The sequence below is a fragment of the Campylobacter rectus genome, assembly GCF_004803795.1.
Taxonomy (GTDB): domain Bacteria; phylum Campylobacterota; class Campylobacteria; order Campylobacterales; family Campylobacteraceae; genus Campylobacter_A; species Campylobacter_A rectus.
In genome coordinates this window covers 57,509-112,625 of record NZ_CP012543.1, presented here as the reverse complement: position 1 = coordinate 112,625, position 55,117 = coordinate 57,509, and the positions used below count along the sequence as shown (strand labels likewise).

66 protein-coding genes, 2 pseudogenes and 1 CRISPR repeat array (1 of these 69 only partly in view) are annotated in these 55,117 nt (G+C 44.7%); of the genes and pseudogenes, 9 read left to right on the top strand and 59 right to left on the bottom strand.

Annotated features, from left to right (window positions below; genetic code table 11):
• The 14 genes from CRECT_RS00640 to CRECT_RS00575 form a co-directional block, all read right to left on the bottom strand.
• Positions 1-675: the 5' portion of a hypothetical protein gene (locus tag CRECT_RS00640; RefSeq protein WP_002943096.1), read on the bottom strand. The gene continues 66 nt to the left of window position 1, outside the view; the window shows 675 of its 741 coding nt (coding positions 1-675); the start codon lies at positions 673-675; its stop codon lies off the left edge, out of view.
• A 9-nt stretch (positions 676-684) separates the two neighbouring features.
• Positions 685-1,476 carry a HipA family kinase gene (locus tag CRECT_RS00635; protein ID WP_002943060.1) on the bottom strand — a complete coding sequence of 264 codons (792 nt, stop codon included), beginning with the start codon at positions 1,474-1,476 and terminating at the stop codon, positions 685-687.
• A gap of 19 nt (positions 1,477-1,495) precedes the next feature.
• Positions 1,496-1,942, bottom strand: coding sequence for a S24 family peptidase (locus CRECT_RS12390; protein ID WP_002943332.1), 447 nt, complete (start codon positions 1,940-1,942; stop codon positions 1,496-1,498).
• A 296-nt stretch (positions 1,943-2,238) separates the two neighbouring features.
• Positions 2,239-3,033 carry an undecaprenyl-diphosphate phosphatase gene (locus CRECT_RS00625; protein WP_002943571.1) on the bottom strand — a complete coding sequence of 265 codons (795 nt, stop codon included), beginning with the start codon at positions 3,031-3,033 and terminating at the stop codon, positions 2,239-2,241.
• Positions 3,033-3,203 carry a hypothetical protein gene (locus tag CRECT_RS00620; protein ID WP_002943107.1) on the bottom strand — a complete coding sequence of 57 codons (171 nt, stop codon included), beginning with the start codon at positions 3,201-3,203 and terminating at the stop codon, positions 3,033-3,035. Before CRECT_RS00620 ends, CRECT_RS00625 begins: the two co-directional genes overlap by 1 nt.
• Positions 3,204-3,473: 270 nt before the next feature.
• On the bottom strand, positions 3,474-5,387 hold the full coding sequence (tkt, locus tag CRECT_RS00615) for a transketolase (protein ID WP_002943452.1): 1,914 nt from the start codon (positions 5,385-5,387) through the stop codon (positions 3,474-3,476).
• Positions 5,388-5,435: 48 nt separating this feature from the next.
• A complete protein-coding gene (locus CRECT_RS00610) occupies positions 5,436-6,305 on the bottom strand; it encodes a hypothetical protein (protein WP_002943267.1) in 870 nt (289 codons plus the stop codon).
• Between the two features lie 553 nt (positions 6,306-6,858).
• On the bottom strand, positions 6,859-7,416 hold the full coding sequence (locus CRECT_RS00605; RefSeq protein WP_039887640.1) for a hypothetical protein: 558 nt from the start codon (positions 7,414-7,416) through the stop codon (positions 6,859-6,861).
• A 15-nt stretch (positions 7,417-7,431) separates the two neighbouring features.
• Entirely contained in the window at positions 7,432-8,820 is a 1,389-nt protein-coding gene (locus tag CRECT_RS00600) for a hypothetical protein (RefSeq protein ID WP_002943135.1), read from the bottom strand.
• A gap of 373 nt (positions 8,821-9,193) precedes the next feature.
• Positions 9,194-10,441 (bottom strand): hypothetical protein, encoded by a 1,248-nt coding sequence (locus CRECT_RS00595; RefSeq protein ID WP_002943083.1) that lies wholly within the window; start codon positions 10,439-10,441, stop codon positions 9,194-9,196.
• Between the two features lie 939 nt (positions 10,442-11,380).
• On the bottom strand, positions 11,381-11,626 hold the full coding sequence (locus CRECT_RS00590) for a hypothetical protein (RefSeq protein WP_081451646.1): 246 nt from the start codon (positions 11,624-11,626) through the stop codon (positions 11,381-11,383).
• A gap of 617 nt (positions 11,627-12,243) precedes the next feature.
• Positions 12,244-13,083, bottom strand: a complete 840-nt coding sequence (locus CRECT_RS00585) for a polyprenyl synthetase family protein (protein ID WP_039887692.1) — start codon at positions 13,081-13,083, stop codon at positions 12,244-12,246.
• 1,383 nt (positions 13,084-14,466) lie between these two features.
• Positions 14,467-15,666 carry a DUF7488 domain-containing protein gene (locus tag CRECT_RS00580; RefSeq protein ID WP_227932311.1) on the bottom strand — a complete coding sequence of 400 codons (1,200 nt, stop codon included), beginning with the start codon at positions 15,664-15,666 and terminating at the stop codon, positions 14,467-14,469.
• Between the two features lie 359 nt (positions 15,667-16,025).
• Positions 16,026-16,343 (bottom strand): YbaB/EbfC family nucleoid-associated protein, encoded by a 318-nt coding sequence (locus tag CRECT_RS00575; protein WP_002943502.1) that lies wholly within the window; start codon positions 16,341-16,343, stop codon positions 16,026-16,028.
• A 304-nt stretch (positions 16,344-16,647) separates the two neighbouring features.
• Between CRECT_RS00575 and CRECT_RS00570 the strand changes: the two genes are divergently transcribed.
• On the top strand, positions 16,648-16,806 hold the full coding sequence (locus tag CRECT_RS00570) for a hypothetical protein (RefSeq protein WP_002943265.1): 159 nt from the start codon (positions 16,648-16,650) through the stop codon (positions 16,804-16,806).
• Between the two features lie 212 nt (positions 16,807-17,018).
• Here CRECT_RS00570 and CRECT_RS00565 read toward each other — a convergent pair whose 3' ends face one another.
• The 5 genes from CRECT_RS00565 to CRECT_RS00545 all read right to left on the bottom strand — a co-directional run bounded on the left by CRECT_RS00565 (position 17,019) and on the right by CRECT_RS00545 (position 20,612).
• Positions 17,019-17,303 carry a hypothetical protein gene (locus CRECT_RS00565; RefSeq protein WP_039887643.1) on the bottom strand — a complete coding sequence of 95 codons (285 nt, stop codon included), beginning with the start codon at positions 17,301-17,303 and terminating at the stop codon, positions 17,019-17,021.
• A gap of 267 nt (positions 17,304-17,570) precedes the next feature.
• Positions 17,571-17,918 carry an aspartate 1-decarboxylase gene (gene panD, locus CRECT_RS00560; protein WP_002943123.1) on the bottom strand — a complete coding sequence of 116 codons (348 nt, stop codon included), beginning with the start codon at positions 17,916-17,918 and terminating at the stop codon, positions 17,571-17,573.
• A 610-nt stretch (positions 17,919-18,528) separates the two neighbouring features.
• The gene (locus CRECT_RS00555; RefSeq protein WP_002943458.1) at positions 18,529-19,821 is read right to left on the bottom strand and encodes a UDP-N-acetylmuramoyl-L-alanyl-D-glutamate--2,6-diaminopimelate ligase; all 1,293 of its coding nucleotides are present in this window, start codon (positions 19,819-19,821) and stop codon (positions 18,529-18,531) included.
• Positions 19,805-20,350, bottom strand: coding sequence for a hypothetical protein (locus CRECT_RS00550; protein WP_002943079.1), 546 nt, complete (start codon positions 20,348-20,350; stop codon positions 19,805-19,807). The genes CRECT_RS00555 and CRECT_RS00550 overlap by 17 nt, the downstream gene beginning before the upstream one ends.
• Positions 20,343-20,612 (bottom strand): NifU family protein, encoded by a 270-nt coding sequence (locus CRECT_RS00545; RefSeq protein WP_039887646.1) that lies wholly within the window; start codon positions 20,610-20,612, stop codon positions 20,343-20,345. Before CRECT_RS00545 ends, CRECT_RS00550 begins: the two co-directional genes overlap by 8 nt.
• A gap of 936 nt (positions 20,613-21,548) precedes the next feature.
• Here CRECT_RS00545 and CRECT_RS00540 point away from each other — a divergent pair.
• Positions 21,549-22,376, top strand: coding sequence for a tyrosine-type recombinase/integrase (locus tag CRECT_RS00540; protein WP_039887647.1), 828 nt, complete (start codon positions 21,549-21,551; stop codon positions 22,374-22,376).
• A 94-nt stretch (positions 22,377-22,470) separates the two neighbouring features.
• On the opposite strand, the gene CRECT_RS00535 is transcribed toward CRECT_RS00540, so the two are convergent.
• Positions 22,471-22,752 carry a helix-turn-helix domain-containing protein gene (locus CRECT_RS00535; RefSeq protein ID WP_002943120.1) on the bottom strand — a complete coding sequence of 94 codons (282 nt, stop codon included), beginning with the start codon at positions 22,750-22,752 and terminating at the stop codon, positions 22,471-22,473.
• A pseudogene (locus CRECT_RS13125) lies at positions 22,745-22,992 on the bottom strand (type II toxin-antitoxin system RelE/ParE family toxin). Before CRECT_RS13125 ends, CRECT_RS00535 begins: the two are co-directional and overlap by 8 nt.
• A gap of 555 nt (positions 22,993-23,547) precedes the next feature.
• Here CRECT_RS13125 and CRECT_RS00525 point away from each other — a divergent pair.
• Positions 23,548-24,075 (top strand): ATP-dependent endonuclease, encoded by a 528-nt coding sequence (locus tag CRECT_RS00525; protein WP_050771462.1) that lies wholly within the window; start codon positions 23,548-23,550, stop codon positions 24,073-24,075.
• 149 nt (positions 24,076-24,224) lie between these two features.
• On the opposite strand, the gene nrfD is transcribed toward CRECT_RS00525, so the two are convergent.
• The 7 genes from nrfD to CRECT_RS00490 all read right to left on the bottom strand — a co-directional run bounded on the left by nrfD (position 24,225) and on the right by CRECT_RS00490 (position 30,603).
• Positions 24,225-25,112, bottom strand: coding sequence for an NrfD/PsrC family molybdoenzyme membrane anchor subunit (gene nrfD / locus CRECT_RS00520; RefSeq protein ID WP_002943369.1), 888 nt, complete (start codon positions 25,110-25,112; stop codon positions 24,225-24,227).
• A gap of 2 nt (positions 25,113-25,114) precedes the next feature.
• Positions 25,115-25,762, bottom strand: coding sequence for a TorD/DmsD family molecular chaperone (locus CRECT_RS00515; RefSeq protein WP_002943038.1), 648 nt, complete (start codon positions 25,760-25,762; stop codon positions 25,115-25,117).
• A gap of 10 nt (positions 25,763-25,772) precedes the next feature.
• Positions 25,773-26,324 carry a 4Fe-4S dicluster domain-containing protein gene (locus CRECT_RS00510; protein ID WP_039887648.1) on the bottom strand — a complete coding sequence of 184 codons (552 nt, stop codon included), beginning with the start codon at positions 26,322-26,324 and terminating at the stop codon, positions 25,773-25,775.
• Positions 26,325-26,490: 166 nt separating this feature from the next.
• A complete protein-coding gene (locus CRECT_RS00505; RefSeq protein WP_002943064.1) occupies positions 26,491-28,782 on the bottom strand; it encodes a molybdopterin-containing oxidoreductase family protein in 2,292 nt (763 codons plus the stop codon).
• Positions 28,783-28,804: 22 nt separating this feature from the next.
• Positions 28,805-29,701: a hypothetical protein gene (locus CRECT_RS00500; protein WP_002943323.1), complete on the bottom strand. Its 897-nt coding sequence runs from the start codon at positions 29,699-29,701 to the stop codon at positions 28,805-28,807.
• A gap of 11 nt (positions 29,702-29,712) precedes the next feature.
• Positions 29,713-30,426, bottom strand: a complete 714-nt coding sequence (locus CRECT_RS00495) for a disulfide bond formation protein B (RefSeq protein ID WP_050771463.1) — start codon at positions 30,424-30,426, stop codon at positions 29,713-29,715.
• A gap of 9 nt (positions 30,427-30,435) precedes the next feature.
• Entirely contained in the window at positions 30,436-30,603 is a 168-nt protein-coding gene (locus tag CRECT_RS00490; RefSeq protein ID WP_002943361.1) for a hypothetical protein, read from the bottom strand.
• A gap of 311 nt (positions 30,604-30,914) precedes the next feature.
• Between CRECT_RS00490 and CRECT_RS00485 the strand changes: the two genes are divergently transcribed.
• A complete protein-coding gene (locus CRECT_RS00485; RefSeq protein WP_002943242.1) occupies positions 30,915-32,066 on the top strand; it encodes a hypothetical protein in 1,152 nt (383 codons plus the stop codon).
• Positions 32,067-32,155: 89 nt separating this feature from the next.
• On the opposite strand, the gene CRECT_RS00480 is transcribed toward CRECT_RS00485, so the two are convergent.
• Complete coding sequence (locus tag CRECT_RS00480) at positions 32,156-32,749, bottom strand: hypothetical protein (protein WP_002943174.1); 594 nt, start codon at positions 32,747-32,749, stop codon at positions 32,156-32,158.
• A gap of 1,018 nt (positions 32,750-33,767) precedes the next feature.
• Here CRECT_RS00480 and CRECT_RS12385 point away from each other — a divergent pair.
• Positions 33,768-33,934, top strand: a pseudogene (locus CRECT_RS12385) (IS1595 family transposase); the annotation flags it as partial.
• A 242-nt stretch (positions 33,935-34,176) separates the two neighbouring features.
• On the opposite strand, the gene rplQ reads toward CRECT_RS12385, so the two are convergent.
• The 13 genes from rplQ to rplF form a co-directional block, all read right to left on the bottom strand.
• A complete protein-coding gene (gene rplQ, locus CRECT_RS00470) occupies positions 34,177-34,533 on the bottom strand; it encodes a 50S ribosomal protein L17 (protein WP_002943070.1) in 357 nt (118 codons plus the stop codon).
• 11 nt (positions 34,534-34,544) lie between these two features.
• A complete protein-coding gene (locus CRECT_RS00465; protein ID WP_039887650.1) occupies positions 34,545-35,558 on the bottom strand; it encodes a DNA-directed RNA polymerase subunit alpha in 1,014 nt (337 codons plus the stop codon).
• Between the two features lie 14 nt (positions 35,559-35,572).
• The gene (gene rpsD, locus CRECT_RS00460) at positions 35,573-36,199 is read right to left on the bottom strand and encodes a 30S ribosomal protein S4 (RefSeq protein WP_002943554.1); all 627 of its coding nucleotides are present in this window, start codon (positions 36,197-36,199) and stop codon (positions 35,573-35,575) included.
• Positions 36,200-36,221: 22 nt separating this feature from the next.
• Complete coding sequence (gene rpsK / locus CRECT_RS00455) at positions 36,222-36,614, bottom strand: 30S ribosomal protein S11 (protein ID WP_002943522.1); 393 nt, start codon at positions 36,612-36,614, stop codon at positions 36,222-36,224.
• Positions 36,615-36,623: 9 nt separating this feature from the next.
• Positions 36,624-36,992 carry a 30S ribosomal protein S13 gene (gene rpsM, locus CRECT_RS00450; RefSeq protein ID WP_002943382.1) on the bottom strand — a complete coding sequence of 123 codons (369 nt, stop codon included), beginning with the start codon at positions 36,990-36,992 and terminating at the stop codon, positions 36,624-36,626.
• A gap of 3 nt (positions 36,993-36,995) precedes the next feature.
• Positions 36,996-37,109 (bottom strand): 50S ribosomal protein L36, encoded by a 114-nt coding sequence (gene rpmJ, locus CRECT_RS00445; RefSeq protein WP_002947091.1) that lies wholly within the window; start codon positions 37,107-37,109, stop codon positions 36,996-36,998.
• A 156-nt stretch (positions 37,110-37,265) separates the two neighbouring features.
• Positions 37,266-37,484: a translation initiation factor IF-1 gene (gene infA / locus CRECT_RS00440; protein WP_002943098.1), complete on the bottom strand. Its 219-nt coding sequence runs from the start codon at positions 37,482-37,484 to the stop codon at positions 37,266-37,268.
• A 125-nt stretch (positions 37,485-37,609) separates the two neighbouring features.
• Positions 37,610-38,368: a type I methionyl aminopeptidase gene (gene map / locus CRECT_RS00435; protein ID WP_002943290.1), complete on the bottom strand. Its 759-nt coding sequence runs from the start codon at positions 38,366-38,368 to the stop codon at positions 37,610-37,612.
• Positions 38,368-39,630: a preprotein translocase subunit SecY gene (secY, locus tag CRECT_RS00430; protein WP_039887654.1), complete on the bottom strand. Its 1,263-nt coding sequence runs from the start codon at positions 39,628-39,630 to the stop codon at positions 38,368-38,370. The genes map and secY overlap by 1 nt, the downstream gene beginning before the upstream one ends.
• On the bottom strand, positions 39,630-40,031 hold the full coding sequence (gene rplO / locus CRECT_RS00425) for a 50S ribosomal protein L15 (protein WP_002943595.1): 402 nt from the start codon (positions 40,029-40,031) through the stop codon (positions 39,630-39,632). The genes secY and rplO overlap by 1 nt, the downstream gene beginning before the upstream one ends.
• 9 nt (positions 40,032-40,040) lie before the next feature.
• Complete coding sequence (rpsE, locus tag CRECT_RS00420) at positions 40,041-40,484, bottom strand: 30S ribosomal protein S5 (protein ID WP_002943402.1); 444 nt, start codon at positions 40,482-40,484, stop codon at positions 40,041-40,043.
• An 11-nt stretch (positions 40,485-40,495) separates the two neighbouring features.
• Positions 40,496-40,852, bottom strand: a complete 357-nt coding sequence (gene rplR, locus CRECT_RS00415; RefSeq protein ID WP_002943585.1) for a 50S ribosomal protein L18 — start codon at positions 40,850-40,852, stop codon at positions 40,496-40,498.
• A 10-nt stretch (positions 40,853-40,862) separates the two neighbouring features.
• Positions 40,863-41,399, bottom strand: coding sequence for a 50S ribosomal protein L6 (gene rplF, locus CRECT_RS00410; RefSeq protein WP_002943347.1), 537 nt, complete (start codon positions 41,397-41,399; stop codon positions 40,863-40,865).
• Positions 41,400-41,566: 167 nt separating this feature from the next.
• Here rplF and CRECT_RS12300 point away from each other — a divergent pair, with 167 nt between their 5' ends.
• Entirely contained in the window at positions 41,567-41,839 is a 273-nt protein-coding gene (locus CRECT_RS12300) for a hypothetical protein (protein ID WP_002943504.1), read from the top strand.
• A 153-nt stretch (positions 41,840-41,992) separates the two neighbouring features.
• Here the strand turns inward: CRECT_RS12300 and rpsH are convergent, their stop codons facing one another.
• The 17 genes from rpsH to CRECT_RS00325 form a co-directional block, all read right to left on the bottom strand.
• Entirely contained in the window at positions 41,993-42,388 is a 396-nt protein-coding gene (gene rpsH / locus CRECT_RS00405) for a 30S ribosomal protein S8 (RefSeq protein WP_002943159.1), read from the bottom strand.
• A gap of 9 nt (positions 42,389-42,397) precedes the next feature.
• A complete protein-coding gene (locus CRECT_RS00400) occupies positions 42,398-42,583 on the bottom strand; it encodes a type Z 30S ribosomal protein S14 (protein ID WP_002943090.1) in 186 nt (61 codons plus the stop codon).
• 1 nt (position 42,584) lies between these two features.
• Positions 42,585-43,130, bottom strand: coding sequence for a 50S ribosomal protein L5 (gene rplE / locus CRECT_RS00395; protein WP_002943219.1), 546 nt, complete (start codon positions 43,128-43,130; stop codon positions 42,585-42,587).
• A gap of 2 nt (positions 43,131-43,132) precedes the next feature.
• Complete coding sequence (rplX, locus tag CRECT_RS00390; protein ID WP_002943173.1) at positions 43,133-43,369, bottom strand: 50S ribosomal protein L24; 237 nt, start codon at positions 43,367-43,369, stop codon at positions 43,133-43,135.
• Positions 43,369-43,737: a 50S ribosomal protein L14 gene (rplN, locus tag CRECT_RS00385; protein WP_002943491.1), complete on the bottom strand. Its 369-nt coding sequence runs from the start codon at positions 43,735-43,737 to the stop codon at positions 43,369-43,371. Before rplN ends, rplX begins: the two co-directional genes overlap by 1 nt.
• Positions 43,737-43,988 carry a 30S ribosomal protein S17 gene (gene rpsQ, locus CRECT_RS00380; protein WP_002943239.1) on the bottom strand — a complete coding sequence of 84 codons (252 nt, stop codon included), beginning with the start codon at positions 43,986-43,988 and terminating at the stop codon, positions 43,737-43,739. The genes rplN and rpsQ overlap by 1 nt, the downstream gene beginning before the upstream one ends.
• 10 nt (positions 43,989-43,998) lie before the next feature.
• Positions 43,999-44,184 (bottom strand): 50S ribosomal protein L29, encoded by a 186-nt coding sequence (gene rpmC / locus CRECT_RS00375; RefSeq protein ID WP_002953667.1) that lies wholly within the window; start codon positions 44,182-44,184, stop codon positions 43,999-44,001.
• Positions 44,171-44,596: a 50S ribosomal protein L16 gene (gene rplP / locus CRECT_RS00370; RefSeq protein ID WP_002943471.1), complete on the bottom strand. Its 426-nt coding sequence runs from the start codon at positions 44,594-44,596 to the stop codon at positions 44,171-44,173. Before rplP ends, rpmC begins: the two co-directional genes overlap by 14 nt.
• Before the next feature lie 2 nt (positions 44,597-44,598).
• Positions 44,599-45,300 (bottom strand): 30S ribosomal protein S3, encoded by a 702-nt coding sequence (rpsC, locus tag CRECT_RS00365; protein ID WP_002943167.1) that lies wholly within the window; start codon positions 45,298-45,300, stop codon positions 44,599-44,601.
• 1 nt (position 45,301) lies between these two features.
• Positions 45,302-45,634, bottom strand: coding sequence for a 50S ribosomal protein L22 (gene rplV, locus CRECT_RS00360; RefSeq protein WP_002943116.1), 333 nt, complete (start codon positions 45,632-45,634; stop codon positions 45,302-45,304).
• Between the two features lie 9 nt (positions 45,635-45,643).
• Entirely contained in the window at positions 45,644-45,925 is a 282-nt protein-coding gene (rpsS, locus tag CRECT_RS00355) for a 30S ribosomal protein S19 (RefSeq protein WP_002943056.1), read from the bottom strand.
• A 2-nt stretch (positions 45,926-45,927) separates the two neighbouring features.
• Entirely contained in the window at positions 45,928-46,758 is an 831-nt protein-coding gene (gene rplB / locus CRECT_RS00350) for a 50S ribosomal protein L2 (protein ID WP_002943311.1), read from the bottom strand.
• Position 46,759: 1 nt separating this feature from the next.
• On the bottom strand, positions 46,760-47,041 hold the full coding sequence (locus CRECT_RS00345) for a 50S ribosomal protein L23 (RefSeq protein WP_002943076.1): 282 nt from the start codon (positions 47,039-47,041) through the stop codon (positions 46,760-46,762).
• 1 nt (position 47,042) lies between these two features.
• Positions 47,043-47,657: a 50S ribosomal protein L4 gene (gene rplD, locus CRECT_RS00340; protein ID WP_002943373.1), complete on the bottom strand. Its 615-nt coding sequence runs from the start codon at positions 47,655-47,657 to the stop codon at positions 47,043-47,045.
• Positions 47,654-48,232, bottom strand: a complete 579-nt coding sequence (rplC, locus tag CRECT_RS00335; RefSeq protein ID WP_002943472.1) for a 50S ribosomal protein L3 — start codon at positions 48,230-48,232, stop codon at positions 47,654-47,656. Before rplC ends, rplD begins: the two co-directional genes overlap by 4 nt.
• 14 nt (positions 48,233-48,246) lie before the next feature.
• Complete coding sequence (rpsJ, locus tag CRECT_RS00330; RefSeq protein ID WP_002947121.1) at positions 48,247-48,558, bottom strand: 30S ribosomal protein S10; 312 nt, start codon at positions 48,556-48,558, stop codon at positions 48,247-48,249.
• Positions 48,559-48,854: 296 nt separating this feature from the next.
• Complete coding sequence (locus CRECT_RS00325; RefSeq protein WP_002943475.1) at positions 48,855-49,502, bottom strand: tetratricopeptide repeat protein; 648 nt, start codon at positions 49,500-49,502, stop codon at positions 48,855-48,857.
• A 164-nt stretch (positions 49,503-49,666) separates the two neighbouring features.
• Here CRECT_RS00325 and CRECT_RS00320 point away from each other — a divergent pair, with 164 nt between their 5' ends.
• From CRECT_RS00320 to CRECT_RS00310, 3 genes are all read left to right on the top strand, one after another.
• Complete coding sequence (locus tag CRECT_RS00320) at positions 49,667-50,761, top strand: ATP-binding protein (RefSeq protein WP_002943551.1); 1,095 nt, start codon at positions 49,667-49,669, stop codon at positions 50,759-50,761.
• Between the two features lie 9 nt (positions 50,762-50,770).
• On the top strand, positions 50,771-51,652 hold the full coding sequence (locus CRECT_RS00315; RefSeq protein ID WP_002943207.1) for a hypothetical protein: 882 nt from the start codon (positions 50,771-50,773) through the stop codon (positions 51,650-51,652).
• 277 nt (positions 51,653-51,929) lie between these two features.
• Positions 51,930-52,499: a ribonuclease HII gene (locus CRECT_RS00310; RefSeq protein ID WP_002943230.1), complete on the top strand. Its 570-nt coding sequence runs from the start codon at positions 51,930-51,932 to the stop codon at positions 52,497-52,499.
• 304 nt (positions 52,500-52,803) lie between these two features.
• Positions 52,804-54,804: direct repeats of the CRISPR family, unit length 30 nt; unit sequence GTTTCAAACTCCAACGGAGTAAATTTTAAC.
• Positions 54,805-55,117 lie beyond the last annotated feature (313 nt).

Here is a 55,117-nt window from a genome sequence, read left to right as displayed (position 1 = left end):
CTCATACCCTACCTTTAAAAGGGCGTCTTTAAACATTGCGGTCTTGTTGGTAATTCTGAGCTCTGGTGTAGTAATGCCATATATGCCGCTAAAGTTAGGTATTTCTAATTGGCGGTTGAATGCGCGCCCAATATCCTCTTTGTTCTCTATGCTGCCTAAGATTGACGGGTATTCTCTGTCTTTTACTATTAGACTAAAATCAAACCCGTCTCTTTTTTTGATCTTTATGCTATTTTTAAATTCTTTATCTGCTAACTCTCTAACCGCTTCTTTTATATGCTCTCTATTGATACCTTGGGGCTTATCGCGCTTTGTTCCGAATTTGTAATAGATGTATCGATAAAATAGCTCATTTAGCTCATTCTCCATATTGTCAAAAGCGTGGAAAAACTGCGTCTGGCTAAACCTAAAATTGTCAAAATATTCTTTTGATAGTGCCTGTTCTAGCTCTTTTTCGCTTGATACCCCCGACAATAGAGCGTTAATGTAATCAACTGTATATGCAAGCACTCTTTTGTTTATAAATGGCGACACGCCCATTCTTTTTATGATTTCGTCGCTTACGAGTTCAAATTTAAAGACGGTATCGTCAAATATGACCACGCCGATATTTAAAAATTCAAGCGATAATTTATCCATATACCAATGAATAACTTTGTATTTTGCAAGTTTCATTTTATTACCCTAAAAATCATAACAAGGGCAAGCCCCTTTAAACGTATCGGTCAATATACGCATCGCGATTATTTGCTTTATCTCGTTAGCATACTGCAAAACCTCCCACTCGCTAGGGCATTGTGCCAATATGCCGTCTATCATCGTGATTATAGTATTGTAATTCTTATTAAAATTTAATTTATTTTGGTTTTTAAAAATATAATACCTATCTTTTGTAACATCTCCTGCCGTCCAATTCATATACATTTCGCCTATTTGCTCGCCATTTTTGATTTTTTCATATACCCTATGGCTCAACAACGACAGGCCAAAATCAATAGGGGAGTATTTTTTAGTTTTTGGGTTGTAAAGAATATTGGTGTTGTCCTGAGTCCTGTCAGAATTCATCATAATATTGTCGATGTTCGCAATCCTCTTTATGAGGCTTTTGGGCATCTTGCTGATGTCTGAAAAAGTAAATTTTTGAGCACCGTCAATTTTTAAGATGCCGATATTTGTTCCTAACGACCCATTAGCATTCAACTGGCTTTCTGCAGAAACTTTGCCACTAAATAACTGCAAAGACGACTCATTAATAGTGATAAAAGCAATATTATACTTGTATATTCTAAGTCCCAGCTCTCGCATAAGCATAAAAGCCAAAAATTCGTTAAAATTAGATATGTCCTTTTCGGCGTTTTGTTCGTGCCTGAATTTTAAAAGATAAATTTTATTATCACTAGCCCGCACCCATACGGGTGCAGTAGCCCCATAGTCTGCTGTTTCTAATACATCTTTTATCTCAAGCCGTTTTATCACTTGCTGTCCTTCCCTACCTCTAAAACCTCTTTGAATTTATGGAGTAGCAAAGGGCTACGCGGCCTAAAATCTCAATGCTTAAATCCTCTTCGATTTTTATCGGCTCGTAGTCTCTATTATCACTTATTAGCGCGAAATGCGGGCGTTTTTTAAATCTTTTAACCAGTAGCTCATTGTCGTATCTACAAACGTATATCGCGCCCTCTATTGCCTTTTGTCTGTCGTTTTTGTCGTCTTTTATATTGTTAATTATTTGATCGGGGGTTTCTATGTTGTCATTTACAAAATATTCAATAGGGTAGCCAGAAAATTTTGACAGAGGTGCTAAAAATTTTGTTGTATTTTTTTGCCCCAATAACCACTGGCCAACCAATGACTGCGAAACGCTTAAAATATCGGCTAGCTGTATAGTATTAATGTCTTTTTCTTTTAGCAACTCATCTATTTTTTGTGCAAATGTTTTCATTTTTTACTTCCAAAAAAATTACTTGAGGTAAGATTTTATAACTTTTTCTTAAAAAAATCAAATTACTTTAAGTAAGATTTGGTTATGAAGAAGTTAGATTACAGAGATGAATTAGAACTAGATTTAATAGACTGCACCACTATTTGTCGTTCCTCCAGTGTAGAGAGCAGAAGCGCAAGGATAAAAGAGGTTTTAGAAAAGCTAAATTTTGACCCGTCTTAGTCAAATTTGCGCTTTAAATTTACAAAGCGAATTTGGACCGCAAACCTCAAATTTGAGCCCAAATTCGGCTGTCTTTATAAAAACATCACAAACAAAAATACGCCCAAAATCATGCGGTAAATCACAAACGGCAGCATACTGGCTCGCGCGATCAGCGCCATAAACAGCCGCACGCACAGATACGCGCTAAGGCCGCTAACCGCCGCGCCGATAGCAAGGTCGCTCCAAGGCAGCGCGTCTGGGTTTTTTATTAGTTTCACCGCCTCGAGTCCGCCTGCTAGCACGATCACCGGGATCGAGAGCAAAAACGAGAAATTCGCGCTTGCTTTGTGGCTAAAGCCAAGCATAAGCGCCGCCGTCATCGTCACTCCCGAGCGCGAAACGCCCGGCACGAGCGCGATCGCCTGCGCTAGACCCACGATGAGAGCGAGCTTGATCGTCATATCGTATTCGGTTTTTAGGCCTGATTTTTTGTCCGCGACGTAGAGCGCGATACCGAAAATTATCGTCATCGCCGCGATCACGAGTCCGTTTCTAGCGTACTGCTCGATGGCGTCGTTAAACGCTAGGCCAAAAAGCCCCACCGGCACGGTCGCAAAGCCGACCGACCACACGAGCGTGCTGTCGCCGACCTTCTCGCGCTGCGCGATAGACGCGAAAAAATCTCGCATAAGCCCCGCAAGCCTGTCTTTAAAATAAAAAAGTATCGCCGCGAGCGTGCCTACGTGAACGGCAACGTCAAATGCTAGCCCTTGATCCGCCCAGCCAAGCAGCTTTGGCACGAGCACGAGATGCGCCGAGCTAGAGATCGGCAAAAACTCGCTAATGCCCTGAACTAGGGCCAAAACGATGATATGCGAAAGCTCCATCACGCGGCCTTTTGATTAAATTTAATCGCATTTTGCGCACTAAATTTGATTTTATCTTGAGCGTAAATTTGTTCGGCTGAATTTTCTACGCTAAATTTGTTTTTTACGTTTAGCTTTGCGGTAACGTCGAATTTGCTGTAAAATTTGACGAAATTTACGCTATTTTTCATGCTTAGAAGTTCATTTTTTGGTATCAAATTTACCCGCGCCGCGAACTAAATTTAAGATGAAATTTTCGTCGGCGAATCGCCCTGCCTTTTGCCTATATTTTTGCAAACTTTTCCTTTTTATAAATTTGATTTTGTCGCGAGCAAACCGCGTAAATTTGATGCGGGTCTCGCCCGTCAAGAGTCATTAAATTTGCACCCGAAACAGCGATATTGTCCTCAAATTTGACGGCCGTAGCCTTAGCCTAACCCGTCAAATTTAAGAGGCTAAATTTACTTCGCCGTTTCCTGCGCGAATTCCACAATCTTTTCAGGCGTGAAGCCGAAGTATTCGAACAATGCGCCCGCCTTGCCGCTCTCGCCGAAGCTCTTCATCGAGTAGATTTCATCCGCAAATTTATACCACTCCAGCGCGCTTGCGGCTTCGACGGCGATGATTTTGGTTTGCGGATCTAAAATTTTATCCACGTACTCGCGCGGCTGCTCGCAAAGCAGGTCAAAGCACGGCGCGGAGACGACGTTGGCGCCGATACCGCGAGCGGCTAAAATTTCAGCCGCCTTGACGCAAAGCTCCACTTCGCTACCGCTAGCTATTAGCGTGATTTTGGCGTTTTGCGCGCGTTTTAGCAGATATGCGCCGTTTTCTACGCCGCCAAATTCGCCTTTTTCAAGCGGAGCTAGGCCTTGGCGGCTTAGCACGAAGGCGCTTGGAGCGCGTAAATTTAACGCCGCCTTCCAGCAAAGCGCGTTTTCGTTGCCGTCGGCCGGGCGGAAGGTGTAAAAATTCGGCATCGCGCGAAGCGTGCTAAGCTGCTCGATAGGCTGATGCGTCGGGCCGTCCTCGCCCACGCCGATACTATCGTGCGTAAAGATAAAAAAGTGCCTAACGCTCATCAGCGAGGCGATACGCGCAGACGGCTTTAGATAGTCGCTAAAGATAAAAAACGTCGCGCTAAACGGCAAGAAAAGCCCGTATCTAGCGACCGCGTTGTTTATCGCGGCCATAGCGTGCTCGCGGATACCGTAGTGGATGTTGCGGCCGTTAGGGAAGTCGCCCATGCCCTTTAGCTCGGTTTTGTTTGACGGAGCCAGATCCGCGCTACCGCCGATAAAGCCCGGCATCGTGCGCGCGATCTCGTTCATGATGATGCCGTTACTGTCGCGCGTGGCTAGCTTTTTACCGCTAAAATCAGGGAAATTTATCTTGCTAAAATCAGGATTTAGCAGCGAATTTAGCATATTTTTGCTCTCATCGCTTAGATTTTCTATTTTTTTGTTCCACTGAGCTTCGGCTAGGTCGCCCTTTTCTAGAGCTGCGCGGAAACAAATCAGCACGTCCTCGTCAATAGCAAATTTACGCTCTGGGTCAAAGCCCGCTGCGATTTTAGCAGCCTTGATGATCTCCTCGCCAAGCGGCGCGCCGTGGCTGTGGTGACTGCCCTCTAGCTCGCCCGCGCCCTTTGCTATACGGGTGTTTGCGATGATGAGATACGGGCGTTCCTTCTCCGCGGCTTGCTCGAGCGCAAACTCGATCTGATCGTAGTCGTGGCCGTCGATACGCGCGACGTCCCAGCCCTGAGCCTCAAACCTAGCCTTCACGTCCTCGCTCCAAGCGATACTCGTGTCGCCCTCGATCGTGATGTTGTTTGAGTCGTAGATCAGCACGAGGTTGTCTAGGTGCAGGTTGCCCGCAACCGCACAGGCCTCGTAGCTGATGCCCTCCTGCAAGTCTCCGTCGCCGCAAAGGCAGTAAATTTTATGGTCGATGACGGCGTTTTCAGGCTCGTTTAGTAGATTAGCCGCGTATTTTGCCGCCATAGCAAAGCCCACCGCGTTTGCTACGCCCTGGCCTAGAGGTCCGGTCGCTACCTCGACGCCTTTGGTGTGGATCTCCGGGTGGCCGGGGGTTTTAGAGCCCAGCTGGCGGAAGTTTTTTAGATCGTCAAGGCTAAGATCATAGCCGCTAAGATGCAAAAAGCTATATACGAGCGAGCTTGCGTGGCCTCCGCTAAATACGAGCCTGTCGCGGTTTAGCCAGTTTGGATTTTTAGGATTGTGATTTAGAAATTTAGCCAGCACGACCATGACGTCCGCTAGCCCCATCGGCGCGCCCGGATGCCCGCTGTTTGCCTGCTGCACCATATCCGCGCACAAAAACCTTATCGTATCAGCCATCTTTTTTAGCATTTTTTCTCCTTAGTTTTTATGCGATTATACGAAAATTTGGCTTAAATTTTACGCTTTTAACGCCGCCGTAAATTTTAAAAACTCGGCGAAATTTTCCTTTTTCTCTTTTAGCTCAAAAGGTATCTTATGCTCTTTTTCGCCTATTATTACGGCGTCCTCTTTTACTTCGATTTGTGCGCCCCCGATCTCGTCCCACGAGCTAAAAACCGGCTCTTCCATCAGATCGCGGCTGATGAGTCCGCGCTCGTCTAGTATCACGCCAAAAGGCTTACTGAGTCCAAAAAGCGCTCTATCTAAGCTATGAAAAATCGGCGAGCTGGGCTTAAAAACGCCGAGCGATTTAGATAGTAACTTACTCTCGTCAAGCGGCGTTTTTAACGCTTCGCCAAGGCCGAGCTCTAAAAGTTTATCGGAAATTTTATCCTCGTCGTTTTGGACGCCATCCTCAAAAATAGCGTTTAAAACGGCTTTTAGCGTCCTTTTCATCGCCGCCTTTATCTCGCTCTCGATTTCAAATTCGCATTTTTCCAGCTCTTGCCACGCGAGATTTTCCAGCTCGTTTTGCAGATACTTGTCTAGCCTAAACGCCGCCGCTACCTCATCGGTATTTGCGGCCGACGCGTCAAATTTAACCAAAAGATGACGACTCGTGAGTAAAAATCCTATGCTTTTTCGCCCGATCATCTGCGCATGCACGCCGATAAACGCGAGCGGCCGGGCGCCGTAAAATTTAGGCGTTTTGCTATAGTCCACGCCCTTTTGCAGCCCCAGACTTTTATCTAAAATTTGCTCCACCGCCTTTGCGAAAACCTCGTTCGCATCGTCCCAAACGGGGTGTTTAGCGCCCTTGCCGTTTAGAAATAAAATATTTTGCGTATTTTTGTCAAAAGAGAGTAAAATTTCGTCCAAACTTTTCACGTTTTCTCCTAAATTTTAGTTTTTTAAACACTTATTAATTGACTAGCAAACCATAAGTTTTAAGGCGCGCTCTTTATCGCTCGCCACCGCATCCGGCCGCGACAACGACCCGTTCCTGACCCGCCTTACGTAATCCCGCCCGAAACTCTCCAAGCCATCCGTTCTTGCCATTTTTGCCTCCCGCGTTTAATTCTACTTCGCATTTTCCGTAAATTCTGTCAAATTTCGTTTCCAAAGACCGCTTAAGCTCTCTTTGCATCCAAAAACGGCCCGTCGTGTCCATTTCGTCAAATTTTATAAAATTTTTTATTAAACAAACGCCAAGAGCTATATTGGTGCTTTGAGGCGTAGCGCCAAACCTCCGGTTCTTCTATGCCTTCGCCTTGAAATTTTATCATTTCGGCCTCTGTTTTCGCTCGTCGCGGCTGTTTAAATTTTATCGCTTAAGTTTTGTTTGCACTCATGCGGCGCAGGTTTTGCACGCAAGATCAAACTCTCGTTGTTCGGCGCAAGCGCGCTGCGCAGACAAATTTTAAATTTAATCCGCCGCGCTTTAAATTTGCACGCCGAAGTCCGCCCGCATCCCCTCTTTGCCCCTCGGCGTAAAATAGCAAACAATGTAGCAGAGTATTCGGTCCTTGCAGTCGTATTTGGCTTCAAGGCTTTCGATAATGCTCGCAAATTCCTGCGGCGGCTTGTCCGCAAAGGCGCCTCGCAGCTCCTCTGCGGCGATATGTCGCGGGCTAAGGAGCAGATACGCCGCGCCGCCGTCCTCATCCTCGCTGATGGCGCGTAAAATTTCACCGCTCGCGCTAACCCGCCAGTGTTCCTTGCTGTCCCACTCGCGCAGGCTCAAAAACGTCGTGCCGCCATCAGCGCCCAAAGCCTTTTCGTTTGGAATTTGAGCGCGTAAGGCGCCTTCATTTAAGCTCTCCTCGCTCGCAACCTCGATAAAAACGTCCGTGCCGAGCAGATAGCCGGTCCGCTCAAACTCGCTTTCGTACTCCCAGCCGTCAAATTTAGCGGCAAATTCGCGCACCCGCTCGTCCGCTTCGCAGCCGAACATCATCGCGTCGCTATCTGAAATTTTAACGATATAAGGCTCGTTCATGAGGCTTTTCAAATTTTATTGCAGCTCGCACTTTCCGTAAACCCACTCGCGAGTTTCGTTTAGCTTAGATTCGCCGTCCTTTAGAAAATACTGCTTGCTGCTTTTGATCGCGTTTTCGCCCGCGGCTACGTAGTCGCCGATGAAGCCGCGATCCAGGACGTCGTGCGCCGAGATATCCCGCTCAAAGACGTTTATCGTCTTTTGCGTTTCGTGCCATTTGCCGCTCTCATCAGGCGCGCGCAGTGCGACGGAAATGTTGTTGCCCGCCTCGTCGTAGGCGTAAATATACTCGCGCCGCTCGTCTTCGGACGTCTCGCGATTTTTTATCACCTTGCCGCGCGCGTCGTAGCTAAGCTCGTTTTCAAACACGACCTCCCAGCGCTGCGACTCCTCGCGCCAAAGCGACGATACGGCATATTTTAGCCGCCCTTGCTCGGTCTCCTCTCGCACGTTTTTGTAGCAGCCCCTCCACTCGCTATTTGCAGCGTTCCAGCGGCATCTAAGATCGGTAAAGCGCCTAAATTCGGGCTGGGTTTTTTGCACCGCCCTCTCCCCTGGCTGCCACGCGCCTTCGCTCCACGTAAAGCTTATCTCGGTGCGCGCTCCGTCCGCAGCCGTAAAGGCCGCTCGCTTTGTCTGCGGCACCCATTTGCCGCGCCACTTATATCCTTCGGAGCTAGCATAAACGTCGCCGCTATAGTGATATATCGATTTTTCGTACGGAGTCCATTTTTTGGCTTTGGCGCTCCACTCAAAGGTCGCTATGAGCGCTGTTTTGTAGCTCTCGTCATAAAGTCTTTTGGTTAGATACGTCGGCGTCCATTTGCCGTTTTTTAGGGTGAAATTTTGAGAGATTTCCGTCGCGCCCGCTCGCTTTTCGACGGTTTTTTGACCTTGGTTTAGTTTGCCGTTTTGACCGTAGACACTGACATAGACAAACGCACCGTCCTTTGTCCTCTCGGTCCTTGAGAGCCCTACTTTTCGCCATTTGCCGGCGCTAAAGTCCCACTCGTACTCGGTGCTGCCGATTTCTCGTTCGCCTCTTTCGTCAAATTTGACCGCGCTTTTCGTTCTGCGCCTATCGTCATCGCTGATTTCGTCGTAGATTTTTTCTAGCAGGCGCGCCTTCGCATCGTAAATTTGACTTGATTCGTATTCGTAGCGCGGCACGGCGTCGCCCTGCGTTTTGTAGCTCGTCTTTTTTAGGCAAATTTTATCCGGCGCCTCGCCCGTCTCGGTCGCGCCTGCAGGCATCGCGAGCGCTAATGTCGCCGCCAAAATAGAGCCCGTCAAAATTGCCGTCCGCGATCGAAAGGCACCTGCCGAAATAATAGCCCGCAGCTTTAAATTTACCGCCGTAAAGCCGGCCGCACCATCGAGCGAAATTCTAAAAATACCTCTCATAGCCGCTCCTTTTTAAATTTAACCGTGCACCGCGATTTACAAATTTGACCGCCAAAGGACGTTAAATTCGGTGTAGTCAAGCTAAATAAAATCTTCAAATTTACAAACCCTAATTTCACGCGAAAATGAGCCGAATTTTAATACTAACCGCTTAAAATCGGCCGCAGCAAAGCAAAACAAATCCCTCTAAATTTAAATCAGAGCCGAAAAATAGGTCAGATTTACATTATAAATCGTTAAAAACGTCGTGCGTTAAACCAAATCTCGCAAAATTTACCAAAGAACAAAGTCCGCCACGCAAATTTATCCGTCAAATTCGGCTACGCATCAAGCCGAATTTGACACCCCCCAAGCACACAAAAATCTGTCAAATTTACCTCATCTTTTTATACTCCCACGTTTGCTCTTCTGCTAGCTTAAATTTACCGTCCGCGGCGACAAATCTCTTGTAGCCGGTTACCGCGTATTCGCTAGGCATATCAAAAGACATCAGCGAGCCGCCGTGACCGACGTCGTCAGCTAGGATTTTCGGATCGAAAGTCGCCTCCGAGCGCCCTTTATGCACCCATCTTTTACCGTTTTCGTCGCCGGCTAGTTCATAGACGTCGACGCTGACGTTATCGCCGCGCACGTCATAGCTATAGACGAACTTCTCGCTACCGTCTCTCGTGTCGTATCGCTGCATTAGCAGACGGGCGTTTTTGTCGTAGATATTGCGGCTGGCGTATTCCTGTGCCCACTCTTTGCGCTCTTTATCCCACAAAAATGCCGCCGTCTCGAAGTCCGCGCCATCTACGACCATAACGTCTTTGTAGTTGTTCTCCCATGCGTTTTGCTCGGCGTTCCAGATGAGATTTATCGTCACGTCCTTGCCGCTAGAGGCGTCGTAGTCGTGCTTTGACATCTCGGCGTAGCGCCACGCGCCGTTTTCAAATACGCTTCTTACCTGCTCGTATTTGCCCTTCACGTCGCCCGCTACCAGCCCTCTTTCGCGGTTTTGCCATGCGCCTTTTGCGTAATCCCAACTCTCGTAGCCGCGCGTCTGTCCGTCCGCGCCGTAGAGTAGCTGCGTTTTTGATTTAGGCTGCCACCTTTTGCCGTCCCAGACGCTAAAGACGATCAGCTCGTTGTTGCCGTGCGCGTCCTCGACGGTTTTAGTTAGCGTGGCTTTTTTCCATTTGCCTTTTACCAGCTCGTATCTCACGTCCTCGCTAGCGTTTTTTAGGCGCTTTGTCACGGTTTTGCTAGCGTTTTGCGGCAGGCCTCGGACAAATGAACTCGACTCTTGTACAAGAACGCCGTTTTTATAATCGGCTTTGTATTCGGTCGTTTTTAGCCATTTTTTTGCGGCAAAATCATAGCTGAAGGCCTCAAATTTCGTCATCTCGCCGGCTTTGTTATAGTAGCTCACCTCTTTGTGTTTGCCCTTTAGTCCGTCTGCGAGCTCGGAGCTGCTCACTAGCTCTAAGCGGCGAGTCTTGGCGTCGTAGCTTTGCTTCGTTTCGTAGCTGGAGGCCGGCTCCTCAAAGGTCTTTTGCGCGGTGCTAGCCAGCATGTAGTTATACTCTTTGGCAAACGCCGCCGCGCACAAAAGCGCAAGCGATAAGGCTATCTTTTTCATTATCTCTCCTTTTGATAAATTTAAATGATTATAGCATAAAAAGGACGCCGAATTTTGCAGTTTTTGCGGTTTTAAAGGGCCGATCTTTGATGAATAAGGCGAGATTAGCGGCGCTTTAGGGTGACGGCATCGGAGACTAGTTTAGCCGGATGCGGGCATAACCGATTTAAACGAAGCGATGGATAAAATTTGCGGCTTGATTTGCTACGATCGAGCAGGCGATGAAGCGCACGAGATTTGATAGCGGGGCCGTTCGTAACGCGCTTTAGCGGCGATGCAGCGTAGTCTGGCGACGGTATAAGAGATTTACTGCGTCTAGCGAGTTAAGCTCATTGCATACGGCTCGTTTCTCGGCGGTTTAAATTTAATCCAGATCGGACGCCGTTTAAATTTAATCCGCGCCGAGCGGGCTCAAGCCTCGCGCCGATAAAATTTCATCGCAAATTTGCTAGGCTCTGGCGTCTATTTAAAACGGCGAAATTTTGCAAACGAGCATAAATTTGCCTTCGCGCGCCTAATCGAATTTAATACAAACTCCACGCGCCGCTTTATAGGTTTTTAGCAAACATCAAGCTGCCACCAACGACGTTAAAGTCCGTCTTTTTGTCTAAAGAAATCTGAAAAACAAACCCAAAACCATCGCCGAAGCTCGCTCCGGGCTGGCAAAAGAAGGGGTAACCGCCTAGTTTCGTGCGGCCATAAAACTCCAAGGCGATGTCGTCGTAATATTCAAGCCCCGCCGTCTCCTCAAGACGTAAAATTTCATCTATGACGCCGCATCCGGCTCACCGTCGCCCCGGCTCGCAACGTCGTCCGCGACAAATTTGGGTTGCAAAGGAAATGGCTTTATCCGCGAGCGCGGATTTGCAAGCTCCTTTATGACGAGCTCCTCGTTTTTATACTTGCTGATCGTCCGTCTGCATCGCCGACTCGCGGCGACTAAGCGGCTGCGAGTGCAAGGCGCGAAATAAAGAGTCCGTCCGTCTCCTCATCAAATTTGCCGATGAGATCCTGCGAGATAAAGACCGCAAGCAGCTTGACGACGTCCAAGACCTGCGGCACATAAGGCGGCGCCGGCAGATAAAACTGAGCTAGAGGAAACAGGCGCGCCGTTTTTGTCCGCCGGCAGCTCCTCGTCCGCCACATAGGCGAGCACGCGGCCGATCCGGCACTCGTCGATCGCACCTCGCGGCTTACTCCGCCCGTCTAAAAATAGGCGATCTTGCGCTGCAACTCCTTAATCTTTTCTTGCGGATCCGCTTGCCTTTGCGTCCTTTTGGAGTAAATTTGCCCTGCCTTTGGCCTACTTTTCAGGCTTTATGGAGCATATTTTCGGCGCTTACGACGAATATTTCGGCTAGATTATGTCCGGATTAAATTTTTGAGTTAAATTTATACGAAACGATCGTGAGTTTCGGTGCAGAGATTTTTAAATTTATCTTTAATTCGAGATGCGAAGTCTAGTCTAAATTTAAGCGTTTATGACAAATGTTTGCAGGTTTAGCGCGCAAAATAAATGCGCACCAAAAACGGTGACGGATTTGATGGCGATGCGGAAGCAACAGCGCATATATCGGTCAAAAAACCAAACCCGGCGAGCAAAAAAAGCTAAATTTACGATACGAGTGGTAAAGAAACGGCTACAAATTTAACAACGAACCACAAAGATTAATAGTTAAAAAGTAGCACGAGATGACAAGCAAATTTATCGACAAGCAGTTTAAAAACCGATAAATTTGCACTAAATTTGCCTTTCAAATTCTATCATCCAAGAGGCAAATTTAATCAAATTTAGCCCGAATTTACCGCAAATGCTTGTCAATAAGACCCATCACGATAGCCCGGATACCCGCATGCACGGTGCCTAGCTCGCGCTCTATCTTTGCGATGAGCTCGTTTTTAGCCTGCACCGCGCCCTCCACGCCAAGAAGGTTGGTGAAGGAGTTTTTCGCGCCGTCGTTATGCGTCGGTTTGCCAGCCGTTTCGGCGCTTTGCGTCGCGTCGATGATGTCGTCTGCGATCTGAAACGCTAGCCCCAGATCAAGCCCGATGTCGTAAATGCGCGCAGCCTCCGTCTCGTCTAGCCCCGCCACGACGCAGCCTGCTTGCAAGCTTGCTGCGATGAGGCGCGCGGTCTTGTGGATGTGCAGAAATTTTAGCTCCTCGAGTCCTAGCTTTTGATTTTCGAAATAGCAATCCACCGCCTGCCCTAGCGCCATGCCGTAGATACCGGCGTTTCGGCTTAGAATTTCGACGCATTTTATGCGCGCATCCGCGTCCAGCGGGGCTCTTGCTATCTGATAAAAGGCATGAGTGTTTAGCGCGTCGCCCGCTAAAATCGCCGTTACTTCGTCAAATTTGACGTGCAAACTAGGCTGTCCGCGGCGCAGATCCGAGTCGTCCATCGCGGGCAGATCGTCGTGGATGAGCGAGTAGCTGTGCATCGTCTCAAATGCCAGCGCGACGTGAAACGCCGCCTCTTTGCGCTCGGGACGCACCGCCGCTACGACGCCTGCGACCAGCATCGCGCGAAAGTGCTTGCCGCCCGATTTTAGCGTGTATGAAAGCGCCTCGTCAAAGCACGGATGAAAGCTAGGGTTGCTTGGCAAGTGCGCGCCCAAAAACGCCTTAAACTCGGCCAAAAGTGCGTCCTGGTCGGCGGCGCTCGGAGCAGTTTGATTTATGCCGGGCTGTAAATTTGTGCCCGAGGTAAAACACGAGCCTTTTGCCGCGTTGAGCGAGATCGAATTTGCTCGGTTTTTCGGGCCTTGAGTCGGATTTTCGGGACCGTTTTTCGACCTGGTTTCGTTTAAAATTCGGAACCGATTTTGAGTCGCATCCGTGCGGAAATTTTGCGTGATCCGGGATTGCCCGTCCGCCACAATCCGCCCCTTAAAGTTATTTTGCGGCAAATTGCGCGTGAGATTAGACTCGTTTTGCGATAAATTTAATGCGACGCCGCACGGTAAAATTTGAATTTTAGAGCGGATTATCGGGGCTTGCGACTTTTGGAACGCATCCATGGCTCGCGGCAAAATCCGTGCGAAAAATCGAGTTTGCTTGTAGGCTTTAGCCCGCCCAACTTCTGCCTGCGGCAAACCGCATACGAAATCGGACTTTTTTTGCGGAAAAATTTTCGCTTGCGCGGCGATAAAACTAAAAGCTCGTTTTTTTATGCGAATTTGCGACGAGCCGAGTGAAAAATACGGCTTATTTTGCGATAAATTTACGACTAAATCGCGCGATAAATTTTGGTTTTTAACGCAATTTATCGGGGCTTGCGGTTTTCGTGACGGCGTCGCGGTTTGCGGCGTCTTTTTCTGCGGAGAAAACCGCGTTTGTTCGGCAAAAATTTTTGGAGTTAATTTTTTAAAACCGCATTGCAACGCAGCAAACGTAAAATCGGACTTGTTTTGCGAATTTTTATGTAGCAAATTTAAAACGATTCCGCGCTTTAAATTTTGCGGAGAATTCGCTGCTTGTCTTTGGGCTAAATTTAAAGTTTGCATCCGGACAAATCTCACCGACCGTATGCCGCTGTCCGCAAAATTAGTCGTCGATTTTTTAGGCGTTTGCGGTAAAATTTCGACTTTATTTTCGTCTAAACTCGGCGCGGGAATCTGAGCTTGATTTAAATACGCTAAATTTTGACTTTTCGGCAGGGTTTGCGACCCGCTCAAATTTGACGCTCCATCATCGTTTTTTAGAAAAATTTGTCCGTTCCTAGATTTCTTTGCTCTAAATTCGCTTATTTCATTTGCTAAATTTTTATTATTTTGCATCTATTCTCCGTTTTATTTTTGCGTCCGATTTTGCGTCGCTGGCGAGCCGGTTTGAGCGGATAAGCAACCCGGTTTCGCACCAAATTCGCACGGGTTAGCGACGTCAAATCCACACGCAAACGACGAATTTTAGCGCCCTCCGCGAAACAAAATCCGTATACCGTAAAAAGGCAAGTCAAATTTGACGCGCAAGCGTTTAATTTATGCCGTCAAAAGGCGGGTCGAATTTAGCCGGCCCGAAGCCTAACGCGCATTGTAAAAAAAGTCAAAGCCGTTTCGTCTGAAAAGTAGCGTCTGAGCGCCGTTTTTAACGAGCAGTTCGAGAGCTTCTTTACGACTTGAAACGGTTTTTTGGCCCACTTGCATCAGCTTGTCGCCGACCCTGATGCCGAATTTCGCCGCGCTAGAATCCGCATCCACGCTTTTTACGGTTAGTTTCTCGTCGAAAGTTAGCCCGTAGAGCTTTTGCGCTTTTGCGGCATCGACATTTTGCGTGGCGGACTGCATTTTTGCGCTCTTAACGGCGTTTTTATCCATTTTCATCGGCGCTTTTTCCTCTTTTTTTGGTGCGTCTTGCGAGACCGCGAGGTTAAATTTCAAAATCTCGTCGCCGCGCCTAACCTCAAATTTAAGTTTCTCGCCCTTTTTAGCAAACAAAATCCTCTCGTTTAGCTCGCGCAAGCTCTCCATTTTCTCGCCGTTTATGCTCAAAACCTCATCGCCCGTCATCAGCGCCGCGCCGCGTCCTAGCGGATCGACGCTCTTAGTATAAAATTTGCCGTCTCGCTCCTCAAAGACCGCGCCAACGTCGCCGTAATACACGTCCTTATACGCCGCAAAGTGCTTTAAATAGCGACTCGGGATAAATTTATCCCCGCCCACGGCGATACCGCGTAGCCTGCAGCAAGGGCTCAGCACTGCGCCTTTGCCGCCCGCGTCGAACGTGAGCGTATCAAGCTCGCCCAGCGCCCGAGCTTGCGCCTTCACGTGGCCGTAAGCAGTCGCGTTTAGCTCGCGCGTGACGCTGACCCAGTCGCTTTTTTTTGTCGCGTTGTCGTCGGCCATTTTGATAAATTCCAGTTTCGCGTCCGAAGCGACTAGATAAAGCTTCAGATACGGGTCGAATTTAACGTAATTTTTGACCGGCGTTTCGCCTTTAGGGACGGCGATTAGATTTGGCGTGATCGCGATGCCGTCGTTACCCGCGACGTTTATCATAGCGGGCAAATTTTTCTCGAAGCATGCGTTAAAATCGTCTTGCGTCGGGCGCGGCTCGGCTCTGAGCGAAGCGGCGAAAACGCAGATCATAAAAGCCGATAAAACAAAATTCGAGATTAAATTTGCAAAGGATTGAGTTTTTTGCGATAGAGCGCGTGAATTTGAGCCGAAATTTACCGCTTCGTTTGCGCTGCCGACCCTATAAAAGCTTGCTCGTATGGGCAAATTTGGCGTTATAAAATTCGCAAAAAAGCCGCCCTTATACTTTGCTCGCTCTGCTCCGAATCGACGGCTAAAAGCTCGAAAATGAGTAAAATTTGGCACAAAAAGCAAAACGGACAAATTTTTTAAATTTGCAAATTTTGCGGCCTTAGCGAACAAGCTCTGTCTATGCGCGTCAAATTTAGCCCCGATTTTTAACGCCTTTGCCGTTCGCCGTTCGCGAAAATTCTGAAAAAAAGCGCTAAATTTGGCCCAAGAAGCAAAATCGCGCAAATCCAAACCGCAAGAGGCGATCCGGTCGCTCGAATTTGACCGCGCAACCCCGAAAACCTCGTCCAAAAGACGCGAGAAAGCTGCGTACTTCATCGGTCCAGCCCCATACCGGCAAACCCGCCCAGCATCCTTGACGCGGCGTTTTTACGGTCGTCCTCGATCATCTTTAGCACGTCATTTACGGCGCTGATGAGCAAGATCTGCAAGCTCTCCTTGTCCTCTAGCAAGCTATCGTCGATGCTGATATCGAGCACCTCGCCCTTGCCGTTTGCCTTGACGCTAACAAGCCCGCCGCCGCTTTTTGCGCCAAACTCGCGCCTTTGGCTCTCCTGCTCGATCTCCTGCGCCTTTTTTTGCACGTCCTCGAGCATCTGCCCCATTTTTGAAAAATCGATCCCCTCAAACATAAAAATCCTTTCAAATTTCTTACTATTTTAGCGAATTTAAGCTAAATTTACTTATCAAGCTTGGCTATGCAAGTTTCATTCCCGCCTTTACGGATTTGCAAAAAACCGGATACAAAGAGGCTTTTTAAGGAAAAATTTATTTTAGAAAAAATGCTCAATTTTTTAGGCTTTCGATTATGACGACATTTGATTTTGACGATAAAATTTACGAGGAGTTTTAAAATAAACGACCGGGATACAGAGCGCGCGAAAATGGCGAAACGGCGGGTTGCCTCGCTAAATTTTAAAAGAGTAAAATTTTGATTTGTTAAAAGTAGCGGCGAGCTTTGATAAAAACGAAAACCGAGGCGAAATAAGGATGGTCGCGCGTTTTGATCTGCCTTGGCTCGCTCTTTGCGTGTTCGCAGATTTTTTGGACGAGCTGCGGCCGACCGATCTTGGAAAATACGATCGATCCGTCTGACGGCGCGTAACTTTTCTAGAAGATGCGAGAAGCTCGCCCGAGACGATAAAACAGCAAATCGCGGGACTAAAAGCAGTTTAAGATAGCGGTCAGATACGCGTTCGATTTTCTTATTTGCAACCTTGCTCGCTTTAAATTTTCTACCGTTTCGCAAACGGCGCCGTGTAATTTCTCGTAGCTCAATCTCGTCTTTTGATCAAATTTAGCACGCATTAAACGGCTAACTCGGCGGTAAATTTAATGCAAATTTGACTTGGCGCCGCAAACGTAAATTTCGCGCTTAAAACGTGCGCGAAAAAGCTAGCGCTTGTAGCCGTAAATCTTAAATTTTGTTCGCCCGGCTCCGTCTCAAATTTGCTAAGACAGCCTAGATAGCGCTTGAGCATCAAGGTCTTGACTTTTTGCTCTAGCGGCAGCAGCGCACAGGTCGCGAAATCATAAATTTTGTAAATTTGATATATCGGGTCTCGCGTAGAGGCCTTGTTTACCGGTCGCAAGGAGCTGCGAGACGTAGTTTTCGCATATGCTTTCCGCGTAGTCCGCGTTTGGCAGGTCAAATTTGATTTCATTCACGCAGGAGCTCGAAATTTCGCAAATCTCATATTGCCGCGAGGGTGCATCTTCGGCGCAGACGGCGGCAGAGAGCTTGCGCCGTTTTGCATCGCTCGTAAGGCGAAAGCGAAACTCGGCGAGCTTTTTTATCTAGCTTTTTGTTTTTCGTGGCGCTACGGTAGGGCAAAAGCCCCTCAAAACGAGGCCGCACGCTATTTTACGATCTCGTTTTGCGCATTTACCTGCACGATTTTAGGCTCGAAGTTTTTCGCTTTTTTGGCGCTGATTTGCGCGTAGGCTACGATGATGACGATGTCGCCCACGCAGACTTTGCGCGCGGCCGCGCCGTTTAGGCAGATCTCGCCCTTTTTCTCGCCGCGGATCACGTATGTGGCGAAGCGCTCGCCGTTATTGACGTTTAGGATCTCGACTTTTTGGTACTCGCAAAGCCCCGCAGCCTCGATGAGCTCGGGTCCGATCGTGACCGAGCCCACGTAGTTTAGGTTGGCATCCGTCACGCGTGCGCGGTGGATCTTGCTTGATAAAATTTCGATTTTCATCGGTTTTCCTTTGGTTTTTTTGGAGATTATACTATAAATTCGGCCTCAAAAAGCAACTTTATGTAGCCGTGCCGTATCGCGTCCGCATCGTCTTCGCTCATTTGCCGCGATGCAAATTCGGACAAAATCCGATATGCTTTCACTCCGCTCTTGGCAGCAAATGATTTTTTAAACAGCTAAATTTAGCGACGTTTGATAATTTGTGCGATTTACGCAAGCGGCGGTTTCGCGACAAATCAAGTTCGCAAAAACAATACTCAAGCGTGATTTTAGCGGGCTAGAAAAATTCCGAAGGTCGTCAATTTAAGCTCGCGATCCAAACCCAAATAGCCCGAAACTTGATTTGCCGCAAGCAAAAATTTTACCGTTAAATTTTCGGCTAAAATTTAAAATCAATAGCGTTTATTTTGAGCAAAGAAAACTGCGATAAATTTAACGCTACTTGGTAATAACCTCGGGTAAAAAAGCAAATTCGGAGCGAAATTTCGGGCGCAAACCGCTGTAAATTTAACAATAACATACGCAAAAAGCGATTCCTGATTTAACTTAATTTCGCCTTTGCTTCATCGCCGTTTTATCCGTAAATTTTCAAAAAATTAAAACGCCGAATTTAAACGCATCCGTCCAAAAGCTCGCGCACGACCTCTTTGTCGCTAAACGGATATTTTACGCCCTTGATCTCTTGATAGGTTTCGTCGCCTTTGCCTAAAATCACCAAAATTTCATCCTGTGTGAGGCTTTCAAGCGCGTATTTTATCGCTTCTTTGCGGTTTGCGATGCATTTGACGCACTCGTTCATCTCTAGGCCGCCGCAGATTTCGGCGATGATACTTTCAGGCTCTTCGCTGCGGGGATTGTCGCTGGTGACGACGAGTCTGTGTGCGTATTTTTGCGCTATCGCGCCCATTTTAGGGCGTTTGGTGCGATCTCTATCGCCTCCGGCACCGAAAACCGCGACGATCTTGCGGTGGCGCAATGCATTTAGCACCTTTTCGATACCATCTGGAGTATGCGCGAAGTCCACGATCACGAGTGGCTCGCGACTCACGACCTCCATACGCCCCTCTACGCCGTCAAATTTCGCCGCCGCGCGAGCGATCTGCTCTAGCGGTCTATCCGTCAGCGTCGCTACGCAAGAGGCGGCTGCAATGAGGTTGTAGAGGTTAAATTCGCCGTGCAAATTTGAGCTTAGCGCCATTTGCCTGCGCGGGGTCTTTAGCGTCGCGCGGATACCGCCTTCTAGCGAATATTCGCCGGGTGCAAAGTCCGCGTTCGCATGAAGCGCGTAAGTTAGGGCGTTTGCGGGGTTAAATTTGATCCCGCCGCGGTCGTCTATATTTATAAGCTTTGGCGCGTCGTCTGCGAAAAACTCGCTCTTTACGCGCGCATACTCTTCAAACGTGCCGTGATAGTCGAGGTGGTCTTGGGTTAAATTCGTAAAGATTTTCATCGCAAAGTCCAGACTTTCGATGCGTTTTTGCGCGATAGCGTGCGAGCTGACCTCCATCACGAAGTATTCGCAACCGCGCTCGCTAGCTGCTTTGAGGTAGCTAAGCGTGCGTAAAATTTCGCTCGTCGTCAGCGCCTTATCGTCGATGCGTTCATTGTTTACAAAAGCGCCGCGAGTGCCGCACAGACCGCATCCGTAGCCTAAATTTAATAGCGTAGCGCAGATAGCCGCTGCGGTCGTGGTCTTGCCGTTCGTGCCCGTGATGCCGATGATTTTGATGCTCTCATCGATGTCTAATAGCCGCTTGCACTCGGCCAAATTTATGATTTTCGCGCCTTTTGCCTCGGCGGCGGCTTCAAATTTGGCGTTTGCCGCCGTTTTAACGAAATAGCAACCCGCTTCGCAAACGCTAGAGTTATCGGTGACGAAGCCCTCTTTAACGCAAATTTTCACTTTCGGCCTTTTCGTTGATCTCGCGAACTAGAGCATTTAGCCGCTCGTCTCCGGCAAACATCGCAGCCGCGCTCTCGATGTAGTTTAGCCCCATTTCGATGAAGCCGTTTTTGATAAGATTTTGCAAAAACTCGAGAAAATCGTCGCGGTTGTCGATCATCACGCGCGTGGAAAACATAATGTCCTCGAAGGTGCTTTTAAACCCGCCGCGCTTGACCGCATCCATAAAATCGGCGTAGCTGATGGCGTTTTGCACCTCAAGATCCTCGTCCCTGTCGAATCTCGCTTCAAGCGCGCCTAAAATTTCCTCCAGATCGCCGGGGCTCATACCGAGCTTATCTTTTAGCTTAAATATCTCAAAAAGCGTCATCGCCTCATCGCGGCGAGTCTTGGCAAGCGAGCAAAGCATGATGAGAAAAAGCAGCTTTTTGTCGGGTTTTTTGTCGTAAGCGAGCGAAAAATAGCTCGCGGCGGCGTCAAATTCGCCCTTGTTAAACGCTCTTAGCCCCGCCTTTTTGTAATCAATCAAATTTAACTTCCTCGCCGATGGGGATATTTATAACCTCTAGCTCCGGGTGGATATCGATGCGCAACTGGCGCTCGATGCCGTATTTTAGGGTCGTAGTGCTAGCAGCGCAGCCGTGGCAGTGACCGGTAAGGCGGACATAAATTTTGCCGTTTTTGATGCCTAATAGCTCCATACCTCCGCCGTCGTTTTCAAGCATAGGCAAAACCTTTTGCAAACTCGCGCTAACGGGCTTTAAAAGCTCTTCATCGGTAAATGGGATCATTTTTCGCCTTTTAAATTTTTGGGATATTATAGCAAATAAAATTTTAAATACGCTATGGATCCGATATTTAGCGGTTATTTTGGCTTGGTTAAATTTAGAGCCTGAAGCGATCGGATGCGAATGGACAAATTTAAAAAAAGCAGCGGCTGTGCAAAGATGAAAAATGCGCAATGGTAGCAAGGCTGCAACCCGCGATGCAAAGCTTAAAGTAGTTATGCAAACGGTTATCGCATATTTCTAAAAACTACTTTCGGATATTATAAATTCGGTATATCGAGCGCTTACTATACAAGCAAACCTTTCAAAAGCAAATTTGCGTGTAAAACTGCGTAAAATTTAGGATAAAACTCGCTACATTTTTAAACTAGCTACTAATTTTTAGTATTTTAGCCTATATGCAAAATTGCAAACAAGAGAACAAGAGCTATATAAAACCGCGAGCAGATAAATTTGATTGAGATGAAAAATCAATGGAGTTTTGAGATAACTGAAGTAGGTAAATTTAAAAAGAAAAAATACGCCACAGATTTATTAAGGATTATATAAGTTTATATAGTCCTAAAATACGATATTCTAAGCTAATTATAACTTTTTTAGAATTATAATGCTATCGCCAAATGAGTTACTCAAAGCGGCGCAAGGATTTTAAAAAGGACTCGATCAATCAGCCTAAGCGAATACAAAAAGACGAAAATTCCAAATATATACGTGAGTAAAAATCATACGAATAAGTTTTTATTCAGAAAAAAAAGTAGCGACGGGAAGCGAGCTACCAAAGTAGTCGAAATAGCCGCAAGAGAAAAATGGACCAGGCGAGAATATTTGCAAGAAGCTATGGCGGTTTTTGCCGAATGGGCAAAAAGCAAAGATATGGCGGTATCTGCCGTTTCTAGGATCCAGCCAAACATCAAAGTTAAACAGCTTTGAGATTTATATATGGAAACTAGAGCCAAAACCAAAGCTACGACCGGGCTAGCGGCGATGTTTAACAATCATATCAAAAACAGCCTGCTAGGCTCGCTGGCTATAGAAAAGGTAACGCTTGATCATATTCAAATTTTTTATAACTCTATGCGAAGCAAAGGGCTATCACCAAAAACATACAATAAAACGATAAAGGAAATTTTACGCCCTATGTTTAAGTACGCGTTTATTCATAGGGCTCTAACTTTTGAGCCGACGTTTGGTCTAAAGCTGGATAAGATCGAGAAAAAATCAAAAGTTATCAACTGTTCGGGTAAGCTTAGGAATTTGTTTTCCGCCATTAACGAACTCTATGCCGACGATATTTTTTATTGGACGCTTTTTGCCCTGATTTTTACGGGCAGGCGAAAGTCCGAAATTTTAAACCTAAAATGGAAAAACATAAATTTCAGCAACAACACTATGCTTTTAGAGAGGACAAAGAGCTCCAACGACTATATCGTAGCCATCCCAAATTTTATAGCATCCAAGCTACAAGAGATACCGAGAATAGCCGAGTTGGTATTTGCTAGCCCCGTAAGCAGCGAAACGATAGTTAATCTAGACAGACAAGTTAAAAAAATCAGAGAACTTTCGGGTGTTGAAAATTTTCACCTGCATACGGCGCGAGATGTAGTAGTAGGCGCTCTTGCGGAAGCTAGCGCAGATATACACACGATGTCGGGCACTTTATTGCACGAGGAACTAGCGACCCTGCAACACTATCTTGGCGTCGATACTTATAGGGCAACCCAAAAGAGTTCGCAAGTGATAGAAAATTTAGTAATCATAAAAGATTAGGGGTAGAAATAGTTTTCAAGTTAAAACCAGCGCTGCCTGCTTCTTGGTTTATAAATTGTGTTTGCGCGAGTCAAATTTTGACCTCGCATTTTTGTTAGTTTAGTACGATATTTAGCCGCTTTAGCCCCAATGCTTTTGCGTATTTGACTATCGTCTGAAATTTAAAATCTCCGCTTGTGCTTTCTAGTCTAGCTAGATTAGACTGTTTCATACCCATCCTCTCCGCTAGCTGCGACTGCGTTAGACCGCTTTTTATTCTAGCTTTTATCAACTCGCTCTTTAGTTCGTACTCTGGCATCAGAGCTTCATATTCGGCCCTAAATTCATCACTTTTCATAATTTCGTTAAATACGTCGTCAAATTTTACTTCAGGCATTTTTTAACTCCTTCAATCTATTTTTGGCGATATCTAGTTCTTTCTGAGGTATTTTATCGCTTTTCTTTACAAACACGTGCAATATATAAATGCGCCTACCGGTCATATAACAAAATATTCCTCTGCCTATACCTTCCGCGCCTTTAGCCTTATCTCAAAAAGTTCGTCGCCCAAACTTTTGGTTTGAGGCTCGACCACTTGGTTGCCGTAAAGACGCAAGAGCTTAAATATATGGGTCATATTGGCTGAAATTTTAGGTGGCAGAGCCCTAAACTCCTCAGCTACTCGGTCATCCAAAAATATAATTTCCCACAAAATTTATCCTTTGAACGGATTATATCATAAAAGATATTAAATTTCTTTGGAAAAAATTTTATGCGCTTTTTAAATGATTATATTATGATATTAAAATTCGCAACACGCCTTACGGCTTAGGCTTTAGGTTGCTTTCGCGAGTTTTGCATAAAAACATCTATTTTAAAAATCCAAAACTTCACTATTTTTTTCGTCTGCTTTATTTAAATCAAATTGGTTTATTTTTTGTTTAGAAAAATGAAATTTTTCCAGAATTCCAAAAAATTTTTTATTCTGCTACCAATACTACGCTATATCTTTATTTATTCCATATGGTAATTTTAATTAAAACTAGCTTAACCAGAAAAATAGAAATAAAATATTTTATCAAAAATACCTCTCAAATGCCGATATATAAGGCACTATTTTCTAAATGCATTTTTCTATTGACTTCGGAAAATGCCGGCTAGAATTGGATAAAAAAATAAAAAGGCAAAAAAAATGCAAATAACTCAATGCGAAGAGGATCTATTTGATGGAAACCAAAAGAATGAATGGAATTTGTCTTATTGGATTAATCCAGATAGAGGTAAATTATTTTTTGCTGAAAAAGTTATTTTAGTTGAAGGGCAAACTGACAAAGTGATTCTTCCTGCATTGGCAAATAAGTTGGGAGTGTTTAAGCATAGTTATACCGTCATCGATTGTGGTTCAAAACAAAATATTCCTTTATATATTAAGTTAATGAACAAATTTAAGATTCCATACGTTTCGGTATATGACAAAGATCACCAAGAAAATAAGTCAGAGCAAGCAATAGGTGCAGCAGATTCTGCAACCAAAGCAATTTTAGATGAAATAAATAATGAACTAGGCTTATCTGTAGAGCTTGTAAACGATATTGAGCAGGAGCTTGGATATGATTGTGGCAAGTCAGGCAAGCCATTTCAAGCGTTAAAACATATTAAATCTAGTGAGTTCCATATATCAGAAAGTTTCGCTGAAAAAATTAGAGTAATTTATAAATAAAAATAGCCTACCAATAATTTTGAGGTAGCCTATTTAAAATCAAGAATCGCTTAATGCGACGTCGTTTTTAGCAATCTATCAAAAAATTACAATTTAAAGTTAAAATTTAAAGGTCGGGCGGATGCCCGACCGGTATCAGAAAGGAGGGGTTAAAATATATAAACCGCACCCAGCACGATAAACGCTCTTAGGCAAAAGCCGCCTATAAGCACGCCGTATTCGTTATAAACACAGCTTTTTACCTCCTCGCCGCCGTGCGCACAGACGCTACCGTCTGTATTCACACTGCAGCTGCGAAGCATAAATTTGCTTCCGCCTAGCAGCGGCAAAGCAAGCCCAAACACGACAAAGCCTATCCAAAACATTGGCGCAAGCGAGCCGCTGACTATCTTGGTTACGCTAGCCATGCCTGCAGCCTCGCTTCTTACGCTAGCAAATAGCGCTAGTACCGCAACGATCTCAAGCGCAACTAACGCGACGTGAAATTTATGCGCACAGCGGCTTAGCCCGTGCCCTGCATTTAGCGTAGCGGCGGCGTTTGCACTAAGCCCCGTAGAGATCGCGGAGATCGTAAATAAAATCGGCAGCCACACGCTAGCCCAAAGCGGGATCGCCTTTACGACGTAAAGCAGTAGCCCCGTATATCCCATAACTCCAAGCGCCAAAATAGCTCCGAGCGTGAGCATCATATCGCAAATTTTACCGCTTTTTTTGATCTGCAAAAGCACCAAAACGCTGACTACGATAAAAAACGTAAGCAGATACGTACCTATGCTCATCATCGAAACAGGGCGCGTGTAGAGCTGTAAAATTTTAAGAGGATTTATCGCGGCGCTCGGCGCCAAGTCAAATAGCAAAAGCGCGGTTCCTATTATCACCGCAACGGGCGCTAGCAGAAAGCCGAATTTATAAAACCTCTCGTTTAATGAACCCAAAAAGCCCTTGTAAGCCAAAGCCGAGCATAAAAACGCCCCGGCACCTAAACCGCCTAGAAACAAATAGATGACTATGAGCCATCCCCAAGTCGTCTGTACCATCGTCATTCCTTTAAATTTTTAAAAATTTCAGGATCTTTTAGCGCACTTTTCAGCGCATCCATCTCGCTATTTAAGTAGAGATTTAAAAAGTTCCCGAAGCTCTTCCAAACGTCTAAATTTGCGTGCTCATCGCAGCGAGCGGCAAATTTGCAAAACCACTGCGACGGATGAGCGGCGATAAATTCCGCCTTTTTACGCAAAATTTCGTTAAATTTAGCCTCATCCTCCGCCTTTAGCGCGCTAAAACTTAGAAAATAAAGATATTGCAACTCGTACCCGATGAAATCGTCGGGAAATTTATCAAGCTGCGCATCCTCGAGCTTTAGCCCAGAGCTCTCGTAAAAGCTTCGCACCTGCATCGTCTTTGCCCCGAACATCGTTTGATAGTCGAAATACACCGACTCGTAAGGCTCGGCTTTGGGGCGCTTAGGACCTACGAAGAGCTTATTGAATTCGTAGCGAATTTCATCAATTAAGCTTGGCTCGCTTTTGCATTCGGCAAATTCGAGGATAAATTTATGCTCTTTAAGCTTAGGCGCGAAATCCTGCGTCAAATTTAAAAGCTCGTCCAAATTTTCACCGGTAAGAGGCACCAAAAATACCTGCCTCAAAAAGTCCTCGACGCAAAGGCTCTGCTTTAAATTACGCATCTTTTTATCCTTAGTGGATAAACTCGTTGCGCTTCATGCGAGGATAGAAGCGGATGTTCGGCTTCGTAAAAAATCGCTTAAAGCCCGGCATCTCTTTCTCCATCCCCGCGCTATCGCTCACGCCCGCGTCGACTAGCTTTAGCACGTCGCAAGGACAACCCGCCACGCACGCAGGCTCCTCGCCGCGCTCGAGCTTCTCGGCGCAGAGGTTGCACTTTTGTGCTTTGCCGTCTTTGCCCTTGGTTATCGATCCGTAAGGACAGGCTACGATGCAGTATCCGCAGCCGATGCATTTATCGTGCAGCGGCTGAACTATGCCGTTTTCAAGCTTAATGTAGGCTCCTACGGGGCAGACGTCCATACATGCAGGCTCGTCGCAATGGTGGCACGAGTGCGTGATGAAAATTTCCTTTTCGATCTCGTCTTCATGGATGAGCATCATATCGACGTGGCGCCAGTTGATATCGGGGTCTTGGTTGTGATAGACCTGACATGAAATTTCACACGCCTTACAACCTATACAAAAGTTGTAATCAAATAAAAATCCTTGTTTTCGTTTCATTTTTTCTTCCTTTACTTCTCGGGCGAACAAAGTCCGCCCTGCGAGCGGAAGCGCAAGCGCTCCCTGCACCCACCTAAAGCACAACACGACTTTCGGTCGCGTCGTATTTGTTTGCCTAAGCTCCGTATCGCCTAAAATTTAAACATTAGTCGTAAGACAAGCAGGCTCAACTCATCTGCTGCGCCGCTTTTCGCACTTCGCAAAAGCTTGCAGTGTAGGTCGATCCGTTGCCTAAATCACTCACTCCGTCTGAGCAAAGGATGTTTGCTCCCGTGCGAGACTTGGTGACTTTGACCCAGATATTATTCCACGCATAGACGATGCCCGGCTGCATCTGATTGGTCTCGACCGCCGTAAATATCGCCGTACCCTTTTCATTCGTGGCCTCGACCGTATCGCCCTCTTTGATACCGCGCGCCAGCATATCCTCGCGCGTCATAAATAGCTCGGCGTTGCCCTTTACGATGACGCGTTTTAGGATGTAAGGCATATTGCCCCAGTTTGAGTTATCCTGTAGCTGCGTGCCCGGCGTCATAAAATAAAGCGGATACTTTTTCAAATAATCTTTGCCGAAATTTTTATGTTTTTCGTAGTAATCCCAATCGTCGTCAAGATCGATCACCGGATGATAGCCTGCGTCCTTGAAAGCTTCGGAGTAGAGCTCGCACTTGCCGCTTTTAGTGCCGAATACCAGCTTATCCTTCGGCGCATAAGGGTAGTAAGGGAACTGATCTTTCATCGTCTCAGGCGTTCTAAACGGCTTAATCCAGCCCACGCTTTTTAGCTTTTCATAGGTGATGTTTTGCTTTTTGGCAAATTCCGTATCTAAAAACCTTCTACAAACCGTCTCGCTATCCCAGTCGAAGCACTCCTCGGTATATCCCATCGCCTTGGCTAGAGCGTTAAAAAATTCCAAATTCGTCTTGGCTTCGCCCAGCGGTTTGACGCTTTGAGCGTTGTAGCAGACGTAGCCTGAAATTTGATCGTTTTGAATATCCTCGCTCTCCATAAAGGTAACGCCCGGCAATACGTAGTCCGCGTAGTCGCAGGTGTCGATGTCGTAAGGATCGATGACTACTAAGAAAAAGTCGTCGTCCATCACGCGCTTTTTGATTAAATTTGTATTCGGCGCGGTGACCATTAAATTTGAGTTGTAGTTGATACAGGCGCGAATTACCGTATTTATCGGCTTACCCAAATAGGTCGGATTTTCCTTTTGGATGCCTTTGCCAAATTCTACGTAGCTTACCTGCTGGCGCTCTATCTTTTTGCCCTCTGCGTCTTTTGGCGAAAGATCTGGCATGCAGTTATCGAAGTTAAAGCAACCTTTTACATGCACGTAAGCCCAGAATAATCCGCCGCCAAGTTTTGTAAGGCAGCCCGTAAGCACCGGCAAGAAGGTAACCGCGCGCACCAGCCTTGCGCCGTTAAAGTGTCTTTGCCCGCCGTCGCCATGCATGATAGCCGGTGCTTTTGCGTGAGCGTATTCTCTAGCAAAGACTTTGATTTGATCTACGCTTGCTCCGCACATTTCAGATAGTTCGCCATAAGTGTAGAGTGAGCACTCATGTACTAGATCTTCAAAGCCGGTTGTATATTTTTCTACGAATTCATGATCATATAGATCTTCTTCTATCAAAAATTTGCAGACCGCTAGACAAAATGCCGGATCGCTTGAAGGCTTTAGCTGGATAAACATATCGGCCTGGTTTGCGAGCGGAATTCTGATCGTATTTATGACGATGATCTTGCCGCCTCGCTTTTTGACGCGGTGGGCAAATCTAATCCAGTGCACCGCCGTATAGGCTTCGTTTGAGCCCCAGCTGATATACATATCGCTCTCATCGACTTCCAGCGCGTCTTTTGAAAAGTCCGTACCGATGACGCTCGGCGTACCTGCATAGCGCGGCCAATCGCACGGGTTACGCACAAGCCTCGTAGCGCCGTATTTTTCAAAGAAATTTCCAGGCGCGATCGTCTTTGAGATATGTCCTTCGTTGCCTGAATAGACAAATTCCGTCAGCGCCTCGCCGCCGTATTTTGCCTTGATCTCGGTGAGCTTGGCGGCTATCTCTTTTAGCGCTTGATCCCAGCTGATACGCTCCCATTTACCCTCGCACTTTTTACCGACGCGCTTCATCGGATACATTATGCGATCGGCGTTGTATAGGTGCATTGCGTAGGTATGACCTTTGACGCAGACCGTACCTTGCGTTAGAGGGTGCTTCGGATCGCCCTTGATGCTAACCATCTTACCGTCTTTGATCTCTGCGATCATCGAACAGGCGTCGCGGCAGTTTCTAGGACAGGTAAGGTAGTGATACTCTACGCCCTGTTCGTTTTTATAGGATTTGGGTTTAAAATCCACCTCAAACTGCTCCATACCAAATAGGCTTGGAGAGGCTCCCGCCGTAGCTAGAGCCGCTCCCGCGCCTTTTAAGAAAGAACGTCTTTGCATCTCTTCTCCTTAAATGTGGGCTTTATTTCATATCGTATATGAAAACTTTATTTTCTTTGCCTTCACGCGAAAAAACATAAAATTTACCGTCCTTCACCGCAAGCGCTCTTGCGTTTGCCGCTCCGCTAAAACTATATGCATCCTCAATCTTATGAGTTTGCAAATTTAACTTTAAAATGGTCGAGAAATTTTTACTCAAAAGATAAACGGCATCAGGCTGAGCGTCGATGCCCGTGACGTAATATTCACCTAGGCTCCTGCTCTCTTTTAGTTTTAAATTTGAGCCGATTTGCGGAATAAATTCCTCCAAAATCATCTTATCGTCGCCGTCAAACACCGCCACGCTCCAATAATCCCTCACGTCATTAGGCACGGACGCAACGATAAATTTATTCGCAGCCGCGTCGTAATCCCAGCCGAGGATATACTGCTGCTTTGCTCGAAGCGTGGAGAAGCGCCCTTTGTTGCCGAGATCGTTTAGCTTCCATTTATCCCAGCCCTCGCTCAAGTGCCTCCACTGGCTGTTTTGCTCCTCTGCGCCCAGCCCATCCGTAGGCTCATAAAAGACGAAAGTCTTATTAAAACTTATCATGCCAAGCTCGTTTTTATACCACGCAGCACCCACGGTCGCTTCCATCTCCATTATAAAGTGGCGATCGTGCTTGCCGTATCTAAGCGGCTTTAAATTTTCGTCCGCAACGTAGAATTCGTTATTTTTAGAAATCAGCGCGAACTGCTTTTTATCTGCGTCGTAGTCCGCTCCCGTAATCGGCGCGTCGTTTTGTAAGCTTAGGCTCACTTCCGCACTCGGCGTACCGAGCTCTTTCACGCCCTCAAGCGCGCCTGCTTTGCTATCGAGGTTAAACTCAAACCCAAACGCCAGAGCCGCTAGCGCCGCAAAAATTATCAGCTTTTTCATCTTTTTGCTCCTCAGTTTGGCAGATCCGGAAGCTCCGGATTCCAATCAAATCTAAAATCAAGCGCACTTTGCCAGTGATCTTTTTCCCAAAACCATTTGGCGGGATCAAGACTTAGTCTAGCCGGCGTGCTAGAGCCCAGATACGGCGGCGGGCCTGAGACGATGAAAGCCTGCGCGCAGTTTGCGGCTATGATGACGATGAAGATTAAATTTGCAATCTTGCCGAGAGGCAGATATCGCAAAAACTCGCCATATTCGCCGCTCGCGCTCTTTTTCATTATCTCGCCTAAATTTTTGCTACATAAAAATATGACCGCCAAAAATGCGATCACGCAAAAATCTACGACAATGACCCAAAGCTGCGTGTGCGCGCCTAAAATTTCAAGCCCGAAGCCCTGTTTTATGTCGAGGTAGCCGCCGAACGTACCGTCAAGGCTATAATGGATAAAGCCGTTGAACATCCCCCAACAAGCCATCAGCAAAAGCGCCGCGACGTAGCCGGGTCTTAGGCCGTATCTAAGGATAAAAAGCGCGATAAGGCTGATAGCGATCATCGTGATCCTCTCCGCCCAGCACATCACGCACGGGCTATCTCCCATACCAAAGCCCAGTGCCAAACAGGCTATACCGACCGGAAGCGCCACAAGGGCGATGATGGCTAGCGACATTAGGTTAAAAAACCCTCGCTCGGCGGCGAGAATTTGATTTTGTTCTAAATTTTGCATATCGCCCCCCTAAAAGTTGCCTACCGGCACGACGACCCATAAATTTACGTAAAGCTCCAGCGCGATCAATATTACGCAGCCCGCCGCCGCACAGCCCGTAGCTAAATTTTTCCTCTGCGGCTTAAAATATAATATAAGCCCGCTGATCAAAAATAGCGTCAAAATAAGAAATTCCATTTCAAACCGTCCTTTCCTAATAAAATTTAATCCTAAGCATGCTTATTCTTAAAGAAATAATATAACTTTATTTATTAACTTTAGCTTAAAAAATAGATTTTTCTATTCGTATTAAAATTTTTTATACAAAATTTTACCGTAAAATCTATTTTTATAAATTATTTTATTATATTCAAGCTGATATTAAAAATATGATTGAAATTTTATGAATTATTTTCTCGCTGATATTTTTTATCCTTAAGATAAAATTTAAAACAACTTAAAACAAATATGGTGTAATATTTCAAAAGTATCTTGACCTAAGGCGAAATATGGAAAATATATTTTTAGAATCTTACGACGTATTTAAGGTATCGAAAAACGCGAGTAAACTAAAAATTTACAACGACTTTTTAAGAGACAACAAAAGATACTCCGTAACGCGCTGTTATTATGTCATAGTCGTGGATAATACCTTTTTGACCTACTCGCATTTGATGATTTATGAGGAGCTGCTTTATCTTCTGTATTCGCAGAACAAGCTAAAAAACGGCGATTTTTCGCTGACACTTAAAAAATCGGAGCTCGCGAAAAAATTTAAGACCGACATCACCAAAAGCGCGACCGAGACTATAAAGCGCTTTTATGAGATGCAGCAGGTCAAAATCACTATTTTTGTAAAAGACAAAGTCGAAAAACAGATGAATATCATAGAGCGCATCGACGCGCCGCAGAGCGAAAAATACGGCGACATCCCCGACGAGATCAATATCTCGCTAAATTCCGAGTTCGTGCGGCTCTACCGTTGCGCGTACCTGGACAAGATCGAGTATTTAAATAGCTTTGATATCGAGCAGGGCAGCTTCATCCGCTACTTTATGCAGCACGAGCTGGACGGCGGCGTCAAAAGCTCTGCGATCATCGATAAAATGGGCATTACGACCTATCTGCCCTTCACTTATAAAAAGCGCTTCGAACAAGAGATCGCGAGGGTGAGCTTTTACTACAAAAACGAAAAATTTTGCATAAAAGACGGCTTCGTCGTCATCGAAAACCACGAAAACAAGGCGATAGATAATCAAAATGCGTCGATTGAGCTTTTTGGCGTGATATACGAGCAGATAACGCAAAACTGCACCAAAGCCGTTACGCTAAATGAGCAAAATTTGGCGAAGTATTATGCGCGCTTCGGCAGGTTTGAGACGAGCCAGACGGTATTTAAAATTCTAAGCAACATGGAGCTCATGTTAAATCAATCGATGCAGAAAGAAAACGCGAAGATCGCCTGCTTTTCGCACTTTTTCGAAAGTATCGTTTGCAAAAACGGCAATGAATTTGAAATTTTGATCGAGCTAAATCAAAAGGGCTTTGAGTATATCGTCTCGCGCAGCGCGAATTTAGACTTTTGGAACGTTGAAGCTGCAGATTACGGACTCACGTCATATCCGATAAACAGCTGTGCGACAAACGGCAAGCTAGGATAAATTTAAAGCGGTAAATTTAAAAATTTATCCGCAAAAATACGCGAATACGCCCGCCGCAGCAAGGACAAAATATGGGCAAATTTTAAAAATTACTTCTGCGTCCTTAGCTCAGCAATGAGTCCGTCAAGCTCACCGCTATTTTGCGCACTCAAAAGCCGCTCGTTTATAAGCCACATTTGTGCTGAAAATTCGCTACCAAGCATGTCTGCGACGAAATTTTTGCTCTCGCTCTCATCCGTCACCGGATACATATCGCGCCAGATGTCGGTTATCCACCAGCCGCACTTAGAGACGCAGGCAAAGTCCTTCAAAACGCCAATCTTTAGCTTCATCATCACTTCGTCGGTTTGCTTGATCTCGCTTGCGACGAAGTCCTTGTGAATGCCGTCTAGGCAGGTGAAAATTCGGTGTCCTAGGCTTTGGACGCTGTTTTCGGAGCAAATCCTAAACTGAAAGACGCTATCTTTAAAATTTAGATCGGATAAGCAAATTGGATGCTTTTGAGTAAAATTTGGAAACGAATCAAGGCTCCTGTCGTCAATGCTAAGCATCCAGCTCGAGTTTGGATTTTTGCGGGCGAACTCGCCGAAACTAAGCCTGATAAATTCTTTATAACTTAGCTCCTCAGCCATGAAAAAGTCGTAGTTGGTGCAGTTTGCGTCTTTAAAATCTTTAAATTTCATATCTTTCTCCCGTGAAAAATACCGTTTCAAATTCTATTGAGACGGTATTGTATCATCTTGCGGGACTTATTCTTATTAATCTAAAATAATTTAATCGGGAATTTTATATCTTTGATCCTATGCTTACAAGCTTGTAGCCTTATGACAAGTAGCTTCATCTATTTATCCGGCCGAGAATACAACGTCTGTTTTACACAAAAACAACCCAGCATCCTAAAGACAGACAAAAACATCGGTGGTTCTCCATGTCTTGTATTTGTTTAAAAGCAAACATAATGTGAGGCCTAAAAACAGGAGTAAACATAAATGACAAACAAATCAGACTAGCGCAGGGGAAGTGCCACAGGCGATAGGATAATGAAAAAACTTAGTATGGTTAACAGATTTATCATTATCAACGCGGAATCAAAAACGCTATATTAGGCAGAACAGACAGCAAGCAGATAAACTCCGTTCTAAAATTTCAAGGTAACTTCTTATTTAGCTATCTAGCACCAAACGCCGACAGCAGATTCTTTTATTTATACTTCCTTTTCACCTAAAAATTTTATATAGTTGAAACTATTATTTTTACAAAACTGGTTGTTACTGCATTAGAATTCAAAGGTTTTAAATAACGTAAACAACCCACTGAAAACGAAATTTGTGAATCAGTTCTATATAATAAACGAAAAGCTAATAAGAGGTTTTTGCTTATGATATAGACACTCCGATTGGAATAAAAAATCAGCCATTTAATTTTTCTTAAATTAAGCTGATTTTTTATAATAGCCGTTAGGCTATTTGCCCGTCTGGCCAAGACCTTACTGTGCTATCGCTTGGCGATGGTGCCAAAACTTACTTTATTAAACAATAAGAATAAGATTTTAAAGACTGGGATGTTTTTTCAGGAAACATACTCTATTTTTGGAAAAATATATTAGGCTCTCTTTAACTTAAGCTCACACAAAGGAGCAGTAAGTTACGATGAGAACTATGTTCTTGAAAAGTAACGAGCGTAGCGAAGTAGAGCAGACGGGGATATGCTAATAAACATAGATTACTAAATTTAAAGGGATAAAGAAAGAGAATTTTCTGTTGTACCTAAAGGAATGCGAATTTAGATATAATACTAAAACTACACAGGAAAACCTATATCAGAAACTGTTGAAATTGATAAGAGAGAATCCGCTTAAGTTTAAGTGAGCTTTAAATATTTTTATCTCTTTTATACTTTTGCAAAAAAAGTAAACATTTTAAGAACTAAGACAATGTATCAATTTTTTAAAAAGAGGAGTTAAAAAATAATGTGGAAAAATAAAAGTAGAAGCTTGGGTTACCCATCGGGTTACCTTTTGAAAGCTTAAGTCTTGTAAAATCGTATTTTAGGGAGTTTTGGATGGTGCGGATGAAAGGACTTGAAAAAGAGAGCCGAAGCTCTCTAAAAATTATTCTTTGATTAGCTCGATATAAGCCATCTCGGCAGCATCGCCTCGGCGAACGCGAGTCTTAACGATGCGCGTATATCCGCCGTTTTTGCCTACGAATTTCGGAGCAAGCTCGGTTACTAGCTTATTCGTAGTTTCTTTATCCTGCAAGCTGGCAAAAACCGCTCTGTGAGCGTTGCTATCGCCTTTTCTCGCTCTAGTGATTAGCTTTTCGATATAGCTTCTTAACTCTTTTGCCTTAGGCAAGGTCGTCTCTATCTTTTCGCTTTTGATGATAGCGATAGCTAAATTTTTAAGTAGAGCCGAGCGGTGAGCCGACGTCCTACCTAGTTTTCTGTATCCGTGACCGTGTCTCATTTATGTTCCTTTTACTCTTTTGCACTCATTTGTGATTTTAGGTCGGCGATTTTTTTCTTGAGTTGCTCTTTGCCGCCGCCTAAGTCGCCGCCGACCGGATATCCGATCTCTTGCATAACAGCTTTGATCTCTTCGAGAGATTTTTTACCTAAATTTTTAAGCTCTTTTAGCTCGTTTTCATCCATCAAAGCAAGCTCACCGATAAATCTAATCTCGGCTTTATCGAGGCAGTTAAAGCTTCTAGCGCTCAAATTTAGCTCTTCTACGCTTTGTAGCAACTTCGCGTGCTCGCTGCCGGAAGTTTGGGCGTTTAGGCCTGCCGAAATATCGATATTTAAAACCCCTTTAAACACCGACATCTGCTGATACATCGCCTCGATAGCGTGTTTAAACGCCTCTATAGCGCCCACTTGCCCGTCCGTCGTAACCGTGAAAATAATCTTCTCATAATCGGGATTGTCCTCGACTAGAACGTTTACTAGCTCGTAAACTGCTTTTTTAACGGGCGTAAAGAACGCATCAAGAGCTATATAGCCCTCTTCGGTATCGCCTCTTATCTCTTCGCTCGGGACGTATCCGATACCCTTTTGGATGATTACGGAAAATTTAAGCTCCGCGTCCTCGTTTATGGTCGCGAGATAGGCGTCCGGATTTACGATATCTACGACATCGCTTTTTAGATCGCCGGCTTTTATCTCTTTCGGACCTTTAAACGAATACTCGACCACTTCGCGCTCAGACTCGTTTTTTAACTTAAAACGGATGTTTTTTAAATTTATAATAAACTGCGCTACGTCCTCGAGCATGCCTCTCATCGAATCAAATTCGTGAGATACGCCTTCAATCTTGACGCCCGTAGCCGCAAATCCAACCGTGCTGCTATATAAAAGTCGTCTTAGCGGATGAGCCAAAGTGACCGCATAACCCGTCTCAAACGGATACGCGGTTATTCTGGCGACATTCTCGCTTATACTCTCTACTGAAATTTCGGTAGGCATATAAGCTGATGTGGTAATTTTTCTCATCGTTATACCCCTTATTATTTCGAATAAAGCTCTACTATGAATCTTTCCTCGACAGGAATGACGACTTCTTCCCTTTCCGGAGTTCTTGTGAAAATTCCGAATTTTTTATCTTTTTCGACGTCGACCCAAGCTACGATGCCGGTTTGCGCCGTAAGATCGATCGCGCGAACGATTTGCGGATTGTTTTTAGATTTTTCGATAACCTCTACTTTAGCGCCAGCTTGAACTCTATAGGAAGGAATATCCACTCTCTTGCCGTTTACCAAAATATGTCCGTGAGTAACTAACTGGCGAGCGAAGCGGCGAGTCGTCGCAAAGCCCATCCTATAAACTACGTTATCTAGTCTTTGCTCCAAAAGCTGCACCAAAAGCGCACCGGTATTTCCCTCGCGGCGAGCGGCCTCTTGGAATAAGCGGCGGAATTGCTTCTCGCTAATGCCGTACATAAATTTAGCTTTTTGTTTTTCGCGGAGCTGCAAGCCGTATTCGCTTATCTTGCTTCTTCTTTGTCCGTGTTGTCCCGGAGCGTAAGGCCTTTTGTCAAGCGCGCTTTTACCTGCCAAGCGACGCTCGCCTTTTAGCGCCAAACTAACGCCGAGTCTTCTTTCTAATTTTTCAACGGGTCCTCTATATCTAGCCATAATAATTCTCCTAAATTTCTAATTATACGCGGCGGCGTTTCGGCGGTCTGCAACCATTATGCGGAAGCGGAGTTATATCTTTTAAAAACGTTACTTTTATGCCCTCTACCGCGCCTACGCTCTTGACTGCGGTCTCTCTGCCGCTGCCAGGACCTTGCACTTTTATGCCTACTTCTTTTATGCCGTGCTCTTTTGCTTTAGCTAGAGCGTCTTCGACTGCTTGTTGGGCTGCGTAAGGAGTTGATTTTTTACTTCCTTTAAAGCCTAGTCCGCCAGCACTGCTCCAAGCGATAGCATTTCCCATCTCATCGGTAACCGTTACCATAGTATTGTTAAAAGTCGCGCTTATATAAACGATACCTTTAGCGATACTTTTTCTTACAATTTTCTTTTTAACTACTTTTCTTTTTGCCATCGCCTATCCTTATTTAGTCGCAGCGCCGACTGTTTTGCGCTTGCCTTTTCTAGTTCTAGCGTTTGTTTTAGTCTTCTGACCGCGCACCGGAAGACCTTTTCTGTGTCTTAGGCCGCGGTAGCTTCCTAGATCCATAAGAGCCTTGATATCCATAGCGACGCTTTTTCTAAGGTCGCCTTCCACCACGTGGTTCTCTTGGATCTCTTTGCGGATAGCCGCAGCTTCATCTTCGGTTAGATCGTTTACTCTTTTATCGTAAGAAATTTTGGTAGCATCCAAAATTTGACGAGATTTGTGAAGACCGATACCGTAAATATAGGTCAAACCGTATTCGATTCTCTTTTTCTTTGGTAAATCCACACCTGCGATACGTGCCATGCTTTATCCTTGTCTTTGTTTATGTTTTGGATTTTCGCAGATTATGCGAACTACGCCTTGGCGCTTGACAATTTTGCACTTGTCACACATCTTCTTTACAGAAGGACGAACTTTCATTCTAGTCTCCTAAAAATTTATTCCACTTTTAGGCTGCATCAGGTTTAACGAAATTTTAAACCAACTATTTTCAAAACAAGTGGTGGGCTTTGAAAACAATTCTTCATACAGCAATTTGTCGCAAAGGGCTGAGTATAGCCAAATTTAGCTTTTAATTTACTTATGTCGGTAAATTATCCTACCCTTATCCAGACTGTAAGGCGTTAGTTCCACCTTTACGCGGTCCCCCGGCATTATTTTTATATAATGCATCCTCATCTTGCCCGCAATATGACACAAAATCACGTGTTTGTTGTCGAGCTCGACCTTAAACGTCGCGTTTGGCAGCGCCTCGATGACGTTGCCGTCGATCTCTATAACGTCGTCTTTTGCCACTTAACTCCTTTTTGTTAAATTTACTTTCGCCGCTCGGCGGAAGTTTGAAATTAAAATTTTAACTCACCACAAATTAAAATTTTAAAATTTACAAGCCGCGCGAACGATTTGTAAATTTTAAAACTCTACGCCAGGCTCAAAATCTCCGCACGTCCGCCTACGACCGCCATGCAGTGCTCGTAGTGGCTGGTTCTTAATCCGTCTTTGCTGGTTACCTTCCATTTGTCGTGACCGATTACGGGAGTGCCGTCTTTTTGGCAGATCATCGGCTCTACGCAAAATACCATTCCGTTTTTGATTTTCGGTCCCGATTTTGGACTGCCGCCTTCTAAATAATTTAAAATTTGCGGATCATCGTGCGGGCGTCTACCGATGCCGTGACCGCAAAACCCCGTTAGCGGAACGAATCCGCGAGCTCTTATAAATTTCTCGATTTCAAAACTAAGCTCTTTAAAGTGCATTCCCGCTTTTACGGTATCTATCGCAAAATATAGCGCGTCTTTAGCGCAAGCTATCAGCCTCTCGTCATCGCGCGAAATTTGACCTACGCCCCAAGTCCTAGCCGAGTCGCCGAAATATCCGTTCAAATTTGAACCGATATCAACGCTTACGATGTCGCCTTCTTGTAGTTTGTATTCGTTCGGGATGCCGTGGATGACTACTTCGTTTACGCTGATGCAAGCGGCGTTTGGAAAGCCGTAAAGACCCTTAAACGCAGGCTTAGCGCCTGCAGCTCTTATCATATCCTCGCAAATTTTATCTATTTCGAGTAACGAAATGCCGGGCTTGATAATCGTTTCTACGTAATCAAGGGTTTGAGCGACGATTTTATTCGCCGCTCGCATCTTCTCTATGTCGCGAGGTTGCATAATGGTTATAGCCATTACAGACCTACCGCGCTTAGAGTTTGATATTTATTCATATAAATTTGAGCCTCTATCCTTCGCATCGTATCAAGCGCGACAGAAACCACGATCAGCACCGACGTGCCGCCGAAATAAAACGGAACGCCCATAAATTTAACGAGCACCCAAGGCAGCGTCGAGATAAGTCCGAGATAAATCGCGCCGCTAAAAGTTAGTCTCGATGCCACTTCGTTTAGATACCCGGCCGTGCCCTCGCCGGGTCTAATACCGGGGATAAATCCGCCCTGTCTTTTTAAATTTTCGCTGATATCTTTTGCGTTAAACGCGATCGAAGCGTAAAAATATGCGAAAAATACGACCAGCAAGAATGTTAAAAAGTTGAAAAAATAGCTGTTTGGATTTAAAAAATCGTGAATAGCTTGGATGTAAGGATTTGTACTGGCCTGCAAAATAGTGCTTGGGAACATCAAGATCGCACTGGCGAAAATCGGAGGAATAACGCCGCTTAAATTTACTTTAATAGGTATATAGTTCATAATGCGCTTATTTTGATTTTCCATCACAACTTTGCGCGAATAGCTCACCGGCACGCGTCTCTCGCCCATCTCGACGTAGATGACGATACCTACCGTGACCAAGATAACAAGCAAAATTCCGATAACTACGAGGAAGTTCATCTCGCCCGTATTTACCAAATTTACCGTTCCGCCGATGGCCGAAGGTATGCCGCTAACGATGCCCGCAAAGATAATAAGGCTGATGCCGTTGCCGATACCGCGCTGAGTGATTTGCTCGCCTATCCACATCAAAAGCATAGTTCCCGTTAGCATTGATACCGCCGCAATCGCGATAAATAAATTCATATCTATCATTATCGCGTCCTCTCCGCCTCTGCCGTGAAGGCTCTGAAGCCCCATACTGACGCCTACTGCTTGAACGAGCGTGATAACGATAGTAGCGTAGCGGATGATCTGCATATATTTTTGCATGCCGTCGCGGTCTTTTTTCATCTTGCCTAAATTTGGAAAAGTAGCCGCTAAAAGCTCCATAATGATAGATGCCGTGATGTAGGGCATAATGCCTAGAGAGATGATGCTAAGGCGCTCTGCGGCTTTACCGCTGAACATATTAAAGAGCCCGAGCGCATTTTCGGCATTCGAGTCGAAAAATTCTTTAATAACATTGACATTGACGCCAGGAACCGGCACATATGCCAGTATCCTGTAAGCAAATAAAAATGCCAACGTGATTAAAATCTTGTTGGTCAATGTCTTATTCATTACGCACGTCCGCTAACGGTTACATTCTCGTCTTTGATTTTCGAAGCCAAATCTTTCGCACTCGTTCCGATCAATTTGATTTTCTTGACGCTGCTTGAAATTTTGTGCACGGTAGCGATAGTAGCGATGGTGATCTCGCTTAGCTCTTTTACCGCAACGATTTTTTCTACGTTGATTACGTAAGGTTTTTCAAATTTAGAAGCGAAGCCGACTTTCGGAAGGCGTCTTTGAAGCGGTTGCTGACCACCCTCGAAGCCTCTTTTCTCATTGTAGCCTTTTCTGGCTCTTTGACCTTTGTGTCCTTTGCCCGCGGTTTTACCTTGACCGCTACCTTGACCGCGACCTAATCTTTTTATCTGTCTAGTCGAGCCCTCGGCAGGTTTTAAATTTTCTAGTCCCATATCTTCTCCTTAGCCTTTAAGCATGCTTAGCGCTTTTAAAGTAGCGCGAACGACGTTTGCCGAGTTGTTTGAGCCAAGCGATTTTGTTAGGATGTCCTTGATGCCCGCAAGCTCCAAAATAGGACGAGCGCTACCGCCCGCGATCACGCCCGTACCTTCGCTAGCAGGGCGAAGCAAAACGCGGCTAGCGTTAAATTTAACCTCTACGTCGTGAGGTATGGTCGAGCCTTTTCTTTTTACCTCGATGATGTTTTTAAACGCATCGTCTACGGCTTTTCTCATAGCGTCCGGCACCTCTTTTGCCTTACCGAAGCCAAAGCCCACTAGGCCGTTTCTGTTTCCTACTACGACAAGAGCCGTAAATCTAAATCTACGACCGCCCTTTACGACCTTTGTAACGCGGCCGATATCAACCATTACTTCTTCAAATTCTTCTCTGTTATATTTTTCCATAGCGATTTTCCTTATAGTTTGATACCGTTTTCACGTAATGCGTCTGCAAAAGCCGCTATAACGCCGTGATACAAATAGCCGTTTCTGTCGAATAATGCCGTTTCTATTTTTTTAGCTTTTAGAGTTTTTGCAAATTCTTTAGCCAAAGTTACGGCGCCTTCTTTGTTTGCTTTTACACCTAGTTTTCTGCCGTCGGCTGCCGCTATAGTTACGGCTGCTACGTCGTCGATAGCTTGGACGTAAAGAGTTCTGTTTGACTTGAAGATAGAAATTCTAGGCAATACCGCAGTGCCGGAAATTTTAGCTCTGATTCTTCTTTTTCTCTTGATTCTAAGAGCGAGTTTTCTTTTTAATACATTTGCTGTCATTATCTATCCCTTACTTCTTAGATGTCTTACCGGCTTTGCGGATGATGCGCTCTTCTACGTATTTAACGCCTTTACCCTTATACGGTTCAGGCGGTCTATACGCCCTGACTTGAGCCGCGATCTGACCTACCACTTGCTTATCGTCGCCTTTAATAGTGATGATATTTTTCTCTACGCTGATTTCAACGCCTTTTGGCACTTCGTGATTTATCGGGTGAGAAAATCCTAAAGTAAGTTCAAGCACTTGGCCTTTAGCAGCGGCTTTGTAACCGACGCCGTTGATCTCAAGCTGGCGAACAAAACCTTTTGTGATGCCGATGACGATATTGTTTGCAAGCGCTCTATAAGTGCCCCAGTAGGCTCTATCTTGTCTCTCGTCGCTCTTTGGAGAAAATACTATGTGAGCATCTTCGACCTTGACGTCTACGTGCCCTTTTGTGTCAAGCTCTTTTAAATGAGCGCCTTTTTTAAATTTAAGGACGTTGCCTTCTACGCTGACCTCTACTCCGCTTGGAATAGCTATCGGCTGTTTTCCTATACGTGACATTTTTTTCCTTTTTACTTGTCTAGGGTATGTCTACTTTTACGAATGGATACCGCAATACCATAAAAATAGAAATGAATCGAAGCGATAAAAAACCGCTTCAAACACTTTAATTTTCTCGTCAAATTTGACTTGTTTTTGGGGTTACTTTCCAAAATTTAACGTCAAATTTGACATCGTCGTTTTTAAATTTAGCTTTGGCAAATTTGGGTAAATTTACAAACCGAGCTAAATTTGGGAAGCATTTTAAATTTGATGCTTTTGCAGCGTCAAATTTGAGCTTCCTATTTTTAAATTTTAAAAATTTGACGGCAGAATTTTTCGTAAATTTTATAAATTACGAAAACCTACCGAGTCAAATTTCGTTTCAAAAATGCAAAAACGATGTCGCAGTTGCAAATACAACAAGCCTATCGTTTAAGCTTCATTCCAAGGTAATCTAAAACGCTACCCCGCCGTAAATGCGACAAGCCTACCGAATTAGATTACATTTTCAAGGATGCAACAACGATGCCCCGCTGTAAATCCGGTAAGCTCACCGCTTCAAGCTTCATTTCAAGGTAATCCAAAACGCTACCCCGTAGCGTTTTGGACAATTACCACACAGAGCAGAGGATTTCGCCGCCTACGCCAGCTTTGTGGGCATCTTCGTTACTCAAAACGCCTTTGCTGGTGCTAACGATGATCGTTCCGTAGCCGTTTTTAAATCTCTTGATCTCGTCTTTTCCCTTATAAACGCGGCGACCCGGGCTTGATACGCGCTTAAGCTCGTTAATCACGCTTCTGCCGTGCTCGTCGTATTTTAAAACTACGTTTATAAATTTCTTTTTATCTTCTTCTACGACGTTGTAGCTCTCGATATAGCCTTTAGCCGCAAGGATAGATAAAGTAGCCTCGACGACGTTTGAATGAAGAAGCTTCGTAGTCTCGAGTCTTCTCATCGCGGCGTTTCTAATGCGAGTTAGTCCGTCTGAAATTAAGTCGTTTAACATTTCTCTTCCTTACCAGCTTGCTTTTTTTAGACCCGGGATTAGTCCTTCGTTGGCCATTTTTCTTAGGCATACGCGGCAAATTCCAAAATCTTTATAAACCGAATGCGGACGTCCGCAAATTTGGCATCTCGTATAGCCGCGAACCGTAAATTTAGGCTTTCTGGCAGCCTTTGCTATCATTGATTTTTTCGCCATATTACTTTCCTTTCGCAAACGGCAAACCAAATAGCTCAAGCAATTTGAATGCCTCTTTGTCGCTGTTTGTCGTCGTGACTATAACTATATTCATACCGTGAGTGCGTAGAATCTTATCATACTCGACCTCCGGGAACATTAGCTGCTCGTTAAGACCGAAGTTGTAGTTTCCGCGTCCATCAAAGCCGTCTTTAGCAAGACCCCTAAAGTCCTTAACTCTCGGTAGCGCGATAGAGATTAGTTTGTCTAAAAACGCAAACATATTCTCTTTTCTAAGCGTTACTTTTACGCCGACGGGAAATCCCTCGCGCACTTTAAAGCCTGCAACCGATTTTTTAGCATCGGTAACTACGGCTTTTTGTCCTGCGATTAGCGAAATAGTATCGGCGATGTTTTGAAGTTGCTTTTGATCTTTAGCCGATTCGCCAGCGCCTACGCTTATCACGATTTTTTCGATCGCAGGGATCAGCATAGGATTTTTGATGTCGAATTCTTTAGCCAAAGCAGGCTTTACGACCTCGTTATATTTAGCTTTTAATCTATTCATTTTCAGCCCTCAACTTTTGCAACGTTTGAGATATCTATAGGCATCTCTTTATTGATAAAGCCGCCGTTTGGGGTCTTTTCGCTAGGTTTTATAGCTTTTTTAGCTACCTTGCAGCCCTCGACGATGACTTGTCCTTTTTTGGCTAGGACGGATAAAATTTTACCTGTTTTACCTTTGTCGTCGCCTGCGATGATCTTAACGGTATCGCCTTTTTTTACTTTAAATTTAACGTTAGCCATTATAACACCTCCGGAGCAAGCGAAACGATTTTCATAAAGTTAGCGTATCTAACCTCACGGCCGACCGGTCCAAAGATACGAGTACCGATAGGCTCGCGTTTGTTATCTAGGATTACGGCTGCGTTTTCGTCGAAGCGGATTAGCGAGCCGTTATCTCTTTGGACCTCTTTTTTAGTTCTAACGACGACCGCTTTTACCACTTGACCTTTTTTGATCTTACCGTTTGGAAGCGCCTTTTTGACCGAGCAGATGATGACGTCGCCAAGCGTCGCGTATCTTCTCTTGCTGCCGCCTAAAACCTTAATGCACATTAGCTCTTTCGCGCCGCTATTGTCGGCGACTGCAAGCCTCGTAAAAGATTGTATCATTACTCAACCCCCGTCGCTAAAATAGTCTTTAAGCGGAAAGATTTTCTCGCGCTTAGCGGTCTGCATTCGATAGCTACGACCGTATCGCCAGCTTTTGTTTCGTTCTTTTCGTCGTGAATCATATATTTTTTAAAGCGTTTTACGAATTTGTGGTATCTTGGGTGCATAACGCGTCTCTCAACCAAAATCGTAGCCGTCTTATCGCCGGCCTTTTGTAAAACGACACCTTGAATTTCTCTTTTAAATGCCATTTCTCACCCCTTACTTTGAAGCGCTAATTGCAGTGTTGATTTGCGCTATTTCCTTGCGGACGGCGCTAATCTCGTTAGGGTTGCTTAGCTGCATAGTTTTTAGCTTTTGTCTTAAAGTAAATAAAAGCACCTTTTTCTCTTTCAATAACGCGTTAAGTTCTGCAACGCTTTTGTCTTTAATATCAGTATATTTCATTTTCACTCTCTCGCGTTACGATTTTAGTCTTAAACGGAAGTTTGTGGATGGCTAGAGTTAGAGCTTCTCGCGCCAATTCCTCATCTACGCCCGCCATTTCGACTATTATACGACCCGGTTTTATATTCATAACCCACTCTTCGATTCCTGCTTTACCTTTACCCATACGAGTTTGTAGAGGTTTTTTGGTTAGCGGCTTATCAGGGAAAACTCTGATCCAAGTTTTAGCCTGGCGTTTTACGTGGCGAGTTAGAGCCACACGAGCCGCTTCGATCTGGCGCGAATTTACGCGGCCGGCTTCTACGGCTTTTATCCCGATCTCGCCCATAGCAAGATTGGCGCCGCGAGTAGCTTTACCGCGGTTTCTGCCTTTCATTTGTTTGCGAAATTTAGTTCGTTTTGGCATCAACATGATTATTTACCTCTTCTTGCTCTGCGCGGTTTTTTATCGGTTTTTTCTTCTTCGTTCTTTTCAGGTTGAACGCCTTTTTGAAGAACTTCGCCTTTAAATATCCACACTTTTATACCTATGTTTCCATAAGTCGTATGCGCTTCGGCAACGCCGTAATCGATCTTGGCTCTTAGAGTATGAAGCGGAACGCGACCCTCTAAGTACCACTCTGTTCTAGCGATCTCAGCGCCGCCAAGACGTCCCGCGACTGAAATTTTGATACCTTTAGCGCCTGATTTTTGAGCGCCTTGGATCACTTTTTTCATCGCGCGTCTAAACGCAACGCGTTTTTCGAGCTGCATCGCTACGTTTTCCGCAGCTAGCTGAGCCGAAGCTTGAGCTTTTCTTTCTTCTTTGATATTTACATTTACTTCTTTGTTGATCAGCTTTTGGATGTCTTCTTTAAGCTTCTCTACGTCAGAGCCCTTTTTGCCGATGATAATACCGGGGCGAGCCGCTACGACGGTTACGCGGATTTTCTTAGCGGTTCTTTCGATCAAAATTTGAGAAACGCCCGCGTAGTAAAGTTTCTTTTTCAAAAAAGCGCGAATTTTGTAGTCTTCGCCGATATTTTCAGCCAAATTTCCTTTAGCGGGAAACCATCTTGACTCCCAGTTACGGTTTATTCCTAGTCTTAGACCTATCGGATTTACTTTCTGACCCATATTACGCTTCCTTCTTTTCAGGTTTAGATACTTCTACTAAGATATGAGAAGTCGGTTTGCGGATTCTGCTTGCGCTTCCTCTCGCTCGCGGTCTAAATCTTTTTAATACCGGACCCGCATCCACGCGGCAGCTTTTCACGATAACCTCTTCAGGCTCGAATCCGCCGTTAGCTACCGCCGAGCTGATAGCCGTAGCGATAAATTTGGCGCCGCGGTTTGGCATAAAACTAAGGCTAGCCAGCGCAAATTCGGCGTTCATGCCTTGCACTTCTCTTGCGATTAGTCTGGCTTTAGTCGGAGATAATCTTACGAATTTAATAATTGATTTGCTCATCTTATCCCCTTACTTACCGATTTTCTTTTGCACCGAGCCTTTGTGACCCTTAAATGTGCGCGTAGGAGCAAATTCGCCTAATTTATATCCGATGTGGTTTTCCGTAACATATACTGGAATGAAGCTCTTGCCGTTGTGAACGTTAAACGTTAGGCCTATCATTTCAGGCACTATCGTGCTGCGTCTAGACCATGTTTTTATAGGCTTGTTGTCGCCCGCTTTTTTAGCGACAACGACTTTTTTCATTACATGCTCATCGACAAAAGGTCCTTTTTTGAGTGATCTTGCCATCTCTATTTACCTTTCCTTCTTGAAATTATAAGCTTATCGCTAGCCTTCTTGCGGCGAGTCTTAGCACCTTTGGTCGGTTTACCCCATGGAGTAACAGGATGACGGCCCGAGTTTTTCTTGCCCTCACCACCGCCGTGCGGGTGATCTACCGGGTTCATCGCAGAACCGCGAGTTTGAGGACGGATACCTCTGTGGCGATTACGTCCGGCTTTACCGATAGTTACGTTGGCCCAATCTTCGTTACCGACTACGCCGATACTAGCCATGCACTCTGCGAGCACTTGTCTCATTTCGCCGCTTGGCAAACGAAGCATTACGTATTTTTCCTCTTTACCCATTAACTGAGCGTAACCGCCGGCTGAACGAGCCATCTGAGCGCCCTTACCTGGCTTTAGCTCCACGTTGTGCACGATAGTACCCACCGGGATGTTTCTTAGTTTCATCGCATTGCCGGGTTTTATGTCTAGGCCCGCCTCGGCTGCCGCTACGGTATCGCCAACGTTTAGCCCGTTTGGTCTGATGATATAGCGTTTTTCGCCGTCTTTATAAGCGATAAGCGCGATGCGGCAGTTTCTGTTCGGATCATACTCGATAGCTTCGACTTTACCTTCGATACCGAATTTGCGGCGTTTAAAGTCGATGATTCTATAAAGTTTCTTCGCTCCGCCTTCTTTATGTCTGGAAGTTATTCTTCCGTTGCTATTTCTACCGCCGCTTACAGGGATCTTTACAAGCAAGCTTCTCACGCTAGGTTTAGCGGTGATATCCTCGCTCGATAAGCCCGTCATAAATCTGCGGCTAGGTGTATAAGGTTTATAGGTTTTTATCGCCATCTTACGCCTCCACATTTTCTAGGCTTGAGCCTTCAGGCAACTTAACGTAAAATTTCTTTATCTCGCTTCGTTGTCCTTCTCTTCCTTTGAAACGCTTAACTTTTCCGTCGATTCTAAGCGAATTTACGCGAAGCGGCGTTACTCCAAAATACTCTTTCAAAATTTCTTTCAGCCTGTTTTTAGTCATCTTAGGCGAAGTTTGTATGACGACCACGCCTTGCTCTTGAAGACCGAGAGTTTTTTCCGTATATAAAATCGTTTTGATATCAGTTATATCTGCCATTTCAGCCCTCTTTTATTATAGATTCAAGTGCGGCCTTCTCGATAACGATGGCACCGTAAGTCGCCACTAAATAAGCGTTTATCTCGCTCGCATCGATTAGATAGCAGTTTGATAAATTTCTAAACGCCAATAGCGTGTTGTCGTCAAGCAGATCTTTTACGACCAAAGCGTCTCTCAAATTTAACGCGCTGATTACTTTAGCAGCGTCTTTAGTCTTACCGCTTGCGATCTCTATGCTATCTACCGCGAAAATTTTACCCGCGTTAGCTTTTTCGTTTAGCGCGAACTCAAGCGCCAATCTTTTTTGCTTTTTATTGACCTTTTGGAAATAGTTTCGCTCGTTGCTCGGACCAAACGCCACTGCGCCGCCTACCCAGACGTTAGTTCTGGTTGAGCCCGCTCTAGCGCCGCCGCGACCTTTTTGTCTCCACGGTTTTTTACCGCCGCCGCTTACGAAAGCTCTGGTTTTGGTGTGAGCCGAATTTGAACGCATACCGGACAAATAAGACTTAACGTAAAGATATAGGTTGTGAGGGTTGATCTGGGCGTAATTAGCCGGCAGATCAAGCTCGCTAGCTTTTTCAAATTTTTCGTTTAATACGCAAACTTTACTCATTTTACTATCCTTATTCTGCCCATTGCGCCGTTATAGCCAGCGACGCTGCCTTTTAAAACCAAAATTCCGTTTTCGGCGTCAAAGCTTACGATCTCGTTTTTAACGGTAACTTTTTCGTTTCCGGTGTGTCCAGCCATTTTCATACCAGGCTGAACGCGTCCCGGCCACTCGCGGTTACCGATAGAGCCGTGTCTTTTGTGGAAGCGAGAACCGTGACTTTTCGGACCGCCGCCAAAGCCGTGTCTTTTCACGACGCCTTGATAGCCTTTACCTTTTGAGCTGAAGCTAACTTTTAAAATTTTAGCCGAGCTAAGCGGACTAAAATCAAGATCGCCCGCCTCTTTATTGGCGACTTGTAGGGTTGCGAATTTATTAAATTCCGCCGTTAGGCTATATTTTTTTTGCTGACCCTCTATGGCTTTATTTTTTGCTTTACCTTTAGCATAAGCTACTATAGCGCTACCGCATTCGCTCACTTCGCAAACTTTAGCGTTTACGACCTTTAGAAGCGTAACGGGGATGCTTGGGTTATTTACCGTTCTGCTCATGCCTATTTTTTCTACGATATATTCCATCTTTCACCTCGCCTTTATTTGCCCATCGCGCGGACTTCGACATTAACCTCAGGGGCTAAGTCAAGCTTTGTTAGCGAGTCGACGGTATCGGGCGTAGCCGCTACGATATCTAGCATTCTAGCGTGAATTCTCATTTCAAACTGCTCGCGTGAGTCTTTGTTGATGTGTGGTGATTTTAAGACCGTGTAGCGTTTGATCTTCGTAGGCATCGGCACCGGACCTCTGACGTCGGCGCCCGTTCGTTTGACAGCTTCTACTATGGCTGCAACTGTGCGGTCGAGAACTCTATGGTCATAAGCTTTAAGCTTAAGCCTAATTCTTTCCATTTTCTTTCCTTTAAATAGAACTTGTCGCACGATTTTGACATTCTTTTGCCGTCTTTAGCAAAGCCAAAGACCAAAGAAGCAAACCGCGACGACTTCTTACTTATGTAAGAGACTCGGATTTTATCCAAATGGCTTTTTAAAGTCAATATTTTGAGCAAATTTGGTGAAATTTAATAAAATTATTTCCTTTTTATAAGGAAGTTTTTATAAATTTGGCTGGAAATTTAAGGCAAAATTTTTCAATTTGATTTGGGATAAATTTGGACAGATAAAAATCGTGTCCAAATTTTAAATAATTACCTTGAGCCTTGCTTTAAAAGTTCGTACATTCCGCAGGTTAGTTGCCAAAGCTTAACGCCTTCTTCAAAAGATTGAACAACATTATCGGTAGCCCCGGCAGTACATGCTCTTTGATAATATTTCATTGCGTCGTTTTTCTCATTTAATTCTAAGTATACATCGCCCAAAAATCTGCAAGCAGTAAAATCCGGCGTGATGTCGCAGCTTTTTTTAACACGCCCAATTCCTTCCAAAAACGCTTGCTTCTCATTTATGCCTGAAACATGCTTATTGATATACAAAAATCCGAGATTTCTACAACCGAGCGCGTCGTTTCCGATGTCGCAAGACTTAGTATATAACTCAAACGCTTTTTTGTAGTCCCGCTTTACGCCTTTTTCATTTTCGTACATAAAGCCTAGATTATTGCACGACCTGTAGTTTCCATTATCGCAACCCTTTTTATAAAATTTCATCGCCTTGCCGTAGTCTTGCTTTACCCCGTACGCCTCAAAGGCAAAATCATAAACTCCACCCGCCACGCCGCACGCCATCTCGTCTCCGGCATTACACTTGTTTTCATAGTCCTTTAGTATATCTGCCATCGGATTGTCTATCGCCAAAGCGCTTATTAACATCAGACCAAAAACCGTAATTTTTTTCATAATATCCGCCTTTCAAATAAAAATTTAACGCATTCTACCCCCCCCCCCCTTTTTTTTTTTTTAAAAATCGTTAAATTTACCCTTGTTTTTTGGCGTCAAATTTTAATTAGCTTCCTCTTTACAAGGAAACTTCGCTATAATTTTCCAAATTTTAAAGGCTAAAAATGCAAATTCTAAACGCGCTTTATCAAAGCCCGCCGAAAAATATCAAATTTATAAATAGAAAATTTGAGATCACCGCGCTAAAAACGCTGATAAAAGGCGGCATAGGAAGCGGCAAAACATCGCTGATCACAGGCTTTTTGGCCGCATACGAGAGCAAAGAATTTTTGTATGTAAATTTAGGCGACCTTCGCATAGATGCGGATGAGATTTTATCAAATTTGCCAGAGTTTTTACGCCAAAATCCGCAGATAAAAACTCTAGCGATCGATGATTTCGAGCAGAGATTTCAGGATAAATTTGAGCTGATTTTAGAGCTAAATTTACAAAATTTTATCGTCGCCTCGCGATTTAGAGATGCAAATTTGAGCGGTTTTAGCGAGCTAAATTTGGATTTTTTAGACTACGAGGAGTTTATCGCCTTTTTTTCAAAAAAGATCGATCCAGAGACGCTTTTTAGCCACTTTTTACTTCACGGCAGGAGCCCCGCGTCGGCCTTTGGCGACGCCGAAAACGTCGCGGTAAATCTGCAAATCGCGCTAAAATCGTCTCTATCCGCCACGCAGCTAGCAGTGCTAAAAGAGTGCGCGAAGGCTCAGGCGCAAAACGTGAGCGTTTTTGAGATTTTTAGCACGTTAAAATCCGCCCGAAAAATCTCAAAAGATAGCGTTTACGGCGCGCTTAGCGAGCTAGAAAACATGAGCGCGGTTAGCCTAGTGGAAAAATTTAATGAGCCAAACGCCGCAAAGAGGCTTTATTTTAATGACTTTGCTTTTAAAAGCACGCTAAGTCTAAAAAAGGACTTCGCTAAAAATTTTAACAACACGGTTTTTTGCGAGCTAGCCAAATTTAACGAGCAGATTTTTTATACAAAAGAGCTTGATTTTTTCCTGCCAAAAAGGAAACTTGCTATCATTTGCTCGCCGTTTAGCGATGCGGATTTGGTATTTTTAAGATTTAAAAAACTGCACGCAAATTTAAAAAATTTAGGTATAAATAGGCTACAAGCAATCAGCGTGGCAAACTCTGGCGAGACGAGCATAGAGGGCATAAAATGCGAGGTCGCGCCGTTTTCGCGCTGGGCGCTGGGAATATAAGGAGCGGTTATGAGAGCGGCTATAGCGCTATTTTTAGCCTGCGTTTTGGCGCTAGGCTACGAGATAAAACACGAAAACGAGGGCAAAATTTATAAATTTGCAGGCGAGGCGGACGGGAGCAAATTTGAGCTCTACATCAGCGAGCTTGAGGCCGAGTTTGAAAATTTTAGCGACAAGGGCGCCATTTTGCCGCCCAAATTTCAAGGTCACGCCTTTTTTGAGGGCGCTAGATACGACTTCAGTAAAGGCAGCATCGAAAAATCGGGCGCTGCTATAACGGCCGTAAGTGCGGTCACCGAGTGGCTAAATCTAAGCGTGAAAGCGGATAACGGCGAACTAACGGGCAAACTAGCGATCAAGGGCAAGGCACGAAAAGCCGTGCTAAAACAGGTCGCGAGCTATGATTTTGCTGCGCTTGGACTGCAAGAGGTCGGGCGAGACGGGACGCGATTTGAAGCCGTCGCGAGCGACTTTTACGCGCCTAAATTTGCGCAAAATAACAAAAAATCCCTCGCCGCAAAACTTGCAAATTTTAAAACGCTATGGCTCAAGGATTCCTCAAACAACGCCGCAAACGCGCTAAATAATCTCGAGTATCAAAACGGCAAAATAAGAAGCGTCTGCGAACTCGGCGCGAGCAGAAAAATCTGCAAAACCGTCTGGCTAAAAAACCTAAAAAAGATAAATTTAAGCGACGTTTTTAAGGATTTAAACGATGCAAATTTGACGGCGATCTTCGCAAAAGTAAAGATAACTCCGAGCGAAAATTTTACGCTCTCGCCAAGCGGCATTACGTTTTTTGGCGGTACGGCCGGCGGCAAAAGTGGCGAAATCTCGCTGTCGCTTGAGCTCATCAAAGAGCATTTAAAGCAAAATTTCGGGCTGTTTTAGCTAATTTTTCCGCCAGAAAAGGAAACTTTAAAAAATGGAAGGCAAAATTTGATACAGAACAAGCTGAAATTTGACACAACAAAGGCGCAAGCGAAAAGTAAATTTTCAAATGCCGTAGAGAGAAAAAATCAAAAATCAAATCAAACCGAGACAAAATTTGTCAGCTTAAATTTTGCAAATTTTACGCTCGGCAAGACGGAACTCTCAAGCACAAAAATATCGCTACGCCGATAAATTTTATACTTAAAAAAGTAAAATTTAACAAGAAAGCACACCGATGAAAAACAAATCTAACGCCCAAATCTGCGGTATCGACGAGGCCGGTCGCGGTGCGCTGGCAGGGCCTTTAGCTGTAGCTGCGTGCGTGCTAAAGCGCGAGATAGCGGGACCAAACGACTCAAAAAAACTGACGGCGAAGCGACGAGAGGAGCTGTTTGGCCAGATCGCGGGAAACTCGGAATTTCTTATCGCGTATTTTTCAAACGAGCAAATCGACGAGCTGGGGCTTAGCGAGTGTCTTAGGCGCGCGCTACGGCTGTTTAAGTCGCATTTTGCAGGCTGCGAGCCGCTCTACGACGGCAACGCAAACTACGGTACGGGCGTAAAAACCATGGTCGGAGCCGACGGCAAAGTCGCGCAGGTAAGTGCAGCCAGCATCCTAGCCAAAGTAAGCCGCGACGTACTGATGAGAGCGTGGGACGGCGTGCACGGCGGCTACGGATACGCCGCGCATAAGGGCTACGGCACGAAGGCGCATCTGGACGCGATCGCGAGGCTGGGCGACTCGCCGCTGCAAAGGCGCAGCTTTCGCGTGAAAAGCTTTGAGAAAGGGCTGTTTGACGAGTGAAATTTGTTTTGGCGGTTTTTTGACGTACGTTTTTCTCCGGCAAAACGGATCGAAACATTTGGGCGATGATGTCCGAGATGCTAAATTTAAGCGGAGTCGGCTTGCTCGGCGGTTTTAGGACCCAAGGAAATAAAACGAGACAGACGTTTAAGCGCTTAAATGAACCCAAAAGCGCTTTGGCTCCGATAAAGAAGAATTAACGCCAAAGCAAGGCCAAAAACGTGAGCTTTGAGAGTTTCACCCTTCCTCCAACGGAGTAAATTTTAACCTAGCTGAAACGCCTAGCGTAAAAAGCTGTAAAAAAGTTTCAAACTCCAACGGAGTAAATTTTAACCTCAAAAGATTATAGAAGCTGCGGGAATTAGCCGGTTTCAAACTCCAACGGAGTAAATTTTAACGGTTTTAGGTGCTTCTTAGTTGTTTTGTAGTTACGTTGTTTCAAACTCCAACGGAGTAAATTTTAACAGCTACGCCTAAAAATTGGCTAGGTGCTAAGATTTTGTTTCAAACTCCAACGGAGTAAATTTTAACAGACAGCCCTTTTGCGTAGTATGCGGAAAGCCTACGGGTTTCAAACTCCAACGGAGTAAATTTTAACCAAATACCGTTTTATTGTCTGTTAATTCATCTTTGCGTTTCAAACTCCAACGGAGTAAATTTTAACGCCGCTCGTTCGATTAGATCGCAAGCTATTTCAAACGGTTTCAAACTCCAACGGAGTAAATTTTAACTACCAAGTCTACAACTCCTTCAGGAATGACGGGGAGTTTCAAACTCCAACGGAGTAAATTTTAACGCGAGGAGATCGAGGGCGAAAAGCTTTTCTACCTGTTTCAAACTCCAACGGAGTAAATTTTAACGCAATTCGATGATTGCGAGAATACTCAAGAGTATTTGTTTCAAACTCCAACGGAGTAAATTTTAACACGATATTTGGTTTATTGGCAAAATCGACTACAGCGGGTTTCAAACTCCAACGGAGTAAATTTTAACGCCAATGGGTGGAGAAACCGAGCGTTGGCGGTGTAAGTTTCAAACTCCAACGGAGTAAATTTTAACAATGCTCCGCCTATGAGGGCTCCGGCTACCGCTCCGAGTTTCAAACTCCAACGGAGTAAATTTTAACCGTCAAGGATAGTTTTGTAAATTCGTTCGCGATGTTGTTTCAAACTCCAACGGAGTAAATTTTAACAAACGCTATCTGATAGTCCGTTAGCTTTTTCATTGACGTTTCAAACTCCAACGGAGTAAATTTTAACTTTATTTTTTGGATGATAATTTTTCTTTTGTATAGTTTCAAACTCCAACGGAGTAAATTTTAACTCAAGTTTTAACACCTTGATTTACTCCTTTGTTTTGTTTCAAACTCCAACGGAGTAAATTTTAACCTGAAAGAGGGGCTGAACTATCTCCAATACCTAAGGTTTCAAACTCCAACGGAGTAAATTTTAACCCTCGGAGAGGATGAGTTGATGCGCTGTGGCGTTGTTTCAAACTCCAACGGAGTAAATTTTAACTTTGAAAAACAATAGCCAACATAAGACTAACAAGGTTTCAAACTCCAACGGAGTAAATTTTAACTAATCGCGGCCAATTCTTCAAACGTAAGTATGATGGGGTTTCAAACTCCAACGGAGTAAATTTTAACATCGCCAAACCCCCTTTGACGATAGCTGTTTTTTACGTTTCAAACTCCAACGGAGTAAATTTTAACTTATACAAGAAGGACAATTTCTATTATATTACCGAGTTTCAAACTCCAACGGAGTAAATTTTAACTCGCTGCGAAATTACAAGAACTGGGCATAAACCAGTTGTTTCAAACTCCAACGGAGTAAATTTTAACAAAGAGGCATTTGTAACGGACTTGTTTTCGGCAAGTTTCAAACTCCAACGGAGTAAATTTTAACCTTGATTTTCTAAATTTGCAGTAAAAACGCACGGATGTTTCAAACTCCAACGGAGTAAATTTTAACTACGCCCATGCCTTGTCTCGTGAAAGTTAAAATAAGTTTCAAACTCCAACGGAGTAAATTTTAACAGATTTCGACTTTTTGAGCGCGCCTCTTGTAGTCGGTTTCAAACTCCAACGGAGTAAATTTTAACGGTCTACGAGCAAATCAAACAAGCCGTGTCCGGTATCGAGTTTCAAACTCCAACGGAGTAAATTTTAACTTAAGCGTTTTAAAACTTCATTATAAGCAACGTTAGTTTCAAACTCCAACGGAGTAAATTTTAACAAAACTTTTTAAAAGCGTCGCTTTGGCTTTCTGGAGTTTCAAACTCCAACGGAGTAAATTTTAACAGCACCAAAATATGCATTTTTAGGGCTATTAAAACTCAAAGTCTATATTTTTACGCCTTAAATTTGTATAAAAAGCAAAATAGTATCGATACGAAATACCCTAAATTTCATCATTTCTAAAATCTTAGAAAAAGCTTTATCGACATAGTTTAGATTTAAAAAGGGCACCTATAGATCAAATGTCCCGTTACGGTAAGAGCAAATTAACAACATCCAACTCACCATAGCGATCAAAGCAAATTTTATAAGTCGGGTGCATTTTATATTTTATCACAAACATCCAAAGCAAAATCACAAACGCTGTTTTAGTGCA

Excerpts from the sequence above, each read along its gene's own strand:
- CRECT_RS12390 (WP_002943332.1), bottom strand. The coding sequence starts at position 1,942 with ATGAAAACATTTGCACAAAAAATAGATGAGTTGCTAAAAGAAAAAGAC.
- CRECT_RS00625 (WP_002943571.1), bottom strand. The coding sequence starts at position 3,033 with ATGGAGCTTTCGCATATCATCGTTTTGGCCCTAGTTCAGGGCATTAGC.
- CRECT_RS00620 (WP_002943107.1), bottom strand. The coding sequence starts at position 3,203 with ATGAAAAATAGCGTAAATTTCGTCAAATTTTACAGCAAATTCGACGTT.
- tkt (WP_002943452.1), bottom strand. The coding sequence starts at position 5,387 with ATGCTAAAAAAGATGGCTGATACGATAAGGTTTTTGTGCGCGGATATG.
- CRECT_RS00605 (WP_039887640.1), bottom strand. The coding sequence starts at position 7,416 with ATGAACGAGCCTTATATCGTTAAAATTTCAGATAGCGACGCGATGATG.
- CRECT_RS00600 (WP_002943135.1), bottom strand. The coding sequence starts at position 8,820 with ATGAGAGGTATTTTTAGAATTTCGCTCGATGGTGCGGCCGGCTTTACG.
- CRECT_RS00595 (WP_002943083.1), bottom strand. The coding sequence starts at position 10,441 with ATGAAAAAGATAGCCTTATCGCTTGCGCTTTTGTGCGCGGCGGCGTTT.
- CRECT_RS00575 (WP_002943502.1), bottom strand. The coding sequence starts at position 16,343 with ATGTTTGAGGGGATCGATTTTTCAAAAATGGGGCAGATGCTCGAGGAC.
- panD (WP_002943123.1), bottom strand. The coding sequence starts at position 17,918 with ATGAAAATCGAAATTTTATCAAGCAAGATCCACCGCGCACGCGTGACG.
- CRECT_RS00545 (WP_039887646.1), bottom strand. The coding sequence starts at position 20,612 with ATGATCCCATTTACCGATGAAGAGCTTTTAAAGCCCGTTAGCGCGAGT.
- CRECT_RS00540 (WP_039887647.1), top strand. The coding sequence starts at position 21,549 with ATGGAAACTAGAGCCAAAACCAAAGCTACGACCGGGCTAGCGGCGATG.
- CRECT_RS00535 (WP_002943120.1), bottom strand. The coding sequence starts at position 22,752 with ATGCCTGAAGTAAAATTTGACGACGTATTTAACGAAATTATGAAAAGT.
- CRECT_RS00525 (WP_050771462.1), top strand. The coding sequence starts at position 23,548 with ATGCAAATAACTCAATGCGAAGAGGATCTATTTGATGGAAACCAAAAG.
- nrfD (WP_002943369.1), bottom strand. The coding sequence starts at position 25,112 with ATGGTACAGACGACTTGGGGATGGCTCATAGTCATCTATTTGTTTCTA.
- CRECT_RS00515 (WP_002943038.1), bottom strand. The coding sequence starts at position 25,762 with ATGCGTAATTTAAAGCAGAGCCTTTGCGTCGAGGACTTTTTGAGGCAG.
- CRECT_RS00510 (WP_039887648.1), bottom strand. The coding sequence starts at position 26,324 with ATGAAACGAAAACAAGGATTTTTATTTGATTACAACTTTTGTATAGGT.
- CRECT_RS00505 (WP_002943064.1), bottom strand. The coding sequence starts at position 28,782 with ATGCAAAGACGTTCTTTCTTAAAAGGCGCGGGAGCGGCTCTAGCTACG.
- CRECT_RS00500 (WP_002943323.1), bottom strand. The coding sequence starts at position 29,701 with ATGAAAAAGCTGATAATTTTTGCGGCGCTAGCGGCTCTGGCGTTTGGG.
- CRECT_RS00495 (WP_050771463.1), bottom strand. The coding sequence starts at position 30,426 with ATGCAAAATTTAGAACAAAATCAAATTCTCGCCGCCGAGCGAGGGTTT.
- CRECT_RS00490 (WP_002943361.1), bottom strand. The coding sequence starts at position 30,603 with ATGGAATTTCTTATTTTGACGCTATTTTTGATCAGCGGGCTTATATTA.
- CRECT_RS00485 (WP_002943242.1), top strand. The coding sequence starts at position 30,915 with ATGGAAAATATATTTTTAGAATCTTACGACGTATTTAAGGTATCGAAA.
- CRECT_RS00480 (WP_002943174.1), bottom strand. The coding sequence starts at position 32,749 with ATGAAATTTAAAGATTTTAAAGACGCAAACTGCACCAACTACGACTTT.
- rplQ (WP_002943070.1), bottom strand. The coding sequence starts at position 34,533 with ATGAGACACGGTCACGGATACAGAAAACTAGGTAGGACGTCGGCTCAC.
- CRECT_RS00465 (WP_039887650.1), bottom strand. The coding sequence starts at position 35,558 with ATGAGAAAAATTACCACATCAGCTTATATGCCTACCGAAATTTCAGTA.
- rpsD (WP_002943554.1), bottom strand. The coding sequence starts at position 36,199 with ATGGCTAGATATAGAGGACCCGTTGAAAAATTAGAAAGAAGACTCGGC.
- rpsK (WP_002943522.1), bottom strand. The coding sequence starts at position 36,614 with ATGGCAAAAAGAAAAGTAGTTAAAAAGAAAATTGTAAGAAAAAGTATC.
- rpsM (WP_002943382.1), bottom strand. The coding sequence starts at position 36,992 with ATGGCACGTATCGCAGGTGTGGATTTACCAAAGAAAAAGAGAATCGAA.
- rpmJ (WP_002947091.1), bottom strand. The coding sequence starts at position 37,109 with ATGAAAGTTCGTCCTTCTGTAAAGAAGATGTGTGACAAGTGCAAAATT.
- map (WP_002943290.1), bottom strand. The coding sequence starts at position 38,368 with ATGGCTATAACCATTATGCAACCTCGCGACATAGAGAAGATGCGAGCG.
- secY (WP_039887654.1), bottom strand. The coding sequence starts at position 39,630 with ATGAATAAGACATTGACCAACAAGATTTTAATCACGTTGGCATTTTTA.
- rplO (WP_002943595.1), bottom strand. The coding sequence starts at position 40,031 with ATGGGACTAGAAAATTTAAAACCTGCCGAGGGCTCGACTAGACAGATA.
- rpsE (WP_002943402.1), bottom strand. The coding sequence starts at position 40,484 with ATGGAAAAATATAACAGAGAAGAATTTGAAGAAGTAATGGTTGATATC.
- rplR (WP_002943585.1), bottom strand. The coding sequence starts at position 40,852 with ATGACAGCAAATGTATTAAAAAGAAAACTCGCTCTTAGAATCAAGAGA.
- rplF (WP_002943347.1), bottom strand. The coding sequence starts at position 41,399 with ATGTCACGTATAGGAAAACAGCCGATAGCTATTCCAAGCGGAGTAGAG.
- rpsH (WP_002943159.1), bottom strand. The coding sequence starts at position 42,388 with ATGTTAAACGACTTAATTTCAGACGGACTAACTCGCATTAGAAACGCC.
- CRECT_RS00400 (WP_002943090.1), bottom strand. The coding sequence starts at position 42,583 with ATGGCGAAAAAATCAATGATAGCAAAGGCTGCCAGAAAGCCTAAATTT.
- rplE (WP_002943219.1), bottom strand. The coding sequence starts at position 43,130 with ATGAATAGATTAAAAGCTAAATATAACGAGGTCGTAAAGCCTGCTTTG.
- rplX (WP_002943173.1), bottom strand. The coding sequence starts at position 43,369 with ATGGCTAACGTTAAATTTAAAGTAAAAAAAGGCGATACCGTTAAGATC.
- rplN (WP_002943491.1), bottom strand. The coding sequence starts at position 43,737 with ATGATACAATCTTTTACGAGGCTTGCAGTCGCCGACAATAGCGGCGCG.
- rpsQ (WP_002943239.1), bottom strand. The coding sequence starts at position 43,988 with ATGGCATTTAAAAGAGAAATTCAAGGTGTCGTTTTACAAAAGGCCGGC.
- rpmC (WP_002953667.1), bottom strand. The coding sequence starts at position 44,184 with ATGAAATATACTGATATTAAAGACAAAAGCGTTGCAGAACTTAACGCG.
- rplP (WP_002943471.1), bottom strand. The coding sequence starts at position 44,596 with ATGTTGATGCCAAAACGAACTAAATTTCGCAAACAAATGAAAGGCAGA.
- rpsC (WP_002943167.1), bottom strand. The coding sequence starts at position 45,300 with ATGGGTCAGAAAGTAAATCCGATAGGTCTAAGACTAGGAATAAACCGT.
- rplV (WP_002943116.1), bottom strand. The coding sequence starts at position 45,634 with ATGAGCAAATCAATTATTAAATTCGTAAGATTATCTCCGACTAAAGCC.
- rpsS (WP_002943056.1), bottom strand. The coding sequence starts at position 45,925 with ATGGCAAGATCACTCAAAAAAGGACCTTTTGTCGATGAGCATGTAATG.
- rplB (WP_002943311.1), bottom strand. The coding sequence starts at position 46,758 with ATGGCGATAAAAACCTATAAACCTTATACACCTAGCCGCAGATTTATG.
- CRECT_RS00345 (WP_002943076.1), bottom strand. The coding sequence starts at position 47,041 with ATGGCAGATATAACTGATATCAAAACGATTTTATATACGGAAAAAACT.
- rplD (WP_002943373.1), bottom strand. The coding sequence starts at position 47,657 with ATGAGTAAAGTTTGCGTATTAAACGAAAAATTTGAAAAAGCTAGCGAG.
- rplC (WP_002943472.1), bottom strand. The coding sequence starts at position 48,232 with ATGGAATATATCGTAGAAAAAATAGGCATGAGCAGAACGGTAAATAAC.
- rpsJ (WP_002947121.1), bottom strand. The coding sequence starts at position 48,558 with ATGGAAAGAATTAGGCTTAAGCTTAAAGCTTATGACCATAGAGTTCTC.
- CRECT_RS00325 (WP_002943475.1), bottom strand. The coding sequence starts at position 49,502 with ATGAAAAAAATTACGGTTTTTGGTCTGATGTTAATAAGCGCTTTGGCG.
- CRECT_RS00320 (WP_002943551.1), top strand. The coding sequence starts at position 49,667 with ATGCAAATTCTAAACGCGCTTTATCAAAGCCCGCCGAAAAATATCAAA.
- CRECT_RS00315 (WP_002943207.1), top strand. The coding sequence starts at position 50,771 with ATGAGAGCGGCTATAGCGCTATTTTTAGCCTGCGTTTTGGCGCTAGGC.
- CRECT_RS00310 (WP_002943230.1), top strand. The coding sequence starts at position 51,930 with ATGAAAAACAAATCTAACGCCCAAATCTGCGGTATCGACGAGGCCGGT.